Genomic DNA, 57,671 nt, shown 5'->3' with positions numbered 1-57,671 from the left:
CGCCTCTCTCGATCGCATCGACCGTTACCTGCGGGCGCAGCTGACGCTAACCTCGGGCGTCGCGCGTGCGCGCCGCGAACACAAGGCCATCCTCGACGCCTGTGTGGCGCGCGACGCCGAGCGGGCCAGCGCCTTGACGCGCGATCATATCCTCGATGCCGGTCGCTCGCTGACCGTCTTCCTGAGAGAACAAAGAGGCTAGCGGCGCGGTTTCTCCCGCGGCTTTGGCCGACCGTCATAATAGTTTGATTTACATATCGTTTTATCGTGTTTCATTCCGGATCGATGCTCGATCCTTCACAGCAGTGCTCCCGCTGAAATTGCGCCGCACGTCGACTGCTCTCCGGTTGACAAGCGGGGCGGAAGCCTGAAAAGTGAAGCCTCTATCGAGACCGGCAGCGTTGGGAGGACTTGATGTCTGTGCGCGCGTTTTTCGGCCTTTCCACCCTCTTCCTATCGCTTTTGACCGCCGGCATCCCCGCCGTTGCCCAGGAGAGTGGACGGCAGATCGAGATCACTCAGGACGGCGATTATTTCGGTTTCGACCTCAGGACCGAACAGAACGTCTCGCTCGACGAATGCCAGCAGACATGCATCGCGGACCAGGCCTGCCGCGCCTTCACCTACAATCCCAAGGTGAAGTGGTGCTTCCTCAAGTCCGACTATAACCAGCTCAACACCTTCCCCGGCGCCATCGCCGGCAAGGTCGTGCAGCCGCAGGTCACACAAGCCGACATCGGGGCGCCGCCGCGCCTGAAATTCCTGTCGGATCAGTTGCTGCAGGACGCCCGCAACACCAAGGCCAATCTTACCCTTGCCGACGATCAGCAGGGCATGGGCGTCAATACGCTCATCGACATGGCACGCGGCCAGGCCGGCATGGGCAATATCGAAAATGCGCTGAAGGCCTTCCAGGGCGCGTTGGCGATCAATCCTGATGACGCCGAACTCTGGCTGGAGGCGGCGCGAACCGCGAACCGCATCACCAACAATTCAAGCGTATCGATCCAGGCGGCGATCGCCGCGATCAACGGCTACGAGCTGACCCGCACCACCGAGAGCCGGGCGCATGCGCTTGCCGTCATGGCCAAATCGCTGGAAGGCGCCGAGAATTTCCGCGCCGCACTGAACGCCTACAAGGCGAGCCTGGAACTGGTGAAGGCAAAATCGGTCGAGGCAGCCTATCTCGACCTTAAGCAGCGCAAGGGCTTCCGCGTCGTCGAACATACGATCGATTCCGACGCTGCGACGCCGCGCGCCTGCGTGCAGTTCTCCGAGCAGCTTTTGAAGAGCGGCGCCGACTATGCCTCCTTCGTCACCGTCAATGGTGCTGCGCCAAAGGCGCTTGAGGCGAAGGGCGACCAGATCTGCATCGAAGGCCTATCGCATGGCGAGCGCTACAAGCTGACCCTTCGCGCCGGCCTGCCGTCCACCGTCGACGAAATGCTCGAAGCGCCCGTCACCCTCGATATCTATGTCGCGGACCGCGCCCAAATGGTGCGCTTCACCGGCGACAGCTTCGTGCTGCCGTCGACCGCGCGCCGCGGCATCCCGCTCGTTTCCGTCAACACCGACAGCGCCAAGCTGAAACTCTACCGCGTCGGCGACCGCAGCATCGCCCAGGTGCTGCAGAGCTCGCAGTTCCTGACCCAGCTCGACGGCTACAGCGCCCAGCGCATCGAGGATGAGATCGGCGAACTCGTCTGGCAGGGCTCGATCGACATCGAGCGCGACGTCAACAAAGAGGTCGTCACAAGCTTCCCGGTCGACGAGGCACTGCCTCAACGCAAGCCCGGCGTCTACGTCCTGACCGCCGCACCGACCACCGGTATCAGCCAGGAATGGGATGCGCGCGCGACGCAATGGTTCGTCGTTTCCGATATCGGTATCTCCACCTATGCCGGCACAGACGGGCTGAACGTCTTCGTGCGCTCGCTTGCGACTGCCGAGCCGATCGAAGGCGTCGAACTGCAGCTCGTCGCCAAAAACAACGAGATCCTCGGCACGGCGGTGAGCGATGATGACGGCCGCGTGACCTTCACTGCTGGACTGATCCGTGGCACGGCCGGGCTCACGCCCGCCGTCATCACCGCCAAGAAGGGCGAGGACGACTATGTCTTCCTCGACATGAGCCGCGCCGGCTTCGACCTTTCGGATCGTGGCGTCACCGGGCGCGCGGCTCCTGGCGCCATCGACATTCTCGCCTGGACCGAGCGCGGCATCTATCGTGCCGGCGAAACCGTGCATGCGGCAGCGCTTGCCCGTGACGTTGACGGCATGGCGATCGAGAACCTGCCGCTGACCTTCGTCTTCCTCCGCCCGGATGGTGTCGAATATCGCCGCATGACCAGTGCCGGCGGCAAGCTCGGCGGCCATACGCTCGACCTCGACACCCAGGCAAACGCCATGCGCGGCACCTGGACGATGCAGATCTTCACTGACCCGAAGTCGCCTGCGATCGGCGAGAAGCAGTTCCTGATCGATGACTTCGTGCCGGATCGCACCGAATTCGATCTCACCAGCGACGCCAAGGAAATCGCCGTCGGTGAGACGGCAAGCGTGGCAGTCGACGGGCGCTATCTCTATGGCGCACCGGCTGCCGGCCTCGAACTTGAAGGCGAAGTGACGATCAAGCCGACGCGCGAAAACGCCGCCTTCAAGGGCTATTCCTTCGGTCTTGCCGACGAAGAGGCGAGCGAAGACACGCGCCTGCCGCTCGAAGAGCTTTCGTCGCTCGACGAAGAAGGCAAATCCAGCTTCGACGTCCTCATCGACGAAGTGCCCTCGACCACGCAGCTGCTAAATGCCACCGTGACCGTTCGCATGCGTGAAGCCGGCGGCCGCGCCGTCGAGCGCTCGCTAAAACTGCCGGTGCGCGCCGAGGGCCCGATGCTCGGCATCAAGCCGGAATTCGAGGGTGAGCTCGCCGAAAACTCCGTCGGCAAGTTCCGCGTCATCGCCGTCGATCCGGCCGGCAGCAAGATCGCCATGCAGGGGCTCCTCTGGAAGCTGATCAGCGTCGAACGGAACTATCACTGGTATCGCGACGGCAGCGCCTGGAAATACGAGCCCGTCGTTACCACCAAACAGGTGGCCAACGGCAGCGTCGACCTGACGGAAGACGGCGGCGATATCTCCGTGCCCGTCGGCTGGGGCCGCTATCGCCTGGAAGTCGAGACGGCCGCGGTCGATGGCCCGACTTCGAGCGTCGAATTCGACGCCGGCTGGTATGTCGCGGCCACCTCGACGGAAACGCCTGACGGCCTTGAGATCGCGCTCGACAAGGAGAAGTATGCGGTCGGCGACACGGCCAAGCTGAAGGTCTCGCCGCGTTTTGCCGGCGAACTGCTGGTCACCGTCGGCACAGAGAACCTGATCACGACCGAGACGGCATCGATTGCGGCTGAAGGCGGCGAAGTCGAATTGCCGGTCACCGACGCCTGGGGCGCCGGCGCCTATGTCACCGCCACGCTCTACCGGCCGGGCGATGCCCAGGAAAGCCGCATGCCGATGCGCGCCATCGGCATCAAATGGCTCACCGTCGATCCGGCCGAGCGCAAGCTCGCCGTCACGCTTAACGCGCCCGAAAAGATGGAGCCGCGCCAGCCGCTCGACATCAGCCTCCAGGTCGCCGGTGCCGGTGCCAATGAGGAAGCCTATGTGACGATCGCCGCCGTCGATGTCGGCATTCTCAATCTCACCCGCTACGAGCCGCCGAACCCGGAAGCCTGGTATTTCGGCCAGAGACAGCTCGGCCTTGAAATCCGCGACCTTTACGGTCGCCTGATCGACGGCTCGCTCGGCGCGAACGGAAAACTGCGCACCGGCGGCGATGGCGGCCAGGTCGCGCTTCAGGGCAGCCCGCCCACGGAAAAGCTGGTCGCCTTCTTCGAAGGACCGGTACAGCTCGACGGCGACGGCAAGGCAACCGTCAGCTTCGACATCCCGCAGTTCAACGGAACGGCGCGACTGATGGCCGTTGCCTGGACGAAATCCGGTGTCGGCCACGCCACGCGCGACGTGGTGATCCGCGACCCCGTCGTCGTTACCGCCAGCCTGCCGCGGTTCCTGGCGCCCGGAGACCGGTCGGACCTGAGGCTCGATATCGCCAATACCGACGCACCGGCCGGCGATTACCAGATCCATGTGACGACCAGTGGCCAGGCCACCGTCGAGCAACCGGGGACGGGCAGCACGGTCACCCTGGACCAGGGCGGTCGCTCCTCCATCACCTTGCCGGTGGTCGGGCAATATCCCGGCAACGGCGTCGTCACCGTGGCGCTGACCGGCGCCAACGGCCTTTCGCTCGAGCAGTCGCTCGACCTGCTTGTGCGTCCGGCAACCCTGCCGGTGACACAGCGGCAAGTGGTTACAATCGCGCCAGGAAGCAGCCTGACGGTCGACGGGCAGTTGCTTGCCGACAGCATCCTGCAGGGCGCTTCCGTCAACCTCAGCGTCACCCGCTCTGCCGCCTTCGATATGCCGGCACTGCTGATGACCCTCGATCGCTATCCCTATGGCTGCACGGAGCAAACGACCAGCCGCGCGCTGCCGCTGCTCTACCTGAGCGAACTCGCCAAGCAGTCCGGCCTTGCCGATGACGAGGGCGTGACGAAACGGGTGCAGGAGGCGATCTACCGCGTGCTCTCCAACCAGTCCTCGTCGGGCAGCTTCGGTCTTTGGGGGCCGGGCTACGGCGACCTCTGGCTCGATGCCTATGTCACCGACTTCCTGACCCGCGCCCGCGAGCAGAAATATGACGTGCCCGAGGCCGCAATGGTTCAGGCGCTGGAAAACCTGCAGAACGGCGTCAGCTACGACACCAACGCCAAGGATCGCGGCAACGAGATCGCCTATGCGCTCTACGTGCTTGCCCGCAATCGCAAGGCGGCGATCAACGACCTGCGTTATTACGCAAACACGCTGATCAACGATTTCCCGACGCCGCTCGCCAAGGCTCATATCGCCGCAGCGCTTTCGCTGTATGGCGATGCTCAAGGGGCGCAGGACACGTTTGCCAACGCGGCGAACATGTCGACGGACCTCGTCAATGTCAGCCTGTCGCGCTCCGACTACGGCTCGTCGCTGCGTGACGGCGCGGCGGTGCTGGCGCTTGCGGCCGAAAGCCGACCGGTCCCGCCGATCGTTCCAGAGCTATCGAAAATGGTCGCCCGCGAATGGGAACAGAAGACCTATACCAGCACCCAGGAACAGGCCTGGATGCTGCTTGCCGCCCGCGCCATCCAGAATGGCGACGAGGACATGGCGCTCGATGTCAACGGCGCATCGAAGTCCGGCAGCTATGCCGCCCAGATGACCGGCGACGCGCTCATCACCCACCCGGTGGTGATCCGCAACCAGGGTGCCGATCCGGTTTCGGCCGTGGTCACCACGGTCGCCGCCCCCGCCCAGCCGCTTTCGGCCGGCGGCGACGGCTTCACCATCGAGCGCACCTACTACACGCTCGACGGAGCCGAGGCGAACGTCATGGAAGCGCGGCAGAACGAACGCTACGTCGTCGTGCTGAAAGTCACGGAGGCCAACGACTGGCCGTCGCGCGTGCTGGTCACTGACCTGCTGCCGGCCGGTTTCCAGATCGACAATCCGAGCCTCGTCGACAGTGCCCAGCTCAGCAATTTCGAGTGGCTCGGCGAAATCACCGCGACCCATACGGAGTTCCGCAACGACCGCTTCGTCGCAGCACTCGACCGCAGCATCGGCGCCGGCCGCGAGGTCACGCTGGCCTATGTCGTGCGCGCGGTAACGCCGGGCACCTATGACCATCCGGCCGCAACTGTCGAGGACATGTACCGGCCGCAGCTTTCGGCCCGCACCGCGACCGGGCGCATGGAGGTGCTGGCCGCGCAATAGGCAAGATCATGTCGATTGGGCGCAAACTGCTGATCGCCTTGCCCGTCTGCCTGCTGGTGACGGGGCTGACGGGCTTTGCGATCGAAAAGGCTGACGAGGCCTTCCCGCCGCCGCTTGCGGAGGCGGACGTCGTCTCGCGCGAGGTGGACGACGCCAACGGACAGCTCTTGCGCGCCTTCGCAACGCCGGATGGCCTCTGGCGACTGAAGACCACGGTCGACGATGTCGATCCGCAGTTCCTGAAGATGCTGATCGCCTACGAAGACCAGCGTTTTGAGGAGCATTCCGGCGTCGATATCCTGGCGCTTGGCCGCGCCGCGCTTCAATTCGTCAGCAATGGCCGCATCGTCTCGGGCGCCTCGACGCTTTCCATGCAGGTCGCCCGGCTGATCGAGCCGCGGCAGCAGCGCTCGATAACCGCCAAGCTGTTGCAAATCGCACGCGCGATCCAGATCGAGCGACGGCTATCGAAGGACCAGATCCTCAATCTCTATCTCACCCATGCGCCTTATGGCGGCAATATCGAGGGTGTGCGCGCCGCGAGCCTCTCCTGGCTCGGCAAGGAGCCGAAACGGCTGACGGCCGGCGAAGCGGCCCTGCTCGTGGCACTACCGCAATTGCCGGAGAAGCGCCGCCCGGACCGCAACCATGCCGCCGCTGTCGCCGCCCGCGAACGGGTGCTGACGCGTCTCGCCGTTGCTGACGTGATTGGCGACGGCGAAGCGGAACGCGCGATCGCCACGTCCGTTCCGTCGCGCAGGCTGCAACTCCCGGCCTATGCCGCGCACCTCGCCGAACGGGCGTTGCGCAAGGACCCGCGGGCGGTTCGGCATGAGACGAGCTTGCGCCTTGCCGTCCAGCGCAGCCTCGAAGCCGTGGCAAGGGAAGGGGCAACCAAGCTCGGACCGAAGGTTTCGGTCGCCATGGTGATGGCCGATGCGAAGACCGGAGAGATCGTCGCTTCGGTCGGATCGGCCGACTATTTCGATGCGAGCCGCTCCGGCTGGATCGACATGACGCGCATCACGCGTTCGCCGGGCTCCACCCTCAAGCCCTTCATCTATGGCCTTGCCTTCGAAGAAGGACTCGTCAGCCAGGAAACGATCATCGAGGACCGGCCGGCGGACTTCTTCGGCTACCGCCCACGCAACTTCGACATGAGCTACCAGGGCGATGTCAGCGTGCGCGAGGCGCTGCAGTTGTCTCTGAACGTTCCGGCGATCCGCCTGCTCGACGCGGTCGGCCCGGCCGAGCTGATGATGCGCTTTCGCCGCGGCGAGGTGAAGCCGGCACTTCCTGCCGGCGAAGCACCCGGCCTTGCGATCGGTCTTGGCGGCGTCGGACTTTCCCTGCGCGATCTCGTGCAGCTCTATGCGGCGCTTGCCAATCGCGGCTTCCCGCTCCGGCTCGGCGACGGCGTTGAGGGCAAGGCGGGCCTGATCGAAGCGGAACCGGTGCTTTCGCCGGTCGCCGTCTGGAATGTCTCCGACGCGCTCTCCGGCGTGTTGCCGCCCGCTGGCAGTCGCCAGCGCGGCATCGCCTATAAGACCGGCACCAGCTATGGCTACCGTGATGCCTGGTCGGTCGGCTATGACGGCCGCCATGTGCTCGGGGTCTGGGTCGGACGGCCCGACAATGGGGCGGTTCCCGGCCTCACCGGCTATGGCAGCGCCGCCCCCATTCTCTTCGAAGGCTTCGCCAAATCCGGCTTCGGCATCACACCGCTGCCCGATGCGCCGGCCGGCGCGATCCGCATTTCTCAAGCCGAACTGCCGATCAGCCAGCGCCGCTTCTCGCTGACGGCAAGCGGCCTCGTCAACGCTTCGGCCCGCGAGCCGGCACCGCAGATCGTGTTTCCGCCCGAGGGCGCACGCGTCGAGCTCAGTGCGAACCATCAGGCGCTTTCGCCGCTGACACTCAAGCTCCAGGGCGGACGCGCGCCGTTCCGCTGGCTTGCCAATGGCAAGCCTCTGCCGGAGCTCACCCGCCGGCGGGTCACGCAGTGGCAACCGGATGGTGCCGGCTATTCGACGCTGACGGTGATCGATTCCGTCGGCCGCGCCGCCAGCGTGCGCGTCTTCATCGAGTAACAGTGCGGATCTCGCGTGCCGCATCTTCAGGCCGCTCGGCGAGGAGCGCTTCGATCTCCTCCTCCAACCGCACCGCATCGAGCGGCTTGTGGAGAAGACGGTGGCCGCTTGCGGTCACTTCCTTCAGCCGTGTCGGCGACGTATCGCCGGAAAGGATCAGCGCCGGCACCTCCCGCCCGAGATGGGCCCTGATCTCCCGGATCGCATCGATCCCGGTCTTGCCGGCGTCGAGACGGTAATCGGTGATGACAAGATCGACCGGCGCCTCTCCCAGGCGCGCAGCCTTCGCCAGCTCCTTTCGGGCCGTGGCAGCCGAACGCCCGGCATAGACCGCATAGCCGAGCGTGCGGAGCAACAGCGCCGTTGCATCCAGCGCGTCGCGCTCGTCGTCGATGACGACGATACCCCCTTGCTGCGTCGCAGCGGTCGGATGGGCGCGTCCGGGCTTTGCCAGCGAAGGCGGCGCGACCACCGGCAAAGTGATGGAAAACATCGAACCGCGACCCTCCGTCGAGACTACCTTGATCGGGTGGCCGAGCAGAGCGGCGGTACGCTGGACGATGGCAAGGCCGAGCCCGAGCCCCTGCGCCCGGTTGCGTGCAGGATTTTGCAGTTGCACGAACTCCTCGAAGATCGCTTCCTGCTCTGAATCGGGGATGCCGACACCGGTGTCCCAGACCTGCACCTCCACCGCCGCACCGCGGCGTCGGCAACCGATCAGCACCTTGCCGGTCCGTGTGTAACGGAACGCATTGGAAATGAGGTTGTCGAGGACACGCTTCAGCATCATCGGGTCGGTATCGACCCAGACATCCGTCATCACCACGCGCCATCCGAGGCCCTGGTCCTTCGCAATGCCGGAGAACTCCGCCTTGAGGTCGTGGAACAGTCGCCGTAGGGACACCGGTTCTCGCGCGACGGTCACGATTCCCGCGTCAAGCTTGGAAATGTCGAGCAACGCGTCGAGCAGACCGCCGAGATTGCCGATAACCGAGCGCGCGCGATCGGCGAGGTCGCGGGCGTTCTTGGCCGGAACGTCACCGTTGCGACCGAGTGCTGCGAGCGTCGAGGTGAAAAGGCTGAGGGCGTGGATCGGCTGACGCAGGTCGTGGCTTGCGGCAGCGAGGAACCGCGACTTGGAGCGATCGGCGCTCTGCGCCTTGTCGCGCTCTGCCTCAAGGCTGGTGATCAGCGACAGATTCTCGAAACGCAGCCGCACCGTTTCGGCAAGCGTCCTGTGGGTGACGCGGCTGTAGTAGAGGTCGACGCCGAAGAGGCAGATGGTGAAAATCAGATAGGTGTCGTAGATCGGCCCTTCGCCAAGGAAGCAGCGGATCGCGAAGGGCAGGAGGATCGCAACCAGCGAGCCGGCATAGGCGAGCGGAAAGGCAGACAGCGACGGCACCGCACCGCTGGCAATGCCTGTGATCACGATGCAGACGAAGGCAAGCGTCTGCGGCTCGTCCGGATGGAAGGCAAACCAGCCAAGCGCGCCCCAGAGACCGCTGGAAACCCACGAAAGCAGCGTGAAGCGCCAGGCCCATCGCCGCCAGTCCCGCGTCCGCCCTTCATCCGTCTGCCGCCGATATCGCCAGTCGAGAAGAATGCGGGCGAACGTCAGCAGATAGAGTGCGGCGCCCCATGAAAACAGCAGGTCCCACGACACAAGATCGCGCAGGACATAAGCAACCGGCAGTGGAATTGCGAAATTGGCAAAAAGCACCGCGTAAGATTGACGAAATAATAAGCCTATCAGGAGAGGTTGCAGGTGTTCGCGAGTCTCCATTGCCGCTCCTGTCTCGATGCAACGCGATGTCCGCGGAGAATTGCCGATTTCGATGAAGGATTGCTTACATGCGCAAACTGCTGACGATCGTGGTGGCAGACGATCACGCCATCGTTCGCGAGGGCCTGAAGCTGCTGCTCTCCACCATGGACCACGTATCGGTGGTTGCGGAAGCGGCCGACGGCGAGACGCTGACGACCATCGTTCGCGCCAGCAGTCCTGATCTGGTGATCCTCGACCTCGGCATGCCGGGGGTTGCCGGCGTGCAGTTCATCAACGAACTCCGGGCGGTCGCGCCGCGCATGAAGATCCTGGCGCTGACCGCAAACATCGAGCCGCGAACCGTGCGGGCCGTGATCGCCGCCGGGGCCAGCGGTTACCTGACGAAGACCGGCGACCCGGCCGAACTGAATGCAGCACTCGATGCAATGCTGCGAAACGAAATTTATCTCAGCCAATCGGTTCGCTTCGCCATCGACGATCCCCGCAGCCACCAGCCGCCGCCGACAACCGATACGGCGCTCTCCCCCATCCCCCTCACCCGCCGCGAAATGCAGATCCTCTCTCTCGCCGCCCAGGGGCTGACCGCGCGCGAGACCGCCGATCGCCTCGGTATCAGCCCGCTCACGGCCCGCAAGCATCGCGAGAACCTGATGCGCAAGCTCAGTCTGCACAACACGGCAGAGATCGCGGCCTATGCACTGCGCATCGGCCTGCCGATCGGTTGATATCGCAGTCCTCGCCGGTCTTTCCGGAAATCACCTTCCCTTAACCACGGCAAAACAGGCGATCCTGCCACAACGCCGAAATACGGCACCTGCCGTATGTCAATCGGATACAACCAAGCGTAGTTCTCCCGCTCTATCGCGCCACCGAGATGGTTCGACGCCAAGACGTCGGCCCGGGGCGTTCCGGCTATTTTGGGAGGAACCCCCATGCCGTCGCTGGAGCATTGGATTTCGTTCGCACTGGCAACGGCGATTTTCGCCTTCATGCCGGGTCCTGCCATTCTCTATATGACGGCGCAGACGTTGGCGCATGGCCGCAAGGCCGGCCTCCTGGCGGCGCTCGGCATTCATATCGGCTGCTACATCCACATCGCCGCCGCGGCGCTCGGGCTTGCCGCCCTGCTTCACCATGCACCGCTTCTCTATGGGGCGATCAGGCTTGCCGGCGCCGTCTATCTGGTCTGGCTCGGCGCGGCCATGCTGCTCGGGGTCGGCAAACATGCCGCCCACGCCGAGGCTGCGAAACCCGGCGTCCTGCGCGACAGCATCGTGGTGGAGGTCCTCAATCCCAAGACCGCCTTGTTCTTCGTGACCTTCCTGCCGCAGTTCGTGGATCCGGCCGTGGCGATGCCGATGTCGCTGCAGTTCCTGATGTTCGGCCTGCTGGTGAACCTTGCCCTGTCGGTCGCCGATATCGCGGCCGTCTTCCTCGCCTCCTTCACGCTCGGTCGGCTGGTTGGTGGCGCCGGCAATCTTGTTCCGCGCACCTGCGGTTCGATCCTCATCGGCCTCGGCCTGATGCTGGCAAGTCAGCCGATCTGATCGCCCAAAGACGGTGCGCGCGCCGGGTCCGACCTTGGTGTATCCTTAAGGGCGCTGAAGTCGGGGGGCGCCATGCTGAATGCAACCGAGATCGCCAAGGCCGCCGAAAGCCTGCATCAGGCCGAACGCGATCGAAAACAGATCGGGCTCCTGTCGCTCAAGCATCCCGAAATGACGGTCGACGACGCCTATGCGATCCAGGCGGCTCTGGTCCGGCGCAAACGCGACGACGGCCACCGCATCATCGGCTGGAAGATCGGGCTGACGTCCAATGCCATGCAGCAGGCGCTCCGCATCGACACGCCCGATTCCGGCGTGCTCTTCGACAACATGCTGTTCGACGACGGCGCAAGCATACCCGCCGATCGCTTCATCCAGCCACGGGTCGAAGCGGAGATCGCGTTCATCATGAAAACCGGGCTCAAAGGCCCGCGGGTCAACATCGTCCAGGTCCTGAACGCCACGGATTATGTCATGCCGGCGCTGGAAATTCTCGACAGCCGGATCGTCCGCACGGATCCGAAAACAAAGAAGGCGCGCATCCTCGTCGATGCGATCGCCGACAATGCCGCCAATGGCGGCCTCATCCTCGGCGGCCGCGCCGTGCGCCCCGATACGGTCGACATGCGCTGGATGGGGGCGATCGTCTCGCGCAATGCGGTGATCGAGGAAACGGGACTTGCGGCCGGTGTGCTCAACCATCCGGCGCGCGGCATCGCCTGGCTCGCCAATCGTCTCGCGCAATGCGGCGACGCGATCGAGCCCGGCCAGATCGTTCTCTCAGGCTCTTTCATCCGCACGCTCGAAGCCAGGAACGGCGACACGATCGTCGCCGATTTCGGCGCTTATGGCTCGGTCAGTTGCCACTTCGCGTGAAGTGTATAACGACAGGCAGGCTACACACCCGCCGCGCGGATATCACTGCACCAGGATGGCGCGGAAGTCGTTGACGTTGGTGCCCGTTGGCCCCGGCTTGAAGAGATCGCCGAGCGCATCGAACGCCGACCAGCTGTCGTTCTTCTGCAGGAATGTCGCGGCATCCAGCCGTTGCGCCGCGAGGCGGGCGATGGTGGTGTCGTCGGCGAAAGCGCCGGCGTTGTCCTCGGAGCCGTCGATGCCGTCGGTGTCTGCGGCCAGCGCCGAGACCCCTTTGGCACCGTCGATGCCGAGCGCCATCGCCAGCAGGAATTCGCTGTTGCGTCCGCCCTTGCCCTTGCCGCGGATGGTGACGGTCGTCTCGCCGCCCGAGAGAACGACGACCGGTTTGGTGAACGGTCGACCGCGGCCGACGACTTCCCGGGCGATCGCCGCATGCACACCGCCAACGTCGCGCGCCTCGCCCTCGATCGCATCGGAAAGAATGATCGCGTCGATGCCGGCGGCACGCGCCTCTGCAGCCGCGGCCTCGAGCGAGACGGATGCGGATGCGATCAGCCGGACTTCGTTACGGGCAAAACGCGGGTCATCAGGAGATGGCGCGGCGCTTTCCGGGCTATTGATCCACGCCATAACCTTTGCCGGCAGGTTCAGACTGTAGCGCTCGATCAGCGTCAGCGCATCCTCGCGCGTGCTGGCGTCCGCCAGTGTCGGGCCGGAGGCGACCAGCGCCGGATCGTCGCCCGGAATATCGGAAACGATCAGCGAAACGACCTTGGCCGGATAGGCCGCGGCAGCCAGCCGACCGCCCTTGATCATCGAGACGTGCTTGCGCACGGCATTCATGGCGCTGATCGGCGCGCCGGAGGCAAGCAACGCCCGGTTGACGGCGATCTCGTCTTCCAGCGTCAAGCCGGGTGGTGGCGAGGGCAAAAGCGCCGAGCCACCGCCGCAGACGAGCGCGACGACAAGATCGTCCGCCGTCAGGCCGCCGACTTCGGCGAGCAAGCGCTTCGAGGCCAGTAAACCGTTTTCATCAGGCAGGGGGTGCGACGCTTCCAGCACCTCGATCGTCTCGCATGGGGCAGCATAGCCATAGCGGGTGACGATCACGCCCGAGAGCGGACCATCCCAATGGCGTTCGAAGGCGGCTGCCATCTGGGCCGCACCCTTGCCGGCCCCAACCACCACCGTCCGCCCCTTCGGTCGCGCCGGCAGGTTGGCCGCGATCACTTTCTCCGGATCAGCCGCGGCAACGGCCGAGGTGAACAGCGCTTCGAGGAAACGGCGTGGATCGGTGATGGTTGGCATTGGTCTCCCCCTGGAGGATGTCGCGTCGCTCCATCCTTATATGTCATCCCAGCGCAAATCGCGGTTGGAACTGCATGAAAGTCTCGGGCGGCGGTTCCTCCAACCGCCGCCCGGACGCATGACCGGTCCGGCACAATGGGACGCCGGACGAGTCATGCGCATTTAAGGTCGTCGCCTGATCTTTTCAAAGCGGCGCAATTCCTAACGGAAAACCGCTTCGCACGTTCCCTGGAATTGCTTAGGCAACCTGGTGGTTCGCCATGCGCTCCAGCGCCCGGACGAGGCCGGAGTGGTCTAGGCCGCTGTCGCCGTTGGCTGCGCAGTTGTTGAAGAGTTCCTGCGTTGCCGCCGTGTTCGGCAGCGAGATGCCGAGCGACTTGGCACCCTGGAGAGCCAGGTTGAGGTCCTTCTGGTGCAGCGAGATGCGGAAGCCCGGATCGAAGGTGCGCTTGATCATGCGCTCGCCGTGAACTTCGAGAATGCGCGAGGAGGCAAAGCCGCCCATCAGCGCTTCGCGGACGCGCGCCGGATCAGCACCCGCCTTGGAGGCGAAGACAAGCGCTTCCGAGACCGCTTCGATCGTCAGCGCAACGATGATCTGGTTGGCGACCTTGGTGACCTGGCCGTCGCCGCAATCACCGACGAGCGTGATGTTCTTGCCCATCAACTTCAAGAGCGGCAGGGCGCGGTCGAAGCTCTCCTGGGCGCCGCCCGCCATGATCGAGAGCGAAGCATTCTTGGCGCCGACTTCGCCGCCGGAAACCGGGGCGTCGATGTATTCGGCACCGGTCTCGCGAACTTTCTTGGCGAATTCCTTCGTCTCGATCGGCGAGATCGAGCTCATGTCGATGACGAGCTTGCCCTTGGAAAGACCGTAGGCGACGCCGTTTTCGCCGAAGAGAACATCCTTGACCTCAGGGGTATCCGGCAGCATCAGGATGATGGTGTCGACGGTTTCGGCCAACGCCTTCGGCGAGTCGACGAACTTGAGGCCGTTGTCGAGCAGCTCCTGGCGCGGCGGGATGACGAACTTCGAGGTGACGATGGTGTGGCCGGCATCCTGCAGGTGGCGCGCCATCGGCGTGCCCATGATACCCAGTCCAATGAAACCGATTGTTGCCATGGTGTTTAGCTCCTGATCTTGATGATGTCTGCGGATTGGGTGCGCTGGCGCTCGGCGCCGAGCCAGCCAAGGCCCTCGGCAGTCGTGGTGCGCGGCTTATATTCGCAACCGATCCAGCCGTCGTAGCCGGCCGCTTCCAGCGCGTCGAAGACGAAGGGATAGTTGATCTCGCCGGTGCCCGGCTCGTTGCGGCCCGGATTGTCGGCAAGCTGGACATGAACGATGCGATCGGCAAAGCGTTTGTAGGTGCCGATCAACTCGCCCTGCGTGCGCTGCTGGTGGTAGAGGTCGTACTGGATGAACAGGTTGTCGCTGCCGACCTCCTCAATGATCGAAGCCGCCTGCTCGACCGTGTTGAGATAGAAGCCCGGAATATCGAAGTCGTTGATCGGTTCGATGAGCAGGCGAATGCCCTGCTTGCCGAGTTCGCTTGCAGCAAGCTTGAGATTGGCGACCAGCGTGTCGCGCAGCACCTGTTCAGAGACACCGTGAGGCGCGATGCCAACCAGGCAGTTGACCTGCTTGCAGTCGAGCGCCGTCGCGTAGTCGATGGCGCTCGCCACGCCTTTGCGGAACTCGTCGACCCGGTTAGGCAGGATGGCGATGCCGCGTTCGCCGCTCGCCCAGTTGCCGGCCGGCAGGTTGTGCAGAACTTGGGTCAGGCCATGGCGCTGAAGCTCTGCGCGCAGGCTCACCTTTTCGAATTCGTAGGGAAACAGATATTCCACGCCCTCGAAGCCGGCCTTGGCAGCAAGGGCGAAACGATCGAGGAACGGCACCTCGTTGAACAGCATTGTCAGGTTCGCAGCGAACTTCGCCATGCGATGTTTCCTCCTTGTGTTTGTCTTGTGAGCGATGCGGGCGGCGGAGCGCCCGCATCTCCTCAGTCATTCAAGGCTCAGTCGAGCAGGGCCGTGATCGCGGTCGGCACGTCCTCGCCGCGCAGCGCCAGTTCCTCGAACTCGACGACCGCATTGATGTCGGCGCCCATGGAGATGTTGGTGACGCGCTCGAGGATGAACTCGATGACGACGGGAACCTGGTGCTCGTCCATCAGCGCGCGCGCCCGGTCGAAGGCTTCCTGGAACTCGTTCGGGCTGCGCACACGGATCGCCTTGCAGCCGAGACCTTCGGCAACCGCGACGTGGTCGACGCCGTAACCCTTCTCCGCATCGCCCGACGCGTTGATGTTGTCGAAGGCGAGGCTGACCTCGAAGTCCATGTTGAGACCGCGCTGCGCCTGGCGGATGAGGCCGAGATAGGAATTGTTCACGACCACATGCAGGTAAGGCAGCTTGTGCTGGGCGCCGACAGCCAGTTCCTCGATCAGGAATTGGAAGTCGTAGTCGCCTGAGAGTGCCACGATCGTCCGGTCCGGATCGGCAGCGCGAACACCGAGTGCCGCAGGCAAGGTCCAGCCGAGCGGTCCGGCCTGGCCGCAATTGATCCAGTTGCGCGGCTTGTAGACGTGCAGGAACTGGGCGCCGGCGATCTGGCTGAGGCCGATGGTCGAAACGTAGCAGGTGTCGCGGCCGAAGGCCTTGTTCATCTCTTCATAGACGCGCTGCGGTTTCAGCGGTGTCTGGTCGAAGTGGGTCTTGCGCAGCATGGTGCGCTTGCGCTCGCGGCACTCTTCCGCCCAGGCGGACCAGTCACGCAGCTTGCCCGCCGTCTTCCACTCGGTCGCAACGTCAAGGAACAGCTTCAGCGCAGCGCCGGCATCCGAGACGATACCGAAATCGGGCGCGAAGACGCGGCCGATCTGCGTCGGCTCAATGTCGACGTGAACGAACTTGCGGCCTTCCGTGTAGGTCGGAACGTTGCCGGTGTGGCGGTTTGCCCAGCGGTTGCCGACGCCGAGCACGAAGTCGGAGGCGAGCATGTTGGCATTGCCGTAGCGATGCGAGGTCTGCAGGCCGCACATGCCGGCCATCAGCGGATGGTCATCCGGGATCGTGCCCCAGCCCATCAGCGTCGGAATAACCGGAATTCCGGTGATTTCGGCAAATTCTGTCAGAAGGTCCGATGCATCGGCGTTGATGATGCCGCCACCGGCAACGATCAGCGGGCGTTCCGCTTCGTTCAGCATCGCGATCGCCTTCTCGGCCTGGGCCCGCGTCGCCTTCGGCTTGTAGGCTTCAAGCGGCTGGTAGGTGTCCGGATCGAATTCGATCTCGGCAAGCTGGACGTCGACCGGCAGGTCGATCAGCACCGGGCCGGGACGGCCGGAGCGCATGATGTGAAACGCCTTCTGGAAGACGAAGGGAACGAGCGCCGGCTCCATGACGGTAACCGCCCACTTGGTGACCGGGGCTGCGATCTTGGCGATATCGACAGCCTGGAAATCTTCCTTGTCGAGACGGGCGCGCGGCGCCTGGCCGGTGATGCAGAGGATCGGGATCGAATCCGCCGAGGCCGAATAGAGGCCGGTGATCATGTCGGTGCCGGCCGGGCCCGACGTGCCGATGCAGACTCCGATATTGCCGTGCTTGGCGCGCGTATAGCCTTCGGCCATGTGGGAAGCGCCTTCGACGTGGCGCGCCAGGATATGACGAACCGAGCCGCGCGCCTTCAGCGCCGAGTAGAACGGATTAATGGCGGCACCCGGTACGCCGAAGGCACAGTCGATGCCTTCCTTTTCCAGAACAATAACAGCCGCGTCAACGGCACGCATCTTAGCCATGGGAACTCCTCCAATTTTCTGAAACAATAATCCATTATCGTCGATACGCAACAAACAAATGGAATTCATTTCCATCATGTGGAAATAAAGATTTTCAATAATTCGGAGAAAATCGCGGCATGGCCTGATAGAGGATGATGGGCGAGACACGTGATTTGCAGAGAGGCTTTTATGGACGGCAACGGCAGGGGAAAACGCGGACGCAAGGCGGGCGAGAACGCCGCCCCTTCATCCGTCCAGGTGCTTGATCGCAGTCTCGCCCTTTTGACGGTCGTGGCCGAAGGCGACGGCTCAACCCTCACCCAGCTCGCCGACGAGACCGGCATGGCGCCGTCGACCGTGCACCGGCTGCTGGCAACGCTTGCCGGCCACGGCATGGTGATGAACGACCCGGACACGGGCGCCTGGACAGTCGGCTTGAAGGCGTTCGAGATCGGCAACGCCTATCTGCGCTTCCGCAAGCTCGGCACCATCAGTCGGCCGTTTCTAAAAGGACTGATGGAGGAAAGCGGCGAGACGGCGAATATCGGCATCGAAGAAGGCGGCGACGTCGTCTTCATTTCGCAGGTCGAAAGCCACGCGCCGATGCGCGCTTTCTTCCGTCCCGGCCGCCGCGGTCCGGTTCATGCCTCCGGCATCGGCAAGGCCATCCTGTCCACCTGGTCCGACAAGGAGATCGCCCAACTGCTCCACGGTCGCGAACTCGCGCATTTCACCGACAAGACGCGCGATACGCTGCCGGCGCTGTTGAAGGATATCCAGGAGATCCGCCACCGCGGCTGGTCGGTCGACGACGAGGAGCACACGCTCGGCATGCGCTGCGTCGCCGCTCCGATCTTCAACGAATATGGCGAAACGATCGCCGGCATATCCATCTCAGGCCCGTCGGTCCGCGTCAGCGATCAGAAGCTCTCGACCTTCGGCCCCATCGTGCGCGAACGCGCGGATGCGCTGACCAAGGCGATGGGCGGCAAGCGACCGGAAGAGCTTTAAACCCCGACCAACAGAAACGCCGCGCGTCCGATCCGGACACGCGGCGTAATAATAAGCAATGCTGGCGAGCCAGCAGGGGCGGACGCGCCTTAGGCCGTTTCGAGGCTCTTTACTGCCGAGGTGACTGCATCCTTCGCAGCGCGTGCAGCTCCCTTCATCGGCTTGCCGGCGACATAGGTCTCGGCCACGCATCGGTCGTCACCCATCGTCTGCAGGATGAAGAGTTCCTCGACAAGCGAACCGGCAACCCGCATGCGCAAGTCCATCGACGGCTTGGCGCGGCTATCAAGCACCACGATATCGGCATCCGCGCCGACATGCAGCGAGCCGATACGGTCGTCGAGATCGAGCGCCCGGGCGTTGCCGAGTGTCATGCGGTAGAAGGAGTTGAATGGCGTCAGCCGCTGGCCCTGCAGGTGCAGAACCTTGTAGGCCTCGTCCATCGTCTCCAGCATCGAGAAGCTGGTGCCGGCGCCGACATCGGTCGCGACCGACCAGCGGGCGCCGAGCTTGTCGAAGCGATCGCGATCGAAGAGACCCGAGCCGAGGAACAGGTTCGAGGTCGGGCAGAAATTGCCGACGGCACCGGTTTCGGCGAGTACCGAAATCTCGCGGTCGCTCAGATAGATGCAGTGGCCGAGCAAGGTCTTGCGCGTCAGCAGATCGTAGCGCGCGTAAATGTCGGTATAGTCCTTCGCTTCCGGATAGAGCGACGTGGCGAAGGCGATTTCGTCTCTATTTTCAGAGAGATGCGTCTGGACGTAGCACTCCGGATGCTCGGCGACGAGCGTGCGGCTCGCCTCCATCTGCTCCGGCGTCGAGGTGATGGCAAAGCGCGGACTGATGGCGTAGTGCGCGCGGCCACGGCCGTGCCACTTGGCAATCAGCGCCTTCGTCTCGTCATAGCCCTGCTGCGCCGTGTCGCGCAGCGCATCGGGCGCATTGCGGTCCATCATCACCTTGCCGCCAATCATCAGCATGCCGCGCGCTTCGGCGGCCCCGAAATAGGCGTCGACGCTCTCCGGATGCACCGAGCAATAGGCGGCCGCCGTCGTCGTGCCGTTCGCCAGCAGTTCGTCCAGGAAGCGGCCGGCGATGAAGTCGGCGTGCTCCGGTTTGCGGAACTTCTGCTCCTCGACGAAAATGTAGGTGTTCAGCCATTCGAGAAGCTGGGCGCCGTAGGAGGCGATCGCCTGCGTCTGCGGGAAATGCAGATGCGTATCGATCAGGCCTGGCAACACCAGATGAGGGCGATGGTCGGCGACATTGACGCCGGCACCGGCACGACGGGCGACATCGGCGTGATCACCGATATCGGCGACCTTGCCGCCGCGCACGAGCACGGCGCCGTCTTCGAAGTAGCGATAGGAGGTGGTGTCGTCGATGCCCTTCGGTTCCTCGACGAAGGTCAGCACACGGCCGCGGATCAGCAGATCGGTCATTGGGTCTTTCCTCCATTCACGACGGATTCGTACCAGGCGACGAGCAGCTGCCGCTCCTCGTCCGATACGCCGGTGACATTGGCGGGCGGCATCGCGTGGCTGCGGCCGGCCTGCAGGTAGATTTCACGCGCGTGATTGGCGATCTCAGTGTCGGTCTCGAGCATCACGCCCTTCGGCGGGACGACGATGCCCTCCCAGCCCGGCTCCTTGGCATGGCACATGGAACAGCGGCCAAGCACCGTGTCGCGAACCTTCGCAAAGGCTTCCGCGGTGACGAACGGCTGTTGCGCGGCGGAAATCTTCGCCTCCTCGCCGCCGGCAAGAATCTTCGGCACGGTCGACAGCCACATGATGACGACGAAGAGCAGCGCAGTGACCAGCCAGGTCCAGGTCGGGTTGCCCTTGTTCGCGTGACGGGTGTTGAAATAGTGGCGGATGGTCACGCCCATCAGGAAGACCAGCGAGGCGATGATCCAGTTGTACTGGGTACCGAACGCCAGCGGATAGTGGTTCGACAGCATCAGGAAGAGGACCGGCAGCGTCAGGTAGTTGTTGTGGGTCGAGCGCTGCTTGGCGATCACGCCGTATTTGGCGTCGGGCGTGCGGCCAGCGATCAGGTCGCCGACGACCACCTTCTGGTTCGGAATGATGATGAAGAAGACGTTGGCCGACATGATCGTTGCGGTAAACGCACCGAGATGCAGGAAGGCTGCGCGGCCGGTGAAGAGCTGCGTGTAGCCCCAGGCCATGCCGACCAGAATGAAGTAGAGCAGCACCATCAGTCGGGTGTTGTCGCGACCGAAGGGCGACTTGCAGATCGTATCATAGGCGAGCCAGCCGAAGGCAATCGAGCCGAGCGAGATGGCGATCGCCACCGGCTTCGAGACGTCGAGCACGTTCGGGTCGATCAGGTAGAGGTCGGCGCCGGCGTAGTAGACCAGGCAGAGCATGCCGAAGCCGGAGAGCCAGGTGACGTAGGACTCCCATTTGAACCAGATCAGGTGCTCCGGCATGTTGGCCGGCGCAACCAGGTATTTCTGGATGTGGTAGAAGCCACCACCGTGCACCTGCCATTCTTCGCCATAGGCGCCGACCGGCAGGCCGGGATGTTTCTTCAGACCGAGGTCGAGGGCGACGAAGTAAAAGGACGAACCGATCCATGCAATGGCGGTGATGACGTGCAGCCATCTCACGGCAAAGGTCAGCCAATCCCAGGCGATGGCATAGTCGTACATGAAATTCTCCCATTTCTCCTCGGACCATTATGTGTCATTGCTGGAGGTCGCGGGAACGTCGCTGCTTCACCAACACTTTCAAAAAAATCTATAAAATAGCGACGGAATGGATAGGCTAGAGAGAGCCTGAAGGAGTGGGACGGAGGCATGTCTTATCTGGACAATGTGCGCGTCTTCGTACGCGTCGTAGAGCTTGGAACCCTGTCGGCAGCGGGTCGCGACCAGCGCGTGACGCCGGCGGTTGCAAGCAATAGAATCAAAGAGTTGGAACGCCATATGGGCGTTCGCCTGTTCAATCGGACGACGCGCAAGCTGACCCCGACGGAGCACGGTCGCGTCTTTTACGACGGCGCGGTGAAGATCCTCGAGGCTGTCAACGAAGCAGAAAATGCGATCGCCGATCTCTCGCGCAATCCGAAGGGCGCGCTGAAGATTACCGCTCCTTTGGGGATAGGTCGGCGGCTGATTGCATCGGGCATTCCGGAGTTTCACGACAAGTATCCCGACATCGAAGTGCGGCTTCGCCTGTCGGACCACAATGTCGATATCCTGTCGGAAGGCGTCGACGTCGCCTTCAAGCTCGGCATCCTCGAAGATTCGAACCTGCGCATGCGCGGCATCATGAATTGCGAGCGCGTTGTCTGCGGTGCGCCTGCCTATTTCGAGAAGCGGGGCATCCCTCAGACGCCCGACGCACTCATCGCCGACAAGCACGACTGTCTGCTGCTCAGGTATCCCGGTTCGAAAGAGTATTTCTGGACGCTCCAGACCATGGAAGGCGTGCGCAAGCTCGAAGTCACCGGACCCTATGATTCCGACGACGGCGACGTTCTGACGCAGTGGGCGCTCGACGGCCGCGGCATTATCAACAAGCCGCTGTTCGAGGTGAAGGCGCACATCAATTCCGGCGCACTCGTGCCGATCCTCGTCGACACACCGCCGCTCAGCGTGCAGCTTGCGGCGATCTATCCGCACAAGCGCTTCCAGGACCCGAAGGTGCGACTGATGATCGATTACATGGCCGAGCGCTGTCAGCGCCTGATCAACGGAATGCTGGCCTGACCATTCGTCTTCCGGCCGCTTCGGCCTGGGCCAAGGAGCAAGACTGCACACCCTAGGCATCCTGCCGGCGGCTCCTATCGACGGAGAGCTGATTCTTTCGCCCGGCACCGGGCGATCTCAACGTGGTTTGCAAAAGAAAGAGGGCGCGCCGATGCGGCGCGCCCTCAATATTTTTCAGAGATCAGCGTTTCACGTCGCTGTGCTTCGACTTGCCGGGAACGCCGTCACCGCCGCCGTTGCCGAAGCCGTTGTTGGCGTGCTTGGGCTTGCCGCCACCGCCACCGCCGCCGTCACCGCCGGTGCCGCCGCCATCGCCACCGGTGCCGCCGCCATCGCCACCGGTGCCGCCACCGTCACCACCCGTGCCGCCGCCATCGCCGCCGGTACCACCACCGTCACCACCCGTGCCGCCGCCATCGCCGCCGGTACCGCCGCCATCACCACCCGTGCCGCCGCCATCACCGCCCGTGCCACCACCGTCACCGCCCGTGCCACCACCGTCACCACCGGTGCCACCGCCATCGCCGCCGGTGCCACCACCATCGCCGCCCGTGCCGCCATCACCACCGGTGCCGCCCGTGCCGCCATCGCCCCCCGTTCCACCGTCACCGCCGGTACCACCCGTACCGCCATCACCGCCCGTACCACCATCACCACCGGTTCCTCCGGTGCCGCCAGTCCCGCCGTCGCCACCGGTGCCGCCCGTGCTGCCTTCACCACTGGTAGTACCCCCATCGGCGTGGGCAACGCCGATCATGGACGGCGCGCTATAGTGCGTCAGCACCGCGAATGCCGTGGACAAGAGCAGAGCACGCGTCAGTTTCTTCATAGTCGTCTCCCGATCTGATGCGTCCCCGTCTCTGTGCAATTGCGTAAAACGCGATTTGTCTGAAAAGCACTAAAGAAAATCCTGGACGCGTTACTTCCGCTAAGGTCGACCTCAGCGTCAACCTTATTTTAGAAACTACTGATGATAGGCAGATCCGGAAGCAAAGGGTAAGCGACACATTTGTGGTATGGCTTACGGCGCACGGGTCATGCGACCGATCCATTCGGGTTAGGGATCACGCTGTCGCAGCTGGCGGACGGCCGAGGCCGCTAGGCTCTGGACCTCTCGATCCCCGGAAGGTTGCCGATCGCCTCGACCAGGAAATCAACCAACAGACGAACACGGGCGATGCCAGAGCGTTCCGGCACGATCAGCAGGCTGAGCGGCACCGCAGGCAATGAATAGTCCGGAAGCAGCGGTACCAACACGCCGGCCTCAATCAGATCGTCGACGAGCCATCGGTGGGCAGGCGCGATGCCCCGGCCGGCGACGAGGGCCTCACGTGCAGCAAGCCCATGATCGATGCGAAGGCGTCCACCGAAGGGCACGGACAGATGCCGCCCGTCTGTGGCTTCGAAGTTGAGCCTGTCACTGCCGGCAATGTTCGACATGCGGATCCCCTCATGCGCCGAGAGGTCGCTTGGGGCGCGCGGAAATCCGCGCGCGGCCAGGTAGGCCGGAGCAGCCACCAGAAGACGCCGGCTCTGCCCAAGCGGCCTAAGCTTCATGGAGCTGTCGCTAAGCGGCCCGAGCCGCAACGCGACGTCGATGCCTTCCCGCACGAGGTCGATGCGCTCGTCGGTCAGGCTCAGATCGACGCCGATGTCGGGATGCCTGTCCTGGAAAGCAAAGATCAGCCGGGCAACGTGCAGCACTCCGAATGCGGACGTGCAGGACACACGAATGGTACCGGCAGCAGCCCCACGCGCACCGCGCGCTTCGTCGCCGGCCTGTTCTACCAGTCGCAGGATCTGGACGCTATCGGCGTAGTAACGACCGCCTTCGTCGGTCACCGTGACGCGACGGGTGGTGCGGCTAAGCAGCGGCACGCCGATCGCTTCCTCGAGCTCTCGCAGCTGCCGCGTCACTGTCGACTGGCCGATGCCGAGCTCACGTGCAACAGCCGAAAGACTGCCCCGCTCGGCGACGCGCACGAAGGTGCGCATGCGTTCAAGCGTAACATCAGACTTATCCATTTTTCGGCATTATCCTATGCATTGCTGATATCTACCGCATAGGGCTGCGGCGGTCTACCTAGAGTCTCAGTTGATGGCACCGAGGATATCGACCATGAAAGTTCTGCTTGTTTATGCCCACCCCGAACCGCGTTCACTGAACGGCGCGCTGCGCGATATCGCCGTCAAGACGCTCGAAGCCGAAGGCCACGAGGTTCGTGTCACCGATCTCTATGCCGAGGGATGGAAGTCCGAGATCGGTCGCGCCGATTTTCCGGCCCTTGCCCCCGATGCCCGGTTCAAGCCGAGCCGCGCGTCGAAGGAGGCCTTTGCCACCGATACGCTGACCGCCGACGTCAAGACCGAGCAGGAAAAGCTGCTCTGGGCCGACGCGCTGATTCTGCAGTTTCCGCTGTGGTGGTATTCAATGCCGGCGATCCTGAAAGGCTGGGTCGATCGCGTCTATGCCTACGGCTTTGCCTATGGCGTCGGCGAGCACAGCGACAAATATTGGGGCAGGCGCTTCGGCGAGGGAACGCTGGCCGGCAAACGCGCCATGCTTGTCGTGACGACGGGCGGCTGGGAGGAGCACTATTCGCCGCGGGGCGTGAACGGGCCGATCGACGACCTGCTCTTCCCGATCAACCACGGGATCCTCTTCTATCCCGGTTACGACGTGCTCCCGCCGTTCGTCGCCTACCGCGTCGACAGCCTTGACGACGCTGGTTTTCAAGCCACAGCGGAACAACTGAAAGAAAGAATGCACACGCTCGCGACAACTGCGCCCATTCCCTATCGCCGGCAGAACGGCGGGGACTATGCGATCCCGACGCTTGAACTCCGACCGGAGGTCGGCGACCCGCGCATCAACGGCTTTGCGCTCCACCTCAGCGGTGCGCACCGGGGCGAAACGGCGCTCCGCTGACGGGCGGATTTGCTAACGAGCAAGCTTGGCGGCAGCCGGCCGACGCGAGATGTCCGCTTGTACCGGCTGGCGAAAATTGAGCGCAGCCGCCATGACTTCGGCGGCGGCAAGCGCAGCGATCACCGCTGGCCGCTTGTCCTTCACCGTCGTGCCGCCGATCGGGCAGACCAGCCGGTCGAAGAGGTCCGGTCGACCGATCTCGCGCGACAGCCAGTTCTTGAAAGTGGAGCGCTTCGTCTTCGACCCGATCATACCGACATAGGAGGCATCGTCGCGGCGAAGCGCTTCTGCCGCGATCAGGAAGTCGAGCGCGTGGTCGTGGGTGAGGATGACGAAGGCGCTGCCGGGAGGCGCGTCGCGCACCACTGCCTCCGGCATCGCCGTCAGGCAGGTCTCGATGCCGGGAATGTCGGCAACGGCCGAAAGCTCGTTCTCGCGGGTATCGACGAGAACGGTGCGCACCGGCACCAGGGAGAGCGCCATCACCAGTGCATCGCCGACATGGCCCGCGCCGAAGACATAGACATGCGGCCGGCTGGCGATTTCCAGGTCGCTGCATTCAATCAGCATGGCGGCTTTCTCCCGATCGATTCGTGTGAAGGCAAGCGCCACGCGCCCGCCGCAACACTGGCCGATCTCCGGTCCGAGCGGGATCGTCATCGCCTCCGGCGCGTCGCCGCGCTTCAGCGCCCGCCGGCCATGGTCGATCGCCATGTATTCGAGTTGCCCGCCGCCGATCGTGCCGAACAGGCTATCGGCGGCGACGAGCATCCAGGCGTCGGTATCGCGTGGCGTCGAACCGGCGGCACCGGTCACCTCCACAAGCACGCAGTCGCGCTCGCGTCGGAGAAAGTCCCTGATATCCTCGCGGCTCGCCACCATGACAATCAGCCCCTGTTACCCTTTCTGCCGTGCGGCCGCCCGCAGCCGCTCGATCGCCATCAACACCCGTTCCGGCGTTGCCGGCGCATCAAGGCGCGGTGCTATACGATACTCCGCAACGCTCGCGGCCGCCATCGACAAGGCTTCCAGCACGGAGATGCCGAGCATGAAAGGCGGTTCGCCGACAGCCTTCGAGCGGCGAATCGTTTCTTCGCGGTTGACCGACCACTCGGCAAGCCGGGTGTTGAAGACGCGCGGGCGATCGGATGCCAGCGGGATCTTGTAGGTCGAGGGCGCGTGCGTGCGCAGCCGGCCCTTGGCATCCCACCAGAGCTCTTCCGTCGTCAGCCAGCCCATGCCCTGAACGAAGGCGCCTTCGACCTGACCAAGATCGAGCGCCGGGTTCAGCGAGCGGCCGACATCGTGCAGGATGTCGGTGCGGTCGACCTGATATTCACCGGTCAGCGTATCGACGCTGACCTCGGAGCACGAGGCGCCATAGGCGTAGTAGAAGAACGGCCGGCCCCGGCCTTCGGCGCGGTTCCAGTGGATCTTCGGCGTCTTGTAGAAACCGGCGGCCGAAAGCTGGATGCGGGCGCCATAGGCGATCTTGATGAACTCGTTGAAGCTCAAGCGTTCCGCTCCGATCCGCACCACGTTCGGTTCGAAGGCGACATCGGCCTCGGCGACGTTCCAGCGCTCGGCAGCAAACTTGACCAGCCGTTCCTTGATCTGTTGGGCGGCATTGGCAGCGGCCATGCCGTTGAGATCGGAGCCGGAGGACGCCGCGGTTGCAGACGTGTTCGGCACCTTGCCGGTCGTCGTCGCCGTCACCTTGATCCGGTCGAGATCGACCTGGAACTCGTCGGCCACCACTTGGGCGACCTTGGTATAGAGCCCCTGCCCCATCTCGGTGCCGCCATGGTTCAGATGGATCGAACCATCCGTATAGACATGCACAAGCGCGCCGGCCTGGTTGTACTCGGTCTTGGTGAAGGAGATGCCGAACTTTACCGGCGTCAGCGCGATGCCGCGCTTAACCACATTGCTCTCGCGGTTAAACGCGATCACCGCTTCGCGACGCTTGGCATAATCCGCCGAGGTTTCCAGTTCCTCGATAATGCGGCCGATGATGTTGTCTTCCACGGTCTGGTGATAGGGCGTGAGGTTTCGGCCCTCGCCGCCATAGAAGTTCAGCTTGCGGATTTCCAGCGGGTCCTTGCCGATGGCATAGGCGATGTCCTCGATCATTCGTTCGCCACCGACCATCCCTTGAGGGCCGCCAAAACCGCGGAACGCGGTGTTGGAAACGGTGTTGGTCTTCAGCGGACGCGAGCGCAGGCGCACGTTCGGATAGAAATAGCAGTTGTCGGCATGGAAGAGCGCACGGTCGGTGACCGGACCCGAGAGATCAGCCGAGTAACCGCAGCGTGCCGAAAAGACAGCGTCCACCGCCTCGATGTGGCCCTCGTCGTCGAAGCCGAGCTTGTAGTCTACGTGGAAGTCGTGACGCTTGCCGGTGGCGCTCATGTCGTCGTCGCGGTCCGGCCGAACCTTGACCGGGCAGCGGTATTTCTTGGCAGCGACGGCCGCAACGGCGGCGAAAATGTTGGCCTGGGTTTCCTTGCCGCCGAAACCGCCGCCCATGCGGCGCACATTCACGGTGACCGCGTTCGACGGCACGCCAAGCACGGTCGCGACCATGTGCTGCGTCTCGGCCGGGTGCTGGGTCGAGGAATAGACGAGCACCTCGTCGTCCTCACCGGGAATGGCAAACGAGATCTGGCCTTCCAGATAGAAGTGGTCCTGGCCGCCGATGCGCATCTCGCCTTCGAGAATGTTCTTCGCCTTGGCAAAGCCGGCGTCGATGTCGCCACGCTCGAGCTTCAAGGGGTCGATGACCAGCGGATAGTTGGCGGCAGCCGCTTCGAGCACGTCGGTCACATGCGGCAGATCGCGATATTCGATCTTGACCTTGGCGGCCGCGCGCCGCGCCGCTTCGCGCGACGTGGCGACAACCGCGAAGATCGGCTGGCCGTGGAACTCCACCTTGTCGGTGACGAAGATCGGTTCGTCGTGCTTGTGCGCCGGGCTGATGTCGTTTTCACCGGGAATGTCGGCGGCCGTCAGAACGCCGATCACGCCTTCGCTGGCGTTCACGGCCTCAAAGTCAATCGACAGGATGTCGGCGTGCGCCCGCTGCGAGAGGCCGAGATAGCCGTGCAGGGTGCCCTGGGGCTCAGGAATATCGTCGATATATTCGGCCGTTCCGGACACATGCTTGTGGCCGGACTCGTGCCGTTCGTTTTCGTGTACGCCGCCGCGGATGCGGTCGATGGGCTGCATCACGTTCATGGCTTCCTCCCTTAAACCGCGACGGCAATGGTGCGATCGAGACGGAGCTGGCCGCCACTCGACTGCGTTTCGAGATAGAAGCGGCGAAGCAGGTTCTTCGCCACCAGTTGGCGGTACTCCGCCGAGGCGCGCCAGTCGGTGAGCGGCGTGAAGTCCTGATCGAAGGCAGCGACAGCGCGCTCGATCGTCTCCTCGTTCCACTCGGCGCCTTTTAGCACCGCCTCCACATGAGCGGCTCGCTTCGGCGTAGCGGCCATGCCGCCGAAGGCGATGATGGCGTCGCTGACCCGACCTGCCTCGAAGGCGATGTTGAAGCCGCCGCAGACGGCGGTAATGTCCTCATCCAGACGCTTCGTCACCTTGTAGACGGCCACGCGCGCCTTATCCGAAACGAAAGGAATGCGCACGCTTTCCACGAACTCGCCCGGCTCGCGGTCCTGCTTGCCGTAGGCGATGAAGAAGTCCTCGAGGACGACCGTGCGGCGGCGATCGCCCTTGCGCAGCGTGATCGCGGCGCCAAGCGCAATCAGCGCCGGCGGGGTGTCGCCGATCGGCGAGCCGTTGGCAATGTTGCCGCCCACGGTGCCCATGTTGCGGACCTGCTGGCCGCCGATGCGATCCCAAAGCTCGGTCAGTTCAGGGAAGTGCGCGACGATAACGGGGTAGGCTTCGGCGTAGCTGACGCCGGCGCCGAGCGTCACGCCGTCGGCATCGACCGTGATGCGGCGCAGTTCTTCAAGATGGGTCAGGTGAATGACCGGTGAGATGTCGCGCATGAATTTGGTGACCCAGAGGCCGACATCGGTCGAACCGGCAACGATCGTCGCCTTCGGGTTGGCTTCGAGCACGGCGGCGAAATCATCGACCGAGCCCGGCAGGATGAAGCGCTCGGTCTCGGAGCCGATTTCCACGCGACGGCCGTCCTGAAGTGCTGCCAGTTCGCCTGCGATCCGGTCGCGTTCGGCCACCAGCGGATCCTTGCCGATATCGCCGATCGTCGAGATCGCCTCGGCGGCGCGAATGATCGCGGCATAGCCGGTGCAGCGACAAAGATTGCCCTGCAGCGCCTTTTCGATTTCGGCGATCGACGGCTTCGAGTTCTCCATCCAGAGGCCATAGAGCGACATCACGAAGCCCGGCGTGCAGAAACCGCACTGCGAGGCATGCGTGTCGACCATTGCCTGCTGCACCGGATGCAACGGGCCAGCCGGCTGCGCCAAACTATCCACCGTCACGATATGACAGCCGTCGAGCGAGCCGACGAAACGGATGCAGGCATTGACGGATTCATACTTGAGCTTGCCGTCGAGCAGGCGGCCGACAAGCACGGTGCAGGCACCGCAGTCGCCCTCGGCGCAGCCTTCTTTCGTGCCCTTCAGATTGCGGTCGATGCGCAGAAAATCGAGCAGAGTCTGAACCGGCGAAACATCGGCAAGTTCGACGAGGCGGTGGTTCAGGATGAAGCGGATGGTGTTGCGGATCTGGATCGTCATTGCTCAGCTCCCGCGATAGGTGGAGTAGCCATAGGGCGAAAGCAGCAGCGGCACGTGATAGTGCGCGCCCTGGTTATCGATGCCGAAGCGGATTGGGATCACGTCGAGGAACGGGTTGTCACCGCGCTTGGCTGCGCCGCCGAGATAATCGCCCGCATGGAACTGCAGCTCGTAGGTGCCGGTCTGCATGCGCTCGCCGCTCAAAAGCGGCTCGTCACAGCGGCCGTCGTCATTGGTCTTGACGGACTTGATATGCGTCTGGCGATCGCCATCGACCCGGTAGAGCTCGATGCGCAGCCCTTCGGCCGGTTTGCCGCTGGCCGTATCCAGCACGTGCGTCGTCAAACGGCCGGCGTTTCCACCCTGAGATTGCATAGTTTTCGCTCCTCCCGAAGTCAGCTTTCCACCTCGCAGTATTCCGGCATTCCCACCCGCTTGGTAGCGACCGGATCATTCGAGACTTTCAAATTTTTTGGGGGGAATGGCTCGAAACAAATGCCGCTAGAAATTGGATGCAGAGACGAAAATGTCTGGAGGAGCTGCTTAGATGAGATACCCCCGCGATCTTCACGGCCACGGCCCGAACTTCAAGATCACATGGCCCGACGGCGCGCGGATCGCCGTGCAATTCGTCATCAATTACGAGGAAGGTGGCGAGAACTGCGTGCTGCACGGCGACGCAGCCTCCGAAGCATTCCTGTCGGAAATCGTCGGTGCGCAGGCCTGGCAGGGCCAGCGCCACTGGAACATGGAATCGATCTACGAATATGGCGCACGCGCCGGCTTCTGGCGGCTGCATCGCATGTTCACCGAGCGCGGCGTGCCGGCCACCGTCTATGGCGTCGCTACCGCGCTGAAGCGCTCGCCGGAACAGGTCGCCGCCATGCAGGACGCCGGCTGGGAAATCGCCTCGCACGGCCTGAAATGGATCGAACACAAGGACTTTTCGCCGGAGCGCGAGCGCCAGGAGATCGCCGAAGCGGTCCGGCTGCACACCATCGTCACCGGAGAGCGCCCGCGCGGCTGGTACACGGGGCGCTGTTCCGCCAACACGCTCGATCTCGTGACGGAAGCCGGCGGCTTCGACTACGTATCGGACGCCTATGCCGACGACCTGCCCTATTGGCATGAGCATGCGGGGCGCCATCAGCTGGTCATCCCCTACACGCTCGACAGCAACGACATGCGTTTTGCCACGCCGCAGGGTTTCAACAGCGGCGACCAGTTCTTCAGCTACCTCAAGGACAGCTTCGACGTGCTCTACGCCGAAGGTGCGGCCGGTGCGCCGAAGATGCTGAGCATCGGGCTGCACTGCCGCCTCGTCGGCCGGCCCGGCCGCGCCGCGGCACTCGCCCGCTTCCTCGATTATGTGCAGGGCCACGAGAAGGTGTGGCTCGCAAAACGCGTCGATATCGCCCGCCATTGGGCCGAAAACTACCCGTACAAGGCCTGGGACGATCGTCCGTCGCGGCTTGGCGAAGAGGCGTTCGTCGCCAGGTTCGGCGGCGTCTTCGAACATTCGAAGTGGATCGCGAAGCGCGCCTTCCAGGGCGAACTTTCGCCGGCCAACGACACCGCGATCGGCCTTGCCGCCGCCCTTTCCGCAGTCTTCCGCGAAGCTTCGGCCGAGGAGCGGCTTGCCGTGCTGATCGCCCACCCCGATCTCGCCGGCAAGCTGGCACAGGCCAAGCGCCTGACCGAAAGCTCGACCAACGAGCAGGCCGGTGCCGGCCTCGATGCGCTGACCGATGCCGAGCGTGAACGCTTCACCACGCTCAACGCCGCCTATGTCGAGAAGTTCAAGTTCCCGTTCATCATGGCGGTCAAGGGGCGCAGCAAGGACGAGATCCTCGCCGCCTTCGAAAGCCGGATCGGCAACGATCGCGATACGGAGTTCGAGACCGCGTGCCGGCAGGTGGAGCGGATCGCCTATCTGCGCCTCAAGGACATGCTGCCGAGCTGAGGGTCTCGCGATGACGATCGACGGCGTGAACCCGCCCGAATTCGCGCTGAACGCGATCAACCTTGCCTCCGCCGGTCTCGGCGCGCGGCCGGTCTTTGCAACCGACGAGTTCTTCGCGCCGCTCGAACGCATGCTGCAGGACGCGCCGCCGGTCTATCATCCCGGTGTCTATGACGAGAACGGCAAGTGGATGGACGGCTGGGAGACGCGGCGACGCCGCGGCCCCGGCAACGACCACGCCATCGTGGCACTCGCGACGAACGGCCTCATCCGGGGCTTCGAGGTTGATACCGCTCATTTCACCGGCAACTACCCGAGCGCTTGCGCCATCGACGCCTGCCTGGCACCGGATGGCCCCGACGATCGGACGGTCTGGACGGAGCTGGTCTGCCCTCGGCCGCTTGGCCCGAGCGCGCTGCATCACTTCGAAGCGCGGTCGGATTCTGTCTGGAGCCATGTGCGCTTGCGCATCTATCCCGACGGCGGCGTCGCCCGCCTTCGGGTTTACGGCGCGCCTGCGCTAGACCGGGCAGCGATCGGCGACGCGGTGGTCGATCTGGCCTCATCATTGCTCGGCGGGCGCATCATCGCCTATTCCAACGGACACTACGGCCACCAGCGGCTGCTTGCGCCCGGACGCGGCATCAACATGGGCGACGGTTGGGAGACCCGCCGGCGGCGCGAGCCCGGCAACGACTGGATCGTGGTGAAACTCGCCGCGCGCGGCGAGATCGACCGGATCGTGGTCGATACCGCCCACTTCAAGGGCAACTACCCGGACGCCTGTTCGCTGCAGGCGGCAGACCTTGGAGCGAACGCTTGCGAAGTGGCCGCATCCGTTACGGCATCGTCGATGTTCTGGCGCGAGGTCCTGCCGCCGCAGAAACTCGCCGCCGACAGCATCCACACCTATGAAGCAAGCGCACTCGCGATCGCGGGTCCGGTAACCCACGTGCGCTTCAACATCTTCCCCGACGGCGGCGTCAGCCGGCTGCGTGTCTTCGGGCGTATTGCGAAAGCCGGCATCTAGATCGTTTCGCCGAGGAGGCGAAGCGATCAAACTTCCAGGCAACCCATCAACATTGGACGGAGGAGCGTCACATGAAGGAGATCGTCATACAGCCGTTGACCCGGGAGGCCTTTGCGCCTTTCGGCGACGTGATCGAAACGGAGAATGCCAACAACTTCCCCATCAACGGGGGCAATGCAACCCGCTACCACGACCTCGCCAAGATCGATACAACAGGCGAAAAGGCCCGGCCCATGATCAGCCTGGTGCGCGGCGTACCCTATCCGCTGCCGCTGAAACTCACCATGGTCGAGCGCCATCCGCTCGGCAGCCAGGCCTTCATCCCCTTGAGCGACAACCCGTTTCTGATCGTCGTCTCCCGGGAAACCGACGAAGGCCCGAGTGAACCGATCGCCTTCAAGACCACCCCGGGCCAGGGCGTCAACATCGCCCGCAATGTCTGGCACGGCATCCTGACGCCGCTCGATGACGTCTCGGATTTCGCGGTGGTCGATCGCGGCGGCGAAGGCGTCAATCTCGAGGAACATTTCTTCAAGGAGCCGTTCCTGATCGTGTGAATCAATGCATGACCCGGTCGTCCGGTCGGGTTATCGGTGCGCCAGGGCCTCGCTGGCCGCCGAAATCGGACGAAGACTGCGACCTCAATAGCCGCCATCCCGCCGGAATTTTGTCGGCGTGTATCCGGTCACGCGGCGGAAATCGCGCGAGAAATGATAGGGATCCGGATAGCCGCAGACGGCGGCCACCGCCGAGACCTTGGCATCGGGTCCAACCAGCAGGCGTTTCGCCTGGTTGATCCGCTCGTGGCGCAGCCAGTCCATCGGCGTCGTTCCCACCATATCGCGAAAGCGACGAAAGAGTTGCGACGGGCTCAGCCGCGCAAGCGCCGCAAGATCGTCGATCGTCCAGGGCCTGGCGAGATCGCCGCGCATCACCGACAGCACCTGAATCAAACGGTCTTCACCGGACCTGTCCTCGGCCGGTTCGGCTCCGATCAGCCGTGGCGCGATCATGTCCGCCATCAGCCCCGCGATCGCGGCGCTCGACAGGGCGTCCGTCGCCGGCGAGCGTTCGGCAAGAAATCCGCTCACACTTTCGAACGCCGCCTGTGCCCTCCGCGGGTCTCTCGGCACGAACAATGGCGACTGCTGCACGCCGAGAAACTGGTAGAGCGCATCAAGCCCGTGTCCCTCGATCCCCATCCAGAGATAACGCCAGCTTTCGCTGTCGGCAGCGCAGCTATGCGCATAGGCCTGAGAGGTATCGAGCCAGGCAACACTGCCGGTTTCGGTCGGGAAACGTTGACCGTGCACCTCGATCAACCCGCGTCCGCCTGTTGTGTAGACGAAGACGTGCTGGTGGAACCGTTTGCGGATCGGCGCCTCGTCAGGGCGCGCCGTCCGGCTTCCGGCCACCAGCGCCAGATAGGGAAACGCACCTGCGAATTTTGCCGGGGTGTGGAAATGGATCTCTTCGCTTTCGGTCAGCATGCCATTTTCTGGCATCCGACGCGAGTTTTGTCCATCATCTTGCGACAGGGCGCCATTCACAGAGCTACGGCAGTGACGTTATCATGCAGCTTTATGCACGGAGAATTGCCCATGACCGAAGCCGCGCCGAATGGCGATGCCGCGAATTTCACCTTCGCGCCGCTGTCCCCGGATTTTGCTCGCGATCCCTATCCGACCTATCGCGCGCTGCGCGAAAAAGAGGGGCTGCACTACTTTGCGGATTTCGACATCTGGCTTGCCTCGCGCTTCGAGGACGTCTCGGCGATCGTCATGGACAAGCGCATGGTGCGCTCGCTCGAAGACCTCGCGACCAAGGAAGAGCTCTCAAAACTGCAGCGCGCCGCCAATTGGCACGACATGCCACACCACGAGCGTTTCGTGCAGTTCAGCCTGCTCGACAGCGATGGTGCCGTGCATGACCGCTTGCGCAAGCAGGTTTTCAAACTATTCACACCGGCTATGATTGCGAAGCTCCGCGACCAGATCCAGGCCTATGTCGACCGGCTGATCGATAGCCTCGCCGATCGCGGCGAGATCGACTTTGTCGATGATCTGGCCGCCCATGTTCCCGGCCATATCATCGGCCGCCTGCTCGGCGTGCCGGACGAGGACTGTCCGCAGCTGCGGATCTGGTCGGAAAACATCGTGCAGTTCTTCGACGTCGACCGATCCGACGGGCGCAAGGAGCTCGCCGAGCGCAATACGACCGAGTTCTACGAATACCTGACAGCGTTGAAGGCCGAACGTGAGCGGGCGCCGAAGGATGACCTCATCTCGGTGCTGATCGAGGCGGAGCGCTCCGGCGCCATGAACTTCGACGAATTCATCTCCACCTGCATGCTGATCCTGATGGCCGGCCACGGTTCCACGATCGATGTGCTTGGCAGCGGCATGCACGCACTCTTGCGGTTCCCCGAGCAGATGGCGCGGCTGCGGAGCGAACCCGGCCTGATCCAGACCGGCGTGCAGGAGATGTTCCGCTACGAGTCGCCGCTTCCGTTCTTCCACCGCCATTGCGTCGAGGACATCGAGATCTTCGGCCGTCGCTTCGAGCGCGGCACCAAGTTCGGCCTGCTCTATGGCGCCGCCAACCGCGACCCCAAGCAGTTCGAGAATGCCGACACGTTCGACATCGGCCGGACGCCCAACCGTCATCTCGCCTTTGGCGGCGGCGTGCATTTCTGTCTCGGCAACCACCTCGCGCGCCTCGACATGGATATCATCTTCAGCACCCTGCTTCGCCGTTTCCCAACCATCGAACCCGTCGACCGGGAGCCGGAATACAAGCGCGGTCTTTCTGTCCGTGGACCCAAGCGGCTGAAGATCGCCATCCGGCCGGCCTGATCCCATATCCTCGACACCAACATACGCAATCGGAGAATACCCATGCCCAAGATCGTCTTCATCGACGCGGACGGCACGACGAAAGAAATTCATGCGGAGATCGGCCAATCGCTGATGTCAGCCGCCGTGCAGAACGGCATCGACGCCATTGCCGCCGAATGCGGCGGCTCCTGCGCCTGCGGCACCTGTCACTGTTACATCGACGGCGAATGGAGCGACCGCCTGCCGGCGCCCGAGTTCCAGGAACAGGACATGATCGAGTGCGTCGTCAATCCGAACGAGCGCAGCCGCCTGAGTTGTCAAATCACGGTGTCGGCTGAACTCGACGGCCTTGTGGTGCATCTGCCCGCCGGGCAATACTGAGCAAATCCAGGAAAAGTGTGAAGCGGCTTTCCGTTCGGATTTGCGCTCTTTAAGCCAGATCGAGGCAAAAAGGCCGAAGCAACATTTCGTTGCTCCGGCCAGCACTTACGGGGAAGTTCTGATCGGCCGAGGCGGCATGCCCCGGCCGATTTTCGTTATTCGGCGAAGAACGCGAAGCGCACGATGAAGAGCGCTGCCACGAGCTGGGTTGCCGGGTGGATGACGCTCCACTTACCGGTGAAGACCTTCAAGACGACATAGCTGACGAAGCCGAAGGCGAGGCCGTTGGCGATCGAGTAAGTGAAGGGCATGGCGAGTGCTGTAAGCGCTGCCGGAGCCGCTTCCGTCAGGTCGTCCCACTCGACTTCCGTCAGTTCGCGCATCATCAGGCCGGCAACGTAGAGCAGAGCCGGGGCCGTCGCATAGGACGGAACGGCAGCTGCCAGCGGCGAGAAGAACAGCGCGGCCAGGAAGAGCACGCAGACGGTGAGCGCGGTCAGGCCCGTGCGGCCGCCGGCCTGGACGCCCGAGGCGCTTTCGACATAGGCGGTCGTGCTGCTGGTACCGATCAGCGAGCCGGCGACGATCGCGGTGCTGTCGGCGAGAAGCGCGCGGCCCAGACGGTTCGGCTTGCCTTCTTCCACCAGTTTGGCGCGCTTGGCGACACCGATCAGCGTGCCGGTGGCGTCGAAGACTTCGACGAGCACGAAGACGAGGATGACATGCAGCAGGCCGCCGTGCAGGGCGCCCATGATGTCGAGTTGCAGGAAGGTCGGCGCGATGCTCGGCGGTGCCGAGACGATGCCCTTGAACTCGCTGACGCCGAGGATCATCGACAGGACGGTGACGACCAGGATGCCGATCAGGATCGAGCCGCGAACTTTTAGCGAGTCCAGAACGGCAATCACGAAGAAGCCGAGGATCGCGAGCAGCGGGCCAGTCTGCTTGAGGTCGCCGAGACCGACGAGCGTTGCCGGGTTGTCGACGACGATGCCGGCGTTCTTCAGGGCGATGATGCCAAGGAAGAGGCCGATACCGGTGGCGATCGCGCTTCGAAGCGAATGCGGAATGCCGGCGATCAGCCAGCTTCGGACCCCCGTCACGGTCAGGATCAGGAAGATCACGCCCGAGATGAAGACAGCACCCAGCGCCTGCTGCCAGGTGAAGCCAAGCGCCGCAACGACGGTGAAGGCGAAGAAGGCGTTGAGGCCCATGCCCGGCGCCATGCCGATTGGCCAGTTGGCGACGAGCGCCATGACCGCAGAGCCGAGTGCCGCGGCAATACAGGTTGCGACGAAGACGGCATCCCTATCCATGCCCGTGCTCGACAGGATGTCGGGGTTGACGAAGATGATGTAGGACATCGTCAGGAATGTCGTGATACCGGCGATCACCTCGGTGCGCGCCGTCGTCTGATGCTCTTTCAGCTTGAATAGTCGTTCAAACATCTTTCCTCCCTTGGCGGCGTCACCACGACGCAGCCGAACGACAGTGAGCGGGAAACCGTCTCCTCCAGTTCCCGACCAGTGCATTTCGAACGCCCGGATGTTCCCGGAACGATCGCTTCGCTTTAGGCTTCGTGCCGGCTGGCGATCGTCCGCCCTCTTTCGGACGACGCGAATGCCTCTTGCACAGCCTTTGGATTGTGCGACTTCCGGACGCAGACCGCTAGCCGTCCATTCCCGGGATCGATGATGAAAGACTTTCAAATTTTTCGGAGAATTTGAGAGGCCGCTGGACTACACTTACGGGGGTATTTTCCACCGTTCGCGCGACTGGAAATGCCGCGAACAAATATCTTGAAGGCCTATTGACCTTCCAACGGTGGGAGACGCCATGTTTGTCTCACAACCGAACCAAGGAGACAAGCATGCAGAACTACAAGATCGACAACATGACCTGTGGCCACTGCGCCGGCGTCGTCCAGAAGGCGATCCTGAGCGTCGACCCGCAGGCAACGATCAAGGTCGATCTCGGCAATCGGGAAGTCAGCGTCGAGACCGCCGCAGCGGCAGGGCCGATCGCAGACGCCCTGAAGGCGGCCGGATACGAGAGCCGCGCGCTCTGAGCGCACGCTCCCTCCGACACCTCCCGTCACAAAACGCCCCGGCTTTCCGGGGCGTTTTGTTGTCAGGGCAATGTTTCGGTCACCGTCAGCCGGCGACGGCTGCGGCCCCCTCCGGCTGGCGCCCGAGCATATCCGGATGCCGTGCCAGGTGCTCGAACAGGCGAGCGACCGCTTCGGCGCCGGGATCGATGTGCCCTTCGAGTTGCTTGGCATTGATGTAAGCGGCACGCCCTGCCCTTGCCCGCACCAGTGTCGCGGTCAGATTGGCGCCGTCGCGCGCCGCCTTGGAGGCCGCGCCGATGCTCGCGTCGAGCGCGTCCAGTGCCGGAGAAAGCGCGTCGACCATGGTGCGGTCGCCGATCTGCGCCCCGCCGATTTCCTGCATGCGCGCCAACCCGGCTTTCAGCGCTTCGCGGATCGAAAGCCCGCTCGAGGCGCCATCCCCGGCGGCGGCAAAGAAGATCGCCAGAAGCACGCCCGAAGAGCCGCCCATCGTCTGGCTCAACTCCTGCCCGATGGCGCGGAAAAGCTGCGTGTGGTCGGATAGCGGCAGGCGATCGAGGGCCTGAATGAGTGCCCGTGCGGCGCCGGCGAGCGTCGAGCCGGTGTCTCCGTCTCCGGACTTGGCATCGAGTGCATTCAGGTCCTTTTCCGCATCGATCAGCAGGTTGCAGCAGGCAAGCAGGAACTGCCGCGTCGCATCGTGCCGTGAAGGCAGAGGCGAAATCGGCGTCAGGCCATCAGGCAGGGCGAGTACATTCACCGGCCTGACGGCGGTCACGCCTGGCCAGGCCGGAAGCGCCACGGGCCGGGACAACAGCTCCAGCTCGGCCTTGTCGGCCGGGTAGACGGAGACGGAAAAGCCGCGCATGTCCAGCGACGTCATCATCGGCGCAGGTCCGACCAGATGCACGATCCGATCGGCGATCGCCGACTGGGCGAGTTCGTGCATGAGAATAGACATTTCCAGGATAGACGTTCCGCCGAGATTGTTGACGAGCACTACGTGCGGCTTGTCCTCCATCGCCGCCTGCAGACGCTCGACCATGGCGGCAACGGCGCTTCTCGCATCGGAATGCACAATCTGTTCGACGCCAGCTTCTCCATGGATGCCGAGGCCGAGTTCCGCATGGCCCTCGGGGATGCGATGTTCCTTCGGCGAGCCCGGAACGGTGCAGGTATCGAGCGACATGCCGATGGTGCTCGTGCCCGATATGACCTTGCGCGCCGCATTGGCGATCGTATCGAGGTCCGCCCCGCTTTCTGCGAGCGCTCCGGCGATCTTGTGGACGAAAAGGGTACCGGCGACACCGCGCGCCTGCGGAAGGTCCGGCAGCGCGATGTCGTCATCGACGATGACCATGCTCACATTGAGGCCGTAGGCGCGGGCGCGTTCGGCCGCGAGGCCGAAGTTCAGCCGGTCACCGGTGTAGTTCTTGACGATCAGCAGGCAGCCGGCAGGTCCCGTCACCGCCAGGATACCGGCGAGGATCGCGTCCACGCTCGGCGATGCGAAGACGTCGCCGCAGACGGCGGCCGTCAGCATGCCCTTGCCGACGAAGCCGATATGCGCGGGCTCGTGTCCCGAGCCGCCACCGGAGACGAGCGCGACCTTGCCCTTGTCCCAGTCGGAGCGCAGGACGACGCGAATGTGCGGATATCCGTCGAGGCGGCTGAGCGCGCCGCCGGATGCGGCAAGAACCCCGTCGATCGCTTCCGTAACCGCATTTTCCTTGCGGTTGATAAACTGATTCATGTTCGCCTCCTAAGCGATGCGCATTCCGGCCGCGTCGAAGAAGAGCGGCTTGTCTGGCTGGATCTTGATGGTCTCGCCGCCGCGGAACCCGGTATGGGGGTCCGTGACCGTCACGAGGTTGTGCTGCTTGAACGTGAGATGCAGGCGCGTCTGGTCGCCCAGATGTTCGACACGGGTCACAAGTGCATCTTCTCCGGCGCCCTGGACGATATTTTCGGGGCGAAGGCCGATCGACTGCGCCTTGTCCGGCGCGCCCGCAAAAAGCTTGGCAGGCAGGACGTTGATGCGCGGCTGGCCGAGGCGGGTCGCGGCGTAAACGCTAACCGGCGCTTCGTAGACCTCTCTTGGTGATCCGAACTGAACAAGCCTGCCCTCTTCGAGCACACCGATATGCGTTGCCATGGTCATCGCTTCGATCTGGTCGTGGGTGACGTAAAGAAGCGTCGCCCCGGACTTTGCCTGAATGTTCTTCAGTTCGACGCGCAGATCGGCTCGAAGCTTCGCGTCGAGCGAACTCAAGGGCTCGTCCATCAGGTATATCTGCGGGTTTCTGACAAGCGCACGCCCGATCGACACGCGCTGCATTTCGCCACCGGACAAGGCGGTCGCCTTGTTGTCGAGCTTGTGCGAAATCTGCAAGACCTCGGCGATGGCGTTCACCTTTTCGTCGATCGTCTTCTGCGGCGTTTTCAAGAGCGGGGATTTCAGCGGAAATTCCAAGTTCTGCCGGACGGACAGATGCGGGTAGAGCGAATATTGCTGGAATACCATCGCCACGTTGCGCTGCGCCGGCGTCAGTCCTTGCACGGACATCCCGCCGATAAAGATCTCGCCGCTATTAGGCGTGTCGAGCCCCGAGACCATGCGCAACGTCGTCGTCTTTCCGGCGCCTGTCGGGCCCAGGAGAACCACGAACGACCCGTCCGGGATCGTCATCGAGACATCGTCCAGCGCTGTGTGGGTGCCGAATGTCTTCGTCACGTTTCTTAGGATGACTTCAGCCACGGCGCAGCACTCCCTCGTTGGCTTCGGAGACAAGAGCACGACCCGTCTCCGCATTGAAGAGCGTCAAGGTCCGCGCGTTGAAATCGAGACCGAGAAGCTCGTCGGTACGGGCTGCCTGACTGGAGGGCGTGCGCGCCTTGATCTCGCCATTGGGCGTTTCGATCGTGACGATCTGTGTCGTGCCGAGATACTCGACGGCGATCACGCGGCCTCTGTAGCTGGAGTCGTCGACGAAACGGACATGCTCGGGACGCACACCGAGCGACAGCGTGCCGGCCCTGCCCTCACGCGACGCCGGCACCGCCACCTTTTTCCCACCGAGATCGATGCTGTCGCCGCCGACACCGATCATGCCCTCGAACTCCAGAAAGTTCATGGACGGGGAGCCGATGAACTTGGCGACGAACTTCGTCGCCGGCCAGTCGTAGATCTGCTGCGGCCGGCCGAATTGCTCGATGACGCCGTGGTTCATGACGACGATCTTGTCGCCCATCTGCATCGCTTCCAGCTGGTCGTGGGTCACATAGACGGTGGTCGCGCCCATGCGTTCGTGCAGCGCCCGCAGTTCCCCCGCCATATGTTCGCGGAACTCCGCGTCGAGCGCGCCCAGCGGCTCGTCCATGAAGAAGGCCTTGGGGTTGCGGACAATCGCCCGACCGAGCGCGACACGCTGGCGGTCGCCGCCCGAGAGCCCGCCGACCGGCTTGTCGAGAATGCCTTCAATTCTGAGGATCCTTGCCACCTCGGCGACACGCGCGGCGACATCCGCCTTTTTCATCCCCTGGCTGACGAGCGGATAGGAGATGTTCTTGCGTACGTTCATGTGGGGATAGAGGGCGAACATCTGGAAGACGAAGGCGATATCGCGCTCCCTCGCCCGCTTCATGCCGACCTCTTCGCCGCCGATATAGATCTGGCCGCTCGTCGGCAGCTCCAGTCCCGCCATCATCCGAAGCGTCGTCGTCTTGCCGCATCCCGATGGGCCGAGCAGCATGAAGAACTCGCCGTCTTCCACCGTGAAGCTCGAAGACTGGACAGCCGTGAACGCTCCGAACTCCTTGCGCACATTTTCAATTCTGATCTGTGCCATGGGTCACTCCGGAAAATGGCTGACGATGATGAACATGACTGTTCCAAGCAGCGTCACGAGGAAGGAGAAGGAGTAGAGCGTGAGCGAGACTGGCTGCATGAGCATGACCACGCCGAGCGCGATGAGCACCGATGCCACCATTTCCCATGCGCCACGGCGAAGGCGGAGCAACTGGTTGAGGAAAGCTGTCATTTTCTTACCGCTCCGAAGGTGATGCCGCGCAGCAGGTGTTTGCGAAGCAGGATCGTGAACACCATCACGGGGACGAGGAAGAGGGTCGCACCGGCCGCCACCGCCGGCCAGTCCTGCCCACCGACCCCGATGATCGTCGGGATGAAGGGCGGTGCGGTCTGCGCGGTGCCCGACGTGAGCAGCACGGCGAAGGCGTATTCGTTCCAGGCGAAGATCAGGCAGAAGATAGCCGTCGACGCGATGCCGGTCGCCGCCTGGGGCAGCACGACCTTGTAGAAAGCCTGGAAGCGTGTGTAGCCGTCGATCAGCGCTGCCTCTTCATACTCGATCGGGATCTCGTCGATGAAGCCCTTGAGCAGCCAGACCGAGAGCGACAGGTTGACTGCCGTATAGAGCAGGATCATGCCGGCATGGGTGTCGTTCAGCCCGAGCGAGCGGAACATCAGGAAGATCGGAATGGCGACCGCGATCGGCGGCATCATGCGCGTGGAAAGGATGAAGAACAGCAGGTCGTCCTTGAGCGGCACCTTGAAGCGCGAGAAGGCATAGGCCGCGGCCGTTCCGAGCACGATGCACAGCACCGTCGAGCCGAACCCGATGATGACGGAATTGTAGAAGCGCTCCGGGAACCGCGACGGGCCGGCGATGATCAGCCCATCCTTGCGAACGAGACGCTCGTACCAGGTCTTCGGTTCGCCCATTTCCTTCAGTTGTTCTTCCGAAACGCGGGTGCGCGTCGTGAAGAGGTTCACATAGCCTTCGAGCGTCGGCTCGAAGAAGGTCTTCGGCGGATAGGCGATCGCGTCAGAGGGCGATTTGAAACCCGTTCCGATGATCCAGAGCAACGGGAGAATGGTGATCACCGCATAAAGCACGACTAGGGCGCCTGCGAACCACTTCTGCCGTGCGGATGGCTCCGTTACAGAAAAGCTGCTCATCTCTGCTTCACCTTGTTGAGTGCTTTGACATAGATCGACGCAAGGCCGAAGACGGTCACGAAGAGGATGACGGCATAGGCGGACGCGTATCCGGTGCGCCATTTCTCGAAGGCTTCACGCTTCAGGTTGATCGACGTCAGCTCCGTGATCGAGCCCGGGCCACCGCCCGTCAGCTGCACGACCAGGTCGAACATCTTGAAGTTCTCGATGCCGCGGAAAAGGATGGCCAGCATCAGGAACGGCAGCACCATCGGGATGGTGATGGTCCAGAACTGGCGCCAGCTGCTGGCCCGGTCGCACTCCGCCGCCTCATAGATGCTGCTCGGAATGGAGCGCAGCCCGGCAAGGCAGATGAGCATGACGAATGGCGTCCACATCCAGGTGTCGACGATGATGATCGCCCAGGGCGCCAGCGACGTGTCGCCGATCATCGAGAAGCTGGACGGGTCTGCTCCGGTCAGGAACCCGATCGCGTAATTGAACAGGCCGATCTGCGGCTGGTAGAGAAAGGTCCAGAAGTTTCCGACGACGGCCGGGCTCAGCATCATCGGGAGCACGATGATGGTCGTCCACAGGTCATTGCCGCGGAACTTCTTGTTGATGAGATAGGCGAGAGCAAAGCCGATCAGCACCTGCAGGACGATCGTCCAGATCAGGAAATGGGCCGTCGCCTGCATCGTCAGCCAGATATCCTTGTCGGTCAGGATGTTCAGGTAGTTGCGCAGACCGACGAACTGAACAGGTTCGTTCGGGCGGTTCACGCGAAAATTGGTGAAGCTCAGCCGGACGGTCCAGATCAGCGGAAAGATGTTGATCGCAAGCAAAAGCACAATGGACGGTGCGACGAAGATCCAGGCGATCGCGCGGTCCGACAACCCTCTGATGCGCCGTGCAAGCACGGGCGGCGTCGCGTGCGCAGCGCGATCGATCGAAGAATGGAGCATGGTATTCCCCTAAGGCATTGACGAATGGGCATGCGGGGCCGGCGCGAGAGATCGGCCGGCCGGCCCCGCATGGACGCTTCCGCCGGGAGGCGGCGGGTGTTTGCGTCAATACTTGCCTTCGTCTTCGAAGATGTCCTTCCAGTCCTCAGAGAGACCGTCGAGCGCATCCTTCGCCGTGCCCTGGTTGGCAACGACGTAATCGTGGAAGCGCTTCTGCGAGGCCTGCAGCAGCGAGGCGTAGGACGGCTCGGCCCAGAAGTCCTTCACGATTGCCATCGAATCCAGGAAGGTCTGCGCATAGGGCTGGCTCGTGGCGAAGCTCGGGTCCTCGACCACCGAGCGCAGTGCGGAGTATCCGCCGAGCGCCCACCACTTTTTCTGGATTTCAGGCTGCGCGAACCACTTGATGTAATCCAGCGCTTCCTTCTGCTTGTCGGACGCTGCGACGACCGAGATGCCCTGGCCGCCGAGCTGGGCGAACTGCACACCGGTCGGACCAGCAGGATTGGGGAAGTAGCCGGACTTGTCGCCGCCGACATTGGCGTCGGCATGGATGCCGGGCCAGGTGAAGGCAAAGTTCATCTGCAGGGCGACCTGGCCGGACTTGTAGGCGTCGATATCCTCCGACATGTAGGCGTCGGAATGGCCGGGCGGTGTGCAGCAATCGTAGAGCGCCTTGTAGAATTCCAGGCCCTTGACTGCGTCCGCCGAGTTGACGAAGCCGTCGAGCTCATAGGCTTTCTTCGGATTTCCGTACTCGAAGCCGTAGCTGTAGAGCACGTCCATCACGCCCATGGTAATGCCTTCTGAGCCGCGCTCCGTATAGATGGCAGCGCCATAGACGGTCTTGCCGTCGACCTGGCGCTTCTGGAAGAATTCGGCGATATCCTTGAGTTCGGCGAAGGTCTTCGGCACGGCGAGATCCCGGCCGTATTTCTGCTTGAACTCCGCCTGGAGTTCGGGACGCGAGAACCAGTCCTTGCGATAGGTCCAACCGACCACGTCACCGAACGCCGGCAGAGCCCAGTAGTTCGGCGAATTCTTCGGCCATTCCGCGTAACCGATGACGGTTGCGGGAATGAAGTCGTCCATCTTGATCCCTTCCTTGTCGAAGAAATCATTGAGCTTGATGTACTGGCCATTCTCGGCGGCGCCGCCAATCCACTGGCTGTCGCCGATCATCAGATCGCAGAGCTTGCCGCCGGAATTCAGCTCGTTCAGCATCCGGTCGGCGAAGTTCGGCCACGGCACGAATTCGAACTTCATCGTGTTGCCGCTCTTGGCTTCGAAATCCTTGCTGAGCTCGACGAGCGCATTGGCCGGATCCCAGGCGGCCCAGCAAAGGGTCAGTTCGGCTGCGGAAGCGTGCGTACCGGACGCACCCGCAATGGCAAAATACGCTCCGACCATGACTGTGGAGCTCAACAGAATCCGTTTCATCATTGGGTTCCTCCCCCTTGTACCTTCTGACCTCCATCAGAAGGAAAGCGCCCTGACCGGGCGGTTGGCGTACCTAAATCCTCTTGGCACTAGCGGTGGGCGCGGCCGCATTCAGAGCCTGCGTTCTTCGCTGAAGGATTCATAACTGAGGTGCGCACCTCAGCGCAAGCGATTTTTGAGGTGCGCACATCAATTCTTGATTTCGCGGCGATTTTGGTGGAGTAGATTGGAGACGATACACACTGGGAGTTCCGCATGCGGCCAACAGCCAAAGATCTTGCTGAGGCAGCGGGCTTGAGCCTCGCAACCGTCGACCGCGTGCTGAACGACAGGCCGAATGTCAGCCCGAGGGCCGTTCGCAGTGTCAACGAAGCCATTGAGCGCATTGGATTTATTCGAAACCCGGCAGCCGTCAGCCTTGCCCGCAACAAGAGCTACCGGTTCCGGTTCGTGCTGCCGACGAGCGGCGATCTCTATCTGGCGGAACTCATCCATCGGGTGGAAGAGGCGCGGGTGTCGATGAAGGGGGATCTCATCGACCTCGATTTCGTCCAGATCCCGATCGACGACCCGCATAAGGTTGCCAAGTACCTCGCCGATATAGACGAGAACGAATTCGACGGGATCGCGATGATGGCGCCGGAATCGCCGCAAGTGCGCGACGCGATCGGCCGCCTGATCGAACGCGGCGTCAAGTTCGTGCAGTTTCTGTCCGGACAGGAAAAGCTCCCGACCGCCGATTTCGTGGGCGTCGACAACTACGCCGCCGGCGCGACGGCGGCCAAGATCATCGGCCGGTTTGTCGGCCGGAGGGCGGGAAAGGTCCTGATCGTGGCCGAGACGATGCAGTCGCTCGACAGCATCCAGCGACGCTTCGGCTTCGACGATATCGTCAATTCACAGTTCCCTCACCTGCAATGTCTGCCCTCGGTCGAAACCCACGGCGACGAGCGCAGGGCCACCCAGATCCTCCAGCGAGTCCTTGAAAACAATCAAGAGGTTGCGGCGATCTACGTGTTGAGTTCCGAGGCCAGGATCCCGCTCGAGGGCGCAGCATCCTTCACCGATCTGCAAAAGATCACGGTGGTCGTCCACGAACGCACCCCCTTCAGCGAACGCGGCCTGCGCGACGCCAGCGTTGACGCCGTCATCGCCCAGGACCCGGGACACGCGGTGCGCAGCGCCATCCGCATCATGCGCGCGCGAACGGATTTTCGCGAACCGCACGCCGCACAGGACAAGATCAGAATAGAGGTCCTCCTCAAGGAGAACCTCTGACCCTCGGAGAGTGCATCTTTGACGTGCGCACCCCAAGCAGATGGGGCAACGCCTGATCGCGACGGCGCCGCCGACAGGCGCGTGAGGAGGCCCGCCCCACGCACCCGACTATGACCAGGCGCCTTCGTTCAAGGCGATCGAGGACAGGCGCGGACCGCTAAATGACGTGGGTGGATGCGGAGATCAGGCGCGCGCTTTGGCGCGCACCTTCTGCGGCTGCGCGGACGGTTGCTGGCTGGCGCTGCCGCCATAATTCACCAGCATCTGCATGGCTTTCTCTATTCCCGCGGGACTGTTCGGGTCGGTGTCGTTCGCGCGACACCAATCCTCGTGCTGCTGTTTGATCACGTCCATGTCGGCGGTAGAGAATGTGCCGGGCATTCTTCGCCCTCCCTTTAAAAAATCACACCAAAGAGAAAACTATCACAACGGCGGAAAGAGGCTCCCCGCACAACTAGGGGGTTTGCGCCCTCGAACAGCAAATTCCTTTGCGCAGCCGCCTTTGCGCAGAGCTATGACGGGCACATTGCTCGCGCCGAGGCAAACTTGACACGATCGGTGGCATCGCGGCAGCATGAGGGGTAACTCAAAGCCGTGACCTGGCGAGACCTGCAGTTCGGCGGAAGACCGAGCAAACGCGTTCTGGCCCGGTCGGGAGGGAGGGAAGTGATGGGGTATGATTGGAGCGGCTCGCGCAAACGGCGGATGAAGGTCGCACGGTTCAGTGCGGCGCTGACACTGGCCGCAATGTTCGTAACCGTAGCGGCGCAGGTCGTGACGAGAGCAATTTGAGCCCGTCCTCTTCGTTATGATGCGGACGAAGACGCCTTCATCCGGGCGTCGACCTCCCGCGCCACACCATGGGGTGCCGGAAGAACGGAACCCAGGCTCCCCATGGACAGCGAAAGGCAAGTCTCGGCCGCCAGCGGCTACCTCTCCTGATATGTCCGAGCATGCTCGATAGGGAACGGGAGGTCTTGGCGGCGCGAGCATGAAGGGCACATGACGACGACCATCAAATCCAGCGAGACACAGCCCGAACGTCTCAAGATCGGCTTCGTTCTGGCGCGGTCCTTCACCCTTTCGGCATTCGCGCTTTTCATCGACACGCTGCGACTTGCGAGCGACGAGCTCGACAAGTCCGGCCGCATCCGTGCCGACTGGCAGGTGCTGGGCAACACGCGGCATCTCATCGCCTCCAGTTGCGGCGTGCAGGTGGCGCCGACATCCGACCTCGTTGATCCCGCCGGGTTCAACTACATCGTCGTGGTCGGCGGCCTGCTCAACAGCAAACAGCCGATCGCCGACGACACCGTCCGCTTCCTCCAGAAGGCGGCGGCGCGCAAGGTGCCTCTGATCGGTCTCTGTACAGGGACATTCGTCCTTGCCGAAGCGGGCCTGATGACCGGGCACACCGTCTGCGTCAGCTGGCTTCATTATCAGGCGTTCCGCGAGCGGTTCCCCGATCTCAAGGTTCGCTCGGACCGTCTCTTCAATCTCGATCGCACCCGTGGATCCTGCGCTGGCGGCAGCAGTGCCGCCGACATGGCGGCCCATATCGTGCGCCTGCATATCAGCAAGGAAGCCGAGCGAAATGCGCTCGAGGTGCTGCAGATCGACAAGGCCCGCTCGCATCTTCATGTCCAGCCGAGAAAACCGCTGGCGATCGAGAGCAACGACCCACGCCTGAATGCCGCTCTCATCATCATGGAGCAGCACACGGACAACACGCTGTCGATCCCGGAGCTGGCCGCATCCGTCGGCTTGTCCCGACGGCAGCTCGAACGCCTGTTCATGGACAAGGCGAAAATGTCGCCGGCGCTCGTCTATCGGAAGTTTCGGCTGGAACGCGCCAAGCATCTGCTGACGCAGACGAAGGCGCCGTTGATCGACATCGCGCTCGAAGTCGGGTTCGAGAACGCCGGCCACTTCTCGCGGATTTTTGCAAAAACCTACGGTCAATCGCCGAGCAAGTTCAGGGCCACGCTTTCGGCGTGACCCGTCCCAGGCGATCCTGCCGACAACGCACCGGCCATAGCCGCCGCCGTCGGCTCATCAGTTTCCTCAAGCCTGACCGCTGCCCGCCGATACTGCTTCCTTGACGGCGAGCTCGGCCATGGCCAGTGCTGCCTCCCGCGTCGCTGCCGCCGCGATGAAGCGGCCGTTGTGGCAGAACCGCGCGCCAGCCACGCCGCAAGCCGCCTCCAGGTCGCCGTTCGTCAGGCCGGCCCAGGCAGCCGGCAGATCGGCGCGCAGCTCAAACCCTTCATCGGCCTTGCGAATGCCCGTCAAGCACCAGTCATTCTCGCGCGGATGAACGACGAACAACAGGTGGTCGGCGCCAGCTTTCACGATCGCCGGGCGGAACGGCATGCCCCGCGGCAGTTCGAGCACTCGGCTCTCACCGGCAAGGGCGATCTGCTGCAGCACGAGCGCCTCGGCCCGCAGCTTGGCGGCGCGTTGCGACACGCCAGCCTCGACGAACGCGCGCGCGATCGAAAGCGCCTGATGGAAGCTGCGGTCCTCGGCCTCCTGGCCGGATTCGTCGAAGACAGGCTTCAAGGTTTCCAGCAGCGCCGACAGCGTGAGCCCCGCCAATGGGCCGGCCACGGAGGGGTCGAGCGCGCCGTTATCGACCAGATCCACCGGCAGCACGAAGCGCGCATCGAAGGCCGCATGGACCGCCTCCGCATGGGCCTCGGGAACGCCGAACGCTGCCAGGTAGGCGCGACCGTAATGCTTCCAGATCAAGCCGAACGAACTGTAGGGCTGGCCATCCTCTCTAACCGGCGCCCCGCGCTGATGATGATCGAACAGTCCGGCTGCGGCATCATACTGCCCGCCAACATCATAAATGATGCGGTCCGCCCCCGGCTTCAGCCATTCCGGCGCCCGGCTGCGAACGATGCGAGCCTCAGGGAAAAGCCGCGTAAGGATGACGCTGGAAAGCAGCTCGTCGGCGTGGAAACCACCGGAATGTGTAACGAGAAAGTCTGGGATCATTCCGAATGGCCTTATGGTTCGTGACGCGTGTGTGCGGCACGACATAGCCATTGCCCGCGGTGACCTCAACCCGTCATCGCGCCTTCGTCGCAGTGTTCTGCTCTCAAGCCATCCAAAATCCGGCGCTAGATGTCGTGCCCGTCCTGCTGCTGCCCCACGCGTTCGCAAGCCGACGACATCACTGTCATCGGGTCCGCGACCTTAGCAGCCAAGGCCGACCTCCCTGTCAACCAACCGACGGAGCTGTTGCCGTCACACCTTGCGCAGCAACATTGCCCTAACGCGCCATTTCGAAGATCGCCTCGCCGGAAATCGGGTCCGTGACCCCGAGATCCTGGCTGAGTTCCAGGAGCGTATCGCGGAACGTGTCGAGGTTCGCCTTCATCATGGGCCGTGCCGCAGCGATCGCTTCAAGGCTTTCCCATTCGGCAATTGAGAAATACGATCCATCCGCTGACTTGCTGAGCGCCATCTTTCTCAAGCCTTCAAAGTCGCGACCAGCGCTGCGAAAAAGCTGCTCAAACCGTTCCTCTTGACCGGGTCTCACGCGGAAACGGACACAATTATAAGCCGTCATCCTAACCTCCCTATGGGACGCAACTTCTACAGGATGGATCCGATGCAGTTCACTCGCAAGAGGCACGCGAAGCACGGTCGCAGCCTTGCGATCGCCGGCAAACCGGGAGCAATTCGAACTGCGCTTTGACAAACCTGCCGAGCTTCGCGGCCAAGCTTGCGTCAAGGCGGCGTCCATCGTGCATCGCGGGCAATTATCGCTGCGGTGGCAGACCTCTCCCAGCCGCTCTGAAGATGGCGTGCAGAAATCTCTTTTGTGCCCTTGACCTTCCCATCGTTGGAAGCCCCATGTTGTGACAAAAGACAGAGAAAGGAGCACGATCATGGGATCTGTGACCCCCATTAGAACAAACGACCTCGAAGCGATGTCCGCCGCCGCAGTGAGCGCCAGCATTCCCGTCGAGGGCATGACCTGCGCATCCTGCGTGGCGCGCGTCGAAAAAGCTATTCGCGCCGTGCCTGGTGTGACCGAGGCCTCGGTCAACCTCGCAACGGAACGCGCCGACGTCCGCTTCGATGCCAGCACCAAGTCGGCCGATATCGTCAAGGCGATCGAGAATGCCGGATATGGTGCGGCCGAAGACACGATCGAGCTCACCATCGAAGGCATGACCTGCGCGTCCTGTGTCGCGCGCATCGAAAAGGCGCTGAAGACCGTTCCGGGCGTCACCGAAGCCAACGTCAATCTGGCGACCGAGCGCGCTTCGGTGCGCATAACCAGGGGCATCGCCACCGCCGCCGCACTCGAAGAGGCGGTTCGCGTTGCCGGTTATGCCGCCAAGCGCATGACCGGCGACGAAAGCGTCGACCGCGAAGGCGAGAAGCGCGAACAGGAGACGCGAAAGCTTGCGCGCGCGCTGCTGATTGCCGCTGTCTTGACGCTGCCGATCTTCGTGCTCGAAATGGGCTCGCACTTCATCCCGGGCGTGCACGAATTCGTCATGAACAATATCGGCATGCAGGAAAGCTGGTATCTGCAGTTCGCGCTGACGACGCTGGTGCTCTTCGGCCCGGGCCTGCGTTTCTACCAGAAGGGTGTCCCCGCCCTCTTCCGTCTGGCGCCCGACATGAACTCGCTGGTCGCGATCGGCACCTCCGCCGCCTGGATCTACTCGGTCGTTGCCACATTCGCGCCGGACCTTCTGCCCGACGGTACCGCCAACGTCTACTATGAAGCTGCAGCCGTCATCGTCACCTTGATCCTGCTCGGCCGGTTCCTCGAGGCGCGCGCCAAGGGCCGGACCTCCGAGGCGATCAAGCATCTGATGGGTCTGCAGGCAAAGACCGCCCGCGTCATCCGCAACGGCGAGACGGTCGAGGTGCCGCTGTCCGACGTGCAGACTGGCGACACCGTCGTCGTGCGCCCGGGCGACCGGGTTCCGGTCGACGGCAGCGTCCTCGACGGAAACTCCTATGTCGACGAATCGATGATCACCGGCGAGCCGGTTCCGGTCGAAAAGGTGGCCGGCAGCGAAGTCGTCGGCGGCACGATGAACAAAACCGGCTCCTTCACCTTCCGGGCCACCAAGGTCGGCGCCGATACGGTGCTGGCGCAGATCATCAAGATGGTCGAGCAGGCCCAGGGCGCCAAGCTGCCGATCCAGTCGCTGGTCGACCGCGTCACCGCCTGGTTCGTGCCAGCCGTCATCGCGATTGCGCTTTTGACCTTCGGCGTCTGGCTGGTCTTCGGTCCGGATCCGGCGCTCACCTTCGCGCTCGTCAACGGCGTCGCCGTGCTGATCATCGCCTGCCCTTGCGCCATGGGCCTTGCCACCCCGACCTCGATCATGGTCGGCACCGGCCGCGCCGCCGAAATGGGTGTGCTCTTCCGCAAGGGCGAGGCGCTGCAGACGCTGCGGAACGCCGCCGTCATCGCCGTTGACAAGACCGGTACGCTGACCAAGGGCCGCCCGGAGCTGACCGACCTCGAAACCGCCGAAGGCTTCGATCGTGATACCGTGCTGACGCTGGTCGCCGCCGTGGAAACCCGCTCCGAACACCCGATCGCCGAAGCAATCGTCGACGCAGCCAAAGCAAAGGGACTGGCGATCGCCGAACCGGCCAGGTTCGAGGCAATCCCCGGTTTCGGCGCCAGCGCCGAGGTCTCGGGCCGGACCGTCCATGTCGGTGCCGACCGCCTGATGACGCAACTGAAGCTCGACGTGTCGGCCTTCGCCGACCAGGCGGCCCGCCTTGGCTCGGAAGGCAAGAGCCCGCTCTATGCCGCGATCGACGGCAAGTTGGCGGCGATCATCGCCGTTGCCGACCCGATCAAGGAAACGACGCCGCAGGCGATCCGCATGCTGCACGATCTCGGCCTGAAGGTTGCGATGATCACCGGCGACAACCGTCGCACCGCAGAGGCGATCGCGGCCAAGCTCGGCATCGACGAGGTGATCGCCGAAGTGCTTCCAGATGGCAAGGTCGCGGCTCTGAAGAAGCTGAAGCAAGGCGGACGCGCGGTCGCCTTCGTCGGCGACGGGATCAACGATGCGCCGGCGCTCGCCGAAGCCGATGTCGGCCTGGCGATCGGCACCGGTACGGACGTCGCCATCGAGAGCGCCGACGTGGTGCTGATGTCCGGCGATCTCCTGGGTGTGCCGAATGCGATCGCGCTGTCCAAGGCGACGATCCGCAACATCAAGGAGAACCTGTTCTGGGCCTTTGCCTATAACGCGGTACTGATCCCGGTTGCCGCCGGCGCGCTCTACCCGGTCTACGGCCTCTTGCTGTCGCCGATCTTTGCGGCCGGTGCCATGGCGCTGTCGAGCGTCTTCGTGCTGGGCAACGCCCTGCGGCTTCGGGCCTTTCGCCCGGTTGCCGCAGCACAGGCGGCCTAGGTTCGATCGTCTCCCCGGCTATTGCCAGCATGGCGGAAGCCGGGGAGAGCCCTTATATTCTCAAGGGAATGGCCGCACGGCGGTAAAAAGGATGACATCATGAATATCGGCGAAGCTTCCCGCGCCTCCGGCGTCTCGACGAAAATGATCCGCTATTACGAGACGATCGGCCTCATCCCGCAGGCCGACCGCAGCGAAGCCGGCTATCGCAACTATGGCGACAACGACGTCCATACGCTGCGCTTCATCCGCCGCTCGCGCGATCTCGGTTTCACTGTCGAGCAGATGGCGGACCTCTTGGCGCTCTGGCGCGACCGCGAGCGCGCCAGCGGCGAGGTCAAGAAGATCGCGCTCGAACATGTCGAGATCCTGGAGCGCAAGGCCGAGGAGCTGAAGGCGATGAGCCGGACGCTGAAACATCTCGCCGCCCATTGCCATGGCGACGGCCGCCCGGACTGTCCCATTCTCGAGGATCTCGCCGACGCCACGAACGCGCCGACGAAGGCAACCGAGCCCGCCCGCTTCGGTACGGCCGGCATCGATCCGGTCCGCAACCGGCGGCACGGGTGACGACGAGTGCGCATCCTTGAGCCTCACGCATTCGTGACGGCGCCAGGCGCAAGCATCATTGACAGGAATCAAAGGCGTTTCTACGGATCGATCATGGAGAACGTGCGAACCACATATCTGCGTTTGCTGATAGTGCTGAAGCTGGCGATCGCTTTGTCGCTGGCCGTGCTGCCTTTTTCCACCGCCTCCGGCATGATGCATGCGGCCGCGCACGGCTCGATGCAGATCGAGGCAGCCGCCAATCCGATGCAAGCTGCGACCGAGCATTGCCCGAGCCTCGACAAGGGCAAGGTGAAGCCGGCAAAAGAAAGCGGCAAGTCGGACAAGAAGGATTGTTGCAAGACCTTCTGCGCCGCCGTGGCGGTGCTCGGCGATGTCGACGGAAGCCATCCGGCTTTCCCGCGCTCCATCCGCAATTTCGGCCCGCACCCGCAGCTCACCCCCGGTGAGCTCGACGGCCTTCATCGTCCCCCAAGAGCCTGATTTCGTTAATCCGTGACCGCTGCTGCGGGTCTCCGTTGGTCTTGGCCGACGGAAGGATCTGCAGTGGTGCGAAGCGTTGCCGTGGTTTCCGCGTGTCCGATGTGACGCTCGACCACCTCTAGCGCCGTCCGCGACAAGGCTCGCCCGGTTTCGTCCGGTCGATCGCCGGCCTCTGCCATTCACATTTCAGGTTTGACCATGAAACGTTTGTTTTCCATGGCGCTCCTGCCCATGATCCTGGGCGGATGCGCTGCCACATTGCCTGCCGAGGTCTCGAGCCTTGGCGATCCCGCCAATAGCACGAACGGCATTCGAAGCACGCAGTATCGCAGCCCCATTTCGGGCTACACTCACCGCGAACCGACCGGCCCCAAGGCCTGGGGACCGCTCAACGACGCACAGTCGACCGCCAAGGGAGACGCGTCATGAGGCTTCGCAAGCTCAACCTCGCGGCCGCCATCGGTCTGCCCCTCGTGCTCGCCGGCTGCGTGACCGAATACTCGGCCAAGGACGCGGGCTTCACCACCGTGGATGCCAAGGTCTCGACGGCCGCGACCAAGAAAAGCGTCTGGATCCAGAACCGCGAACAGGCAGACAAGGTCAATGCCGAGGTCAAGGCGCTCCTGAAGCGAAAGACAATCGACGCCGACACCGCCGTTCAGGTCGCACTCCTCAACAACAAGGGCCTGCAGGCCGCCTATGCCGATCTCGGCGACGCGTCGGCGGATGCCTGGCAGGCGACGTTGTTCCTCAACCCGACTGTCTCGATCGGCACGACCGGGATCGGCACACCGGAACTGCAGGCCTACAAGGCGATCGAGGGGCTGGTCACCACCAACATCCTGGCGCTCCTGACCCGCGACAAGACCATCGCGGTCGCCGACGCGCGTTTCCGCCAGGCGCAGCTCAACGCCGCGCTCAGCACGCTGCAGCTGGCCGCCGAAACCCGCCGCGCCTGGATCGAAGCGGTTGCCGCATGGGAAACCGTCGCACAACTGAACCAGGCCCAGGCGGCTGCGGACGCCTCCTCGGAACTCGCCGCAAAACTCGGTGAGACCGGCGCCATGGGCAAGGGCAACCAGGCGCGAGAGCACGTCTTCAACGCTGAACTCGCCGGCCAGGCAGCCGAAGCCCGGCTTGCAGCCCGTCTTGCCAAGGAAAATCTGACGCGACTGATGGGTCTCTGGGGTAGCGATGTCGACTACCAGGTGCCGAACCGCCTGCCGAACCTGCCGAAGAACCTGGCCCGCAAGGACAGCATCGAGGCCGAAGCGCTGAAGCGCCGCGTCGACCTGCAGATCGCCCGCCTCGATCTCGAAGCCGTGGCCAAGTCCTACAGCCTCACCGAGGCGACCCGCTACGTGACCGACCTGGAACTCGTCGCCGGTGCGGAGGCGGAACGGGAGAAGGAGGATCATGGCACCAAGGTCGAGACGACCGGCCAGTTCGAGCTCGAATTCGTGATCCCGATCTTCGACAGCGGCAATGCGCGCATGCGCAAGGCCGAGCTTGCCCATATGCGCTCGGCGAACCTGCTGGCGGAAAAGGCGGTCAACATCCGCTCGGAAGCACGCTCAGCCTACGAGGCCTATCGCTCGCGCTACGACATCGCCCGGCACTACCGCAACAACGTCGTGCCGCTGCGCACCAAGATCGAGGAAGAAGCGACGCTCAGCTACAACGGCATGATCACCAGCACCTTCGAGCTGCTTGCCGACGTCAGGGCCAAGGTCAATTCGACCGTGCTCTCCGTCAACGCGAAGCGCGATTTCTGGCTGGCCGATGCCGATCTGATGACCGCAATCCACGGCGGCGGATCGGGCGGCTCGGCTGGAGGCGCGGCAGCGCCCGCGGCAGCGGAAGCCGGCGCCGGACACTAGGGCGGGAGCAGGAAAAGTGTGTGCGGTTTTCCGTACGCATCCCGCCCTAAATCAAAAAAGGATCAGATATGTTCAACAGAAGAAACTTCCTCGGCGCCGGTGCTGCTCTCGTTTCGACCGCCGCCTGGGCCCAAACCTCAAACTCCGGCCTGCCCGAAGCGGCAAGCATGGACAATGCCGCGACCCAGAAGCCGCTCGTGCCGACGAGCGGACCGGACTACAACCCGGTCGTCACCCTCAACGGCTGGACATTGCCGCACCGTGTGAACAACGGCATCAAGGAATTCCACCTTGTCGCCGAGCCGGTCGAACGCGAGATGGCCGACGGCATGACCGCCTATCTCTGGGGCTATAACGGCCAGTCGCCAGGCCCGACAATCGAGGCGGTCGAAGGCGACCGCGTGCGGATCTTCGTCACCAACAAGCTGCCGGAACACACCACCATTCACTGGCACGGCATGATCCTGCCTTCGGGCATGGATGGCGTCGGCGGCCTGTCGCAGCCGCATATTCCGGCCGGCAAGACCTACGTCTACGAGTTCGACCTCGTGAAATCCGGCACCTTCATGTACCACCCCCATGCCGACGAAATGGTACAGATGGCCATGGGCATGATGGGCTTCTTCGTGGTGCACCCGAAGGATCCAAACTTCATGCGTGTCGATCGGGATTTCGTGTTCCTGCTCAATGCCTATGACATCGATCCCGGCACCTATGTGCCGCGCATCATGGAAATGACCGACTTCAACATGTGGTGCTGGAACAGCCGGATCTTCCCGGACATCGACCCGCTGGTCGTGTCCAAGAACGACCGCGTGCGGGTCAGGGTCGGCAACCTCACCATGACCAACCATCCGATCCACATGCACGGCTACGACTTCGAGGTGACCTGCACCGATGGCGGCTGGGTGCGGCCGGAGGCACGCTGGCCGGAAGTGTCGATCGACATTCCCGTCGGCGCCATGCGCGCCTACGAATTCGACGCCAAGTACGAGGGCGACTGGGCGATCCATTGCCACAAGTCGCACCACACGATGAACGCGATGGGCCACGATATCCCGACCTTCATCGGCGCCGACAAGAAATCGGTCGCGGAAAAGATCCGCAAGGTGAAGCCCGACTACATGCCCATGGGTACGGCCGGTATGGCCGACATGGGCGAAATGGAAATGCCGCTCCCCGACAACACGATCCCGATGATGACCGGCTGGGGTCCGCACGGCGCGTTGGAGATGGGCGGCATGTTCTCGGTGGTGAAGGTGCGCGAAGGTATCTCCGCCGGCGATTACAGCGATCCCGGTTGGTACGAAAACCCGCCGGGAACACAGGCCTGGGAATGGACCGGCGCATTGCCGGAACCGACGCGGGCCAAGGATGCCAAGACCGTGCTCACGCCCAAACCGTGAGAGGGCGGCCGACTGCAATGACCTCTTTCAAATCCATCAGGAACATTACGATGAAGAAATCAGCACTCGCTCTGGCGCTCGTTATCGCCTCCGCCCTTTCCTCCCAGGCGCTCGCCAGCGGCAGCCACGCCGGCGGCCACGACAAGGTGTCGATCGGCGAGCCCGGCGACAGCAAGAAGTCGACGCAGACGATCCGCGTCACCATGAAGGAAACCGACGACGGCAAGATGATCTTTACCCCGGCAACCATCAAGGTTCGCCAGGGCCAGACGGTCCATTTCGCCATCAAGAACGCCGGCGAACTCGCCCA

The 57,671-nt window shown here is 63.3% G+C and carries 49 protein-coding genes (2 of these 49 running past the window's edge); 24 read left to right on the top strand and 25 right to left on the bottom strand.

The annotated features are described in order from the left end of the window. The 3 genes from ASD63_RS30285 to pbpC all read left to right on the top strand — a co-directional run. A protein-coding gene (locus tag ASD63_RS30285; protein ID WP_051659493.1) for a GntR family transcriptional regulator crosses the window boundary here: on the top strand, positions 1-202 show its 3' end. Its footprint begins 464 nt before the window's first position; 202 of the gene's 666 nt are visible here — the last part of the coding sequence; its start codon lies beyond the left edge, outside the window; it ends in the stop codon at positions 200-202. 218 nt (positions 203-420) lie between these two features. Continuing rightward, entirely contained in the window at positions 421-5,871 is a 5,451-nt protein-coding gene (locus ASD63_RS30280; protein WP_060530371.1) for an alpha-2-macroglobulin family protein, read from the top strand. Between the two features lie 8 nt (positions 5,872-5,879). Beyond that, positions 5,880-7,961 carry a penicillin-binding protein 1C gene (pbpC, locus tag ASD63_RS30275; RefSeq protein WP_060530286.1) on the top strand — a complete coding sequence of 694 codons (2,082 nt, stop codon included), beginning with the start codon at positions 5,880-5,882 and terminating at the stop codon, positions 7,959-7,961. Here the strand turns inward: pbpC and ASD63_RS30270 are convergent. Continuing rightward, positions 7,951-9,747, bottom strand: coding sequence for an ATP-binding protein (locus ASD63_RS30270; protein ID WP_060530285.1), 1,797 nt, complete (start codon positions 9,745-9,747; stop codon positions 7,951-7,953). The genes pbpC and ASD63_RS30270 overlap by 11 nt on opposite strands. A 68-nt stretch (positions 9,748-9,815) precedes the next feature. Here ASD63_RS30270 and ASD63_RS30265 point away from each other — a divergent pair, with 68 nt between their 5' ends. From ASD63_RS30265 to hpaH, 3 genes are all read left to right on the top strand, one after another. Then, complete coding sequence (locus ASD63_RS30265; protein WP_034799397.1) at positions 9,816-10,475, top strand: response regulator transcription factor; 660 nt, start codon at positions 9,816-9,818, stop codon at positions 10,473-10,475. A 207-nt stretch (positions 10,476-10,682) separates the two neighbouring features. Beyond that, a complete protein-coding gene (locus ASD63_RS30260) occupies positions 10,683-11,297 on the top strand; it encodes a LysE family translocator (RefSeq protein WP_060530284.1) in 615 nt (204 codons plus the stop codon). A gap of 72 nt (positions 11,298-11,369) precedes the next feature. Continuing rightward, a complete protein-coding gene (hpaH, locus tag ASD63_RS30255) occupies positions 11,370-12,173 on the top strand; it encodes a 2-oxo-hept-4-ene-1,7-dioate hydratase (protein WP_060530283.1) in 804 nt (267 codons plus the stop codon). Positions 12,174-12,215: 42 nt separating this feature from the next. Here the strand turns inward: hpaH and ASD63_RS30250 are convergent, their stop codons facing one another. From ASD63_RS30250 to gcl, 4 genes are all read right to left on the bottom strand, one after another. After that, positions 12,216-13,484, bottom strand: coding sequence for a glycerate kinase (locus ASD63_RS30250; protein ID WP_060530282.1), 1,269 nt, complete (start codon positions 13,482-13,484; stop codon positions 12,216-12,218). A 238-nt stretch (positions 13,485-13,722) separates the two neighbouring features. After that, entirely contained in the window at positions 13,723-14,607 is an 885-nt protein-coding gene (locus tag ASD63_RS30245) for a 2-hydroxy-3-oxopropionate reductase (RefSeq protein WP_034799385.1), read from the bottom strand. A 5-nt stretch (positions 14,608-14,612) separates the two neighbouring features. After that, positions 14,613-15,428, bottom strand: a complete 816-nt coding sequence (hyi, locus tag ASD63_RS30240) for a hydroxypyruvate isomerase (RefSeq protein ID WP_060530281.1) — start codon at positions 15,426-15,428, stop codon at positions 14,613-14,615. Between the two features lie 77 nt (positions 15,429-15,505). After that, the gene (gcl, locus tag ASD63_RS30235) at positions 15,506-17,290 is read right to left on the bottom strand and encodes a glyoxylate carboligase (protein WP_034799378.1); all 1,785 of its coding nucleotides are present in this window, start codon (positions 17,288-17,290) and stop codon (positions 15,506-15,508) included. Positions 17,291-17,461: 171 nt separating this feature from the next. On the opposite strand from gcl, the gene ASD63_RS30230 reads away from it, so the two are divergent. Further along, positions 17,462-18,283, top strand: a complete 822-nt coding sequence (locus tag ASD63_RS30230) for an IclR family transcriptional regulator (protein WP_060521692.1) — start codon at positions 17,462-17,464, stop codon at positions 18,281-18,283. Between the two features lie 89 nt (positions 18,284-18,372). Here ASD63_RS30230 and guaD read toward each other — a convergent pair whose 3' ends face one another. Together guaD and ASD63_RS30220 are read right to left on the bottom strand one after the other, a co-directional pair. Then, entirely contained in the window at positions 18,373-19,725 is a 1,353-nt protein-coding gene (gene guaD / locus ASD63_RS30225) for a guanine deaminase (protein WP_060530280.1), read from the bottom strand. After that, the gene (locus ASD63_RS30220) at positions 19,722-20,960 is read right to left on the bottom strand and encodes a urate hydroxylase PuuD (RefSeq protein ID WP_060530279.1); all 1,239 of its coding nucleotides are present in this window, start codon (positions 20,958-20,960) and stop codon (positions 19,722-19,724) included. Before ASD63_RS30220 ends, guaD begins: the two co-directional genes overlap by 4 nt. Before the next feature lie 147 nt (positions 20,961-21,107). Here ASD63_RS30220 and ASD63_RS30215 point away from each other — a divergent pair, with 147 nt between their 5' ends. Continuing rightward, entirely contained in the window at positions 21,108-22,022 is a 915-nt protein-coding gene (locus ASD63_RS30215; RefSeq protein ID WP_034799367.1) for a LysR family transcriptional regulator, read from the top strand. 181 nt (positions 22,023-22,203) lie between these two features. Here the strand turns inward: ASD63_RS30215 and ASD63_RS30210 are convergent, their stop codons facing one another. Next, a complete protein-coding gene (locus ASD63_RS30210; RefSeq protein ID WP_192441171.1) occupies positions 22,204-22,851 on the bottom strand; it encodes a hypothetical protein in 648 nt (215 codons plus the stop codon). Positions 22,852-23,120: 269 nt separating this feature from the next. Continuing rightward, on the bottom strand, positions 23,121-24,047 hold the full coding sequence (locus ASD63_RS30205; RefSeq protein ID WP_060530278.1) for a LysR family transcriptional regulator: 927 nt from the start codon (positions 24,045-24,047) through the stop codon (positions 23,121-23,123). 94 nt (positions 24,048-24,141) lie between these two features. On the opposite strand from ASD63_RS30205, the gene ASD63_RS30200 reads away from it, so the two are divergent. Then, the gene (locus tag ASD63_RS30200; RefSeq protein ID WP_060530277.1) at positions 24,142-24,951 is read left to right on the top strand and encodes an NAD(P)H-dependent oxidoreductase; all 810 of its coding nucleotides are present in this window, start codon (positions 24,142-24,144) and stop codon (positions 24,949-24,951) included. Between the two features lie 12 nt (positions 24,952-24,963). Here the strand turns inward: ASD63_RS30200 and xdhC are convergent, their stop codons facing one another. From xdhC to uraH, 4 genes are read right to left on the bottom strand one after another with little or no spacing between them, the layout of a single operon-like run. Continuing rightward, complete coding sequence (gene xdhC / locus ASD63_RS30195) at positions 24,964-25,830, bottom strand: xanthine dehydrogenase accessory protein XdhC (RefSeq protein ID WP_082573035.1); 867 nt, start codon at positions 25,828-25,830, stop codon at positions 24,964-24,966. A gap of 18 nt (positions 25,831-25,848) precedes the next feature. Next, positions 25,849-28,188 carry a xanthine dehydrogenase molybdopterin binding subunit gene (gene xdhB / locus ASD63_RS30190; protein ID WP_034799363.1) on the bottom strand — a complete coding sequence of 780 codons (2,340 nt, stop codon included), beginning with the start codon at positions 28,186-28,188 and terminating at the stop codon, positions 25,849-25,851. Between the two features lie 11 nt (positions 28,189-28,199). Further along, entirely contained in the window at positions 28,200-29,681 is a 1,482-nt protein-coding gene (gene xdhA / locus ASD63_RS30185) for a xanthine dehydrogenase small subunit (protein ID WP_060530276.1), read from the bottom strand. A gap of 3 nt (positions 29,682-29,684) precedes the next feature. After that, the gene (gene uraH / locus ASD63_RS30180) at positions 29,685-30,056 is read right to left on the bottom strand and encodes a hydroxyisourate hydrolase (RefSeq protein ID WP_034799357.1); all 372 of its coding nucleotides are present in this window, start codon (positions 30,054-30,056) and stop codon (positions 29,685-29,687) included. A gap of 172 nt (positions 30,057-30,228) precedes the next feature. Between uraH and puuE the strand changes: the two genes are divergently transcribed. From puuE to ASD63_RS30165, 3 genes are all read left to right on the top strand, one after another. Continuing rightward, positions 30,229-31,644: an allantoinase PuuE gene (gene puuE / locus ASD63_RS30175; RefSeq protein ID WP_060530275.1), complete on the top strand. Its 1,416-nt coding sequence runs from the start codon at positions 30,229-30,231 to the stop codon at positions 31,642-31,644. A gap of 10 nt (positions 31,645-31,654) precedes the next feature. Beyond that, entirely contained in the window at positions 31,655-32,674 is a 1,020-nt protein-coding gene (gene alc, locus ASD63_RS30170) for an allantoicase (protein WP_034799351.1), read from the top strand. Positions 32,675-32,745: 71 nt separating this feature from the next. Beyond that, on the top strand, positions 32,746-33,231 hold the full coding sequence (locus tag ASD63_RS30165; protein ID WP_034799348.1) for an ureidoglycolate lyase: 486 nt from the start codon (positions 32,746-32,748) through the stop codon (positions 33,229-33,231). 84 nt (positions 33,232-33,315) lie between these two features. Here ASD63_RS30165 and ASD63_RS30160 read toward each other — a convergent pair whose 3' ends face one another. Further along, positions 33,316-34,164 carry an AraC family transcriptional regulator gene (locus tag ASD63_RS30160; RefSeq protein ID WP_162253367.1) on the bottom strand — a complete coding sequence of 283 codons (849 nt, stop codon included), beginning with the start codon at positions 34,162-34,164 and terminating at the stop codon, positions 33,316-33,318. Positions 34,165-34,275: 111 nt separating this feature from the next. Between ASD63_RS30160 and ASD63_RS30155 the strand changes: the two genes are divergently transcribed. Together ASD63_RS30155 and ASD63_RS30150 are read left to right on the top strand one after the other, a co-directional pair. After that, entirely contained in the window at positions 34,276-35,529 is a 1,254-nt protein-coding gene (locus tag ASD63_RS30155; RefSeq protein WP_034799345.1) for a cytochrome P450, read from the top strand. Positions 35,530-35,571: 42 nt separating this feature from the next. Then, entirely contained in the window at positions 35,572-35,892 is a 321-nt protein-coding gene (locus ASD63_RS30150) for a 2Fe-2S iron-sulfur cluster-binding protein (RefSeq protein ID WP_034799342.1), read from the top strand. Positions 35,893-36,047: 155 nt separating this feature from the next. Here the strand turns inward: ASD63_RS30150 and ASD63_RS30145 are convergent, their stop codons facing one another. Beyond that, positions 36,048-37,340, bottom strand: coding sequence for an NCS2 family permease (locus ASD63_RS30145; protein ID WP_034799339.1), 1,293 nt, complete (start codon positions 37,338-37,340; stop codon positions 36,048-36,050). A gap of 422 nt (positions 37,341-37,762) precedes the next feature. Here ASD63_RS30145 and ASD63_RS30140 point away from each other — a divergent pair, with 422 nt between their 5' ends. Then, positions 37,763-37,960 carry a heavy-metal-associated domain-containing protein gene (locus ASD63_RS30140; protein ID WP_034799336.1) on the top strand — a complete coding sequence of 66 codons (198 nt, stop codon included), beginning with the start codon at positions 37,763-37,765 and terminating at the stop codon, positions 37,958-37,960. An 85-nt stretch (positions 37,961-38,045) separates the two neighbouring features. On the opposite strand, the gene ASD63_RS30135 is transcribed toward ASD63_RS30140, so the two are convergent. The 7 genes from ASD63_RS30135 to ASD63_RS30105 form a co-directional block, all read right to left on the bottom strand. Then, a complete protein-coding gene (locus tag ASD63_RS30135) occupies positions 38,046-39,716 on the bottom strand; it encodes a dihydroxyacetone kinase subunit DhaK (RefSeq protein WP_034799333.1) in 1,671 nt (556 codons plus the stop codon). Positions 39,717-39,725: 9 nt separating this feature from the next. Then, positions 39,726-40,721: an ABC transporter ATP-binding protein gene (locus ASD63_RS30130; protein ID WP_034799319.1), complete on the bottom strand. Its 996-nt coding sequence runs from the start codon at positions 40,719-40,721 to the stop codon at positions 39,726-39,728. After that, a complete protein-coding gene (locus ASD63_RS30125; protein ID WP_060530274.1) occupies positions 40,714-41,811 on the bottom strand; it encodes an ABC transporter ATP-binding protein in 1,098 nt (365 codons plus the stop codon). Before ASD63_RS30125 ends, ASD63_RS30130 begins: the two co-directional genes overlap by 8 nt. Before the next feature lie 3 nt (positions 41,812-41,814). Beyond that, positions 41,815-42,003, bottom strand: coding sequence for a hypothetical protein (locus ASD63_RS30120; protein WP_034799314.1), 189 nt, complete (start codon positions 42,001-42,003; stop codon positions 41,815-41,817). Continuing rightward, on the bottom strand, positions 42,000-42,941 hold the full coding sequence (locus ASD63_RS30115; protein WP_043613810.1) for a carbohydrate ABC transporter permease: 942 nt from the start codon (positions 42,939-42,941) through the stop codon (positions 42,000-42,002). Before ASD63_RS30115 ends, ASD63_RS30120 begins: the two co-directional genes overlap by 4 nt. Continuing rightward, a complete protein-coding gene (locus ASD63_RS30110) occupies positions 42,938-43,885 on the bottom strand; it encodes a sugar ABC transporter permease (protein WP_043613808.1) in 948 nt (315 codons plus the stop codon). Before ASD63_RS30110 ends, ASD63_RS30115 begins: the two co-directional genes overlap by 4 nt. Before the next feature lie 105 nt (positions 43,886-43,990). Next, a complete protein-coding gene (locus tag ASD63_RS30105) occupies positions 43,991-45,295 on the bottom strand; it encodes an ABC transporter substrate-binding protein (RefSeq protein ID WP_089043826.1) in 1,305 nt (434 codons plus the stop codon). 285 nt (positions 45,296-45,580) lie between these two features. Between ASD63_RS30105 and ASD63_RS30100 the strand changes: the two genes are divergently transcribed. After that, on the top strand, positions 45,581-46,603 hold the full coding sequence (locus tag ASD63_RS30100) for a LacI family DNA-binding transcriptional regulator (protein ID WP_034799296.1): 1,023 nt from the start codon (positions 45,581-45,583) through the stop codon (positions 46,601-46,603). A gap of 183 nt (positions 46,604-46,786) precedes the next feature. Here the strand turns inward: ASD63_RS30100 and ASD63_RS30095 are convergent, their stop codons facing one another. Then, positions 46,787-46,984, bottom strand: a complete 198-nt coding sequence (locus tag ASD63_RS30095) for a hypothetical protein (protein ID WP_034799295.1) — start codon at positions 46,982-46,984, stop codon at positions 46,787-46,789. Positions 46,985-47,605: 621 nt separating this feature from the next. On the opposite strand from ASD63_RS30095, the gene ASD63_RS30090 reads away from it, so the two are divergent. Further along, positions 47,606-48,601 (top strand): GlxA family transcriptional regulator, encoded by a 996-nt coding sequence (locus ASD63_RS30090; protein ID WP_060521713.1) that lies wholly within the window; start codon positions 47,606-47,608, stop codon positions 48,599-48,601. Between the two features lie 66 nt (positions 48,602-48,667). On the opposite strand, the gene ASD63_RS30085 is transcribed toward ASD63_RS30090, so the two are convergent. Beyond that, a complete protein-coding gene (locus ASD63_RS30085) occupies positions 48,668-49,606 on the bottom strand; it encodes an MYG1 family protein (protein WP_034799292.1) in 939 nt (312 codons plus the stop codon). A gap of 277 nt (positions 49,607-49,883) precedes the next feature. Beyond that, complete coding sequence (locus ASD63_RS35810) at positions 49,884-50,507, bottom strand: antibiotic biosynthesis monooxygenase family protein (RefSeq protein WP_200953556.1); 624 nt, start codon at positions 50,505-50,507, stop codon at positions 49,884-49,886. A 40-nt stretch (positions 50,508-50,547) separates the two neighbouring features. On the opposite strand from ASD63_RS35810, the gene ASD63_RS30075 reads away from it, so the two are divergent. The 7 genes from ASD63_RS30075 to ASD63_RS30045 form a co-directional block, all read left to right on the top strand. Beyond that, positions 50,548-53,022 (top strand): heavy metal translocating P-type ATPase, encoded by a 2,475-nt coding sequence (locus tag ASD63_RS30075; RefSeq protein WP_060530370.1) that lies wholly within the window; start codon positions 50,548-50,550, stop codon positions 53,020-53,022. A gap of 99 nt (positions 53,023-53,121) precedes the next feature. Beyond that, complete coding sequence (gene cueR / locus ASD63_RS30070; protein ID WP_034799282.1) at positions 53,122-53,592, top strand: Cu(I)-responsive transcriptional regulator; 471 nt, start codon at positions 53,122-53,124, stop codon at positions 53,590-53,592. Positions 53,593-53,685: 93 nt separating this feature from the next. Further along, positions 53,686-54,075, top strand: coding sequence for a hypothetical protein (locus ASD63_RS30065; RefSeq protein ID WP_112974736.1), 390 nt, complete (start codon positions 53,686-53,688; stop codon positions 54,073-54,075). A 198-nt stretch (positions 54,076-54,273) separates the two neighbouring features. Beyond that, positions 54,274-54,504, top strand: a complete 231-nt coding sequence (locus tag ASD63_RS30060; RefSeq protein ID WP_060530272.1) for a hypothetical protein — start codon at positions 54,274-54,276, stop codon at positions 54,502-54,504. Continuing rightward, a complete protein-coding gene (locus ASD63_RS30055; protein WP_060530271.1) occupies positions 54,501-55,955 on the top strand; it encodes a TolC family protein in 1,455 nt (484 codons plus the stop codon). Before ASD63_RS30060 ends, ASD63_RS30055 begins: the two co-directional genes overlap by 4 nt. Positions 55,956-56,023: 68 nt before the next feature. Next, positions 56,024-57,361: a copper oxidase gene (locus ASD63_RS30050; RefSeq protein ID WP_060530270.1), complete on the top strand. Its 1,338-nt coding sequence runs from the start codon at positions 56,024-56,026 to the stop codon at positions 57,359-57,361. 50 nt (positions 57,362-57,411) lie between these two features. Continuing rightward, a protein-coding gene (locus tag ASD63_RS30045) for a plastocyanin/azurin family copper-binding protein (RefSeq protein WP_060530269.1) crosses the window boundary here: on the top strand, positions 57,412-57,671 show its 5' portion. Its footprint extends 226 nt past the window's final position; the window shows 260 of its 486 coding nt (coding positions 1-260); it begins with the start codon at positions 57,412-57,414; the stop codon falls past the right edge of the window.

The organism is Ensifer sp. Root558 (assembly GCF_001427045.1).
Taxonomy (GTDB): Bacteria; Pseudomonadota; Alphaproteobacteria; order Rhizobiales; family Rhizobiaceae; genus Ensifer; species Ensifer adhaerens.
Note: the sequence above shows the minus strand (reverse complement) of the source record. Positions and strands in the feature narration are given on the sequence as shown.

Excerpts from the sequence above, each read along its gene's own strand:
- pbpC (WP_060530286.1), top strand. The coding sequence starts at position 5,880 with ATGTCGATTGGGCGCAAACTGCTGATCGCCTTGCCCGTCTGCCTGCTG.
- ASD63_RS30270 (WP_060530285.1), bottom strand. The coding sequence starts at position 9,747 with ATGGAGACTCGCGAACACCTGCAACCTCTCCTGATAGGCTTATTATTT.
- ASD63_RS30265 (WP_034799397.1), top strand. The coding sequence starts at position 9,816 with ATGCGCAAACTGCTGACGATCGTGGTGGCAGACGATCACGCCATCGTT.
- ASD63_RS30260 (WP_060530284.1), top strand. The coding sequence starts at position 10,683 with ATGCCGTCGCTGGAGCATTGGATTTCGTTCGCACTGGCAACGGCGATT.
- hpaH (WP_060530283.1), top strand. The coding sequence starts at position 11,370 with ATGCTGAATGCAACCGAGATCGCCAAGGCCGCCGAAAGCCTGCATCAG.
- ASD63_RS30250 (WP_060530282.1), bottom strand. The coding sequence starts at position 13,484 with ATGCCAACCATCACCGATCCACGCCGTTTCCTCGAAGCGCTGTTCACC.
- ASD63_RS30245 (WP_034799385.1), bottom strand. The coding sequence starts at position 14,607 with ATGGCAACAATCGGTTTCATTGGACTGGGTATCATGGGCACGCCGATG.
- hyi (WP_060530281.1), bottom strand. The coding sequence starts at position 15,428 with ATGGCGAAGTTCGCTGCGAACCTGACAATGCTGTTCAACGAGGTGCCG.
- gcl (WP_034799378.1), bottom strand. The coding sequence starts at position 17,290 with ATGGCTAAGATGCGTGCCGTTGACGCGGCTGTTATTGTTCTGGAAAAG.
- ASD63_RS30230 (WP_060521692.1), top strand. The coding sequence starts at position 17,462 with ATGGACGGCAACGGCAGGGGAAAACGCGGACGCAAGGCGGGCGAGAAC.
- guaD (WP_060530280.1), bottom strand. The coding sequence starts at position 19,725 with ATGACCGATCTGCTGATCCGCGGCCGTGTGCTGACCTTCGTCGAGGAA.
- ASD63_RS30220 (WP_060530279.1), bottom strand. The coding sequence starts at position 20,960 with ATGTACGACTATGCCATCGCCTGGGATTGGCTGACCTTTGCCGTGAGA.
- ASD63_RS30215 (WP_034799367.1), top strand. The coding sequence starts at position 21,108 with ATGTCTTATCTGGACAATGTGCGCGTCTTCGTACGCGTCGTAGAGCTT.
- ASD63_RS30210 (WP_192441171.1), bottom strand. The coding sequence starts at position 22,851 with ATGAAGAAACTGACGCGTGCTCTGCTCTTGTCCACGGCATTCGCGGTG.
- ASD63_RS30205 (WP_060530278.1), bottom strand. The coding sequence starts at position 24,047 with ATGGATAAGTCTGATGTTACGCTTGAACGCATGCGCACCTTCGTGCGC.
- ASD63_RS30200 (WP_060530277.1), top strand. The coding sequence starts at position 24,142 with ATGAAAGTTCTGCTTGTTTATGCCCACCCCGAACCGCGTTCACTGAAC.
- xdhB (WP_034799363.1), bottom strand. The coding sequence starts at position 28,188 with ATGAACGTGATGCAGCCCATCGACCGCATCCGCGGCGGCGTACACGAA.
- xdhA (WP_060530276.1), bottom strand. The coding sequence starts at position 29,681 with ATGACGATCCAGATCCGCAACACCATCCGCTTCATCCTGAACCACCGC.
- uraH (WP_034799357.1), bottom strand. The coding sequence starts at position 30,056 with ATGCAATCTCAGGGTGGAAACGCCGGCCGTTTGACGACGCACGTGCTG.
- puuE (WP_060530275.1), top strand. The coding sequence starts at position 30,229 with ATGAGATACCCCCGCGATCTTCACGGCCACGGCCCGAACTTCAAGATC.
- alc (WP_034799351.1), top strand. The coding sequence starts at position 31,655 with ATGACGATCGACGGCGTGAACCCGCCCGAATTCGCGCTGAACGCGATC.
- ASD63_RS30165 (WP_034799348.1), top strand. The coding sequence starts at position 32,746 with ATGAAGGAGATCGTCATACAGCCGTTGACCCGGGAGGCCTTTGCGCCT.
- ASD63_RS30160 (WP_162253367.1), bottom strand. The coding sequence starts at position 34,164 with ATGCTGACCGAAAGCGAAGAGATCCATTTCCACACCCCGGCAAAATTC.
- ASD63_RS30155 (WP_034799345.1), top strand. The coding sequence starts at position 34,276 with ATGACCGAAGCCGCGCCGAATGGCGATGCCGCGAATTTCACCTTCGCG.
- ASD63_RS30150 (WP_034799342.1), top strand. The coding sequence starts at position 35,572 with ATGCCCAAGATCGTCTTCATCGACGCGGACGGCACGACGAAAGAAATT.
- ASD63_RS30145 (WP_034799339.1), bottom strand. The coding sequence starts at position 37,340 with ATGTTTGAACGACTATTCAAGCTGAAAGAGCATCAGACGACGGCGCGC.
- ASD63_RS30140 (WP_034799336.1), top strand. The coding sequence starts at position 37,763 with ATGCAGAACTACAAGATCGACAACATGACCTGTGGCCACTGCGCCGGC.
- ASD63_RS30135 (WP_034799333.1), bottom strand. The coding sequence starts at position 39,716 with ATGAATCAGTTTATCAACCGCAAGGAAAATGCGGTTACGGAAGCGATC.
- ASD63_RS30125 (WP_060530274.1), bottom strand. The coding sequence starts at position 41,811 with ATGGCACAGATCAGAATTGAAAATGTGCGCAAGGAGTTCGGAGCGTTC.
- ASD63_RS30120 (WP_034799314.1), bottom strand. The coding sequence starts at position 42,003 with ATGACAGCTTTCCTCAACCAGTTGCTCCGCCTTCGCCGTGGCGCATGG.
- ASD63_RS30115 (WP_043613810.1), bottom strand. The coding sequence starts at position 42,941 with ATGAGCAGCTTTTCTGTAACGGAGCCATCCGCACGGCAGAAGTGGTTC.
- ASD63_RS30110 (WP_043613808.1), bottom strand. The coding sequence starts at position 43,885 with ATGCTCCATTCTTCGATCGATCGCGCTGCGCACGCGACGCCGCCCGTG.
- ASD63_RS30105 (WP_089043826.1), bottom strand. The coding sequence starts at position 45,295 with ATGGTCGGAGCGTATTTTGCCATTGCGGGTGCGTCCGGTACGCACGCT.
- ASD63_RS30100 (WP_034799296.1), top strand. The coding sequence starts at position 45,581 with ATGCGGCCAACAGCCAAAGATCTTGCTGAGGCAGCGGGCTTGAGCCTC.
- ASD63_RS30095 (WP_034799295.1), bottom strand. The coding sequence starts at position 46,984 with ATGCCCGGCACATTCTCTACCGCCGACATGGACGTGATCAAACAGCAG.
- ASD63_RS30090 (WP_060521713.1), top strand. The coding sequence starts at position 47,606 with ATGACGACGACCATCAAATCCAGCGAGACACAGCCCGAACGTCTCAAG.
- ASD63_RS30085 (WP_034799292.1), bottom strand. The coding sequence starts at position 49,606 with ATGATCCCAGACTTTCTCGTTACACATTCCGGTGGTTTCCACGCCGAC.
- ASD63_RS35810 (WP_200953556.1), bottom strand. The coding sequence starts at position 50,507 with ATGATCGTGCTCCTTTCTCTGTCTTTTGTCACAACATGGGGCTTCCAA.
- ASD63_RS30075 (WP_060530370.1), top strand. The coding sequence starts at position 50,548 with ATGTCCGCCGCCGCAGTGAGCGCCAGCATTCCCGTCGAGGGCATGACC.
- cueR (WP_034799282.1), top strand. The coding sequence starts at position 53,122 with ATGAATATCGGCGAAGCTTCCCGCGCCTCCGGCGTCTCGACGAAAATG.
- ASD63_RS30065 (WP_112974736.1), top strand. The coding sequence starts at position 53,686 with ATGGAGAACGTGCGAACCACATATCTGCGTTTGCTGATAGTGCTGAAG.
- ASD63_RS30060 (WP_060530272.1), top strand. The coding sequence starts at position 54,274 with ATGAAACGTTTGTTTTCCATGGCGCTCCTGCCCATGATCCTGGGCGGA.
- ASD63_RS30055 (WP_060530271.1), top strand. The coding sequence starts at position 54,501 with ATGAGGCTTCGCAAGCTCAACCTCGCGGCCGCCATCGGTCTGCCCCTC.
- ASD63_RS30050 (WP_060530270.1), top strand. The coding sequence starts at position 56,024 with ATGTTCAACAGAAGAAACTTCCTCGGCGCCGGTGCTGCTCTCGTTTCG.